This window comes from Vibrio sp. G-C-1, assembly GCF_021728015.1.
Taxonomy (GTDB): Bacteria; Pseudomonadota; Gammaproteobacteria; order Enterobacterales; family Vibrionaceae; genus Vibrio; species Vibrio splendidus.
In genome coordinates, this window is sequence record NZ_JAKKCR010000010.1 from 115,344 (window position 1) to 173,014 (window position 57,671).

A 57,671-nucleotide genomic window follows, 5' to 3' on the forward strand; every position below is an offset into this window, starting at 1 on the left:
GTAAATCGACTCTGATTCAGCTTCTGACTCGTTACTGGGATCCTAAAAAGGGCTATATCTCAATCGCGGGCATTGAACTAACGCAGTGGAATGAATCACAGCTTCGTGAATCAATCAGTGTAGTAAGCCAACGTGTCGACATTCTAAATGGTACTTTGCGTGACAACTTGTTGATTGCAAGACCAGAAGCGACCGATGATCACTTAGCGAACATCCTAAAAGACGTTGGCCTAGAAAAGCTGCTTGAGAATAACGCACTTGATAGCTGGTTAGGTGACGGTGGTCGTCAACTATCTGGTGGTGAGAAGCGCCGTATTGGTATCGCACGCGCGATTCTTCATGATGCTCCTATCCTGCTTCTAGATGAGCCGACAGAAGGCTTAGATAAGCAAACAGAACACAGCATCATGACGCTGTTCGAGAAGCACTTTGAAGGCAAGACGGTTATCTTCATTACGCACCGTTTGATTGGTCTGGAATCGATGGACTCGATCGTTCTGATTGAACAAGGCGAGATTGTTGAAAACGGCTCTCATGAGAAACTGTTAAACGAAGCAGGACGTTACTTCCAACTTCGTCAGGCAATCTAGCTCCTCATAAGTTATAAAGAAAACCATTCAAAGCCCGAGTTTATACTCGGGCTTTTTTGTGTCTGTGATTCTCCTGAACTACACCCTTCTCCAATCAAACTTGGCCAGTCACTTACAATAAGTACTGACCTTGATGCCAATACCCAAACAGCTTAAAAACGACAAGCGAACGACCCTGCGATGGTTAAACTTATGGAGCACTATTTCCCTACTCGTGCAGCACTTAAAGCTAAGTTCCCAGGTTACCCGAACAGCTAATTTGCGTTCATAACTCTAACTAGCACGCACAAAAAAACCGAATGTGATAATCACATTCGGCTTTTAAATTACAAGTTAGCGCTTACAGCTTGAAGCGGCTGATTTCGCTCTCTAGCTCGTGAGACAGTTCAGACAGCTGAGCAGCTTGCTCTGCAGCTTGGTGTGCTTCGTCTGCTAGCTCGTTAGATACGTCACGGATTCCCTCAGTGTTACGAGTAATCTCAGACGTTACTGACGCTTGCTCTTCTGCAGCAGAAGCTATCTGTGTTGCCATGTCGCTAATGCGTTCAACAGCAGCATGGATTTGCGTTAAGCTTGCAGCCGCTGAGTTCGCGTCATCAACACTGGTTTCAGCAAGACTACGGCTATCGTTCATGATGCTAACCGCTTTGCCTGTTGTACCTTGTAGCAACTCAATCGTTTGCTGAATCTCTTGCGTTGAACCGTGTGTACGTTGGCTCAGAACTCGAACTTCATCAGCTACAACCGCGAAACCACGACCTTGTTCACCGGCACGTGCTGCTTCAATAGCGGCGTTAAGTGCAAGTAGGTTCGTTTGTTCTGCAATACCTTGAATGTTAGACAAGATAGCGTTGATGCTATTACCGTGCTCTTCAAGTTCTAGGATCACGTTAGTTGCGATTTGAACTTCTTGAGCAAGATTTTGGATAGAGCTTTGAGTCTGTGTCACTTGACCAGTACCGTGCTCACACGCGCCAACCGCTTCAGATGAGTTCTGTGCAGTGTGGTCAGCGTTACCCGCGATCTCTTGTGTTGCTGCAGCCATTTCGTTAACGGCTGTTGCTACCATGTTGATCTCGTCTTGTTGCATTTGTATACGAGCACTACGTTCTTCAGCTTGAGAAGCCGTTTGACGTGCTTGGTTACCTAGCGCAGCAGATACTTCGCTTAGCTTGATCACCATGGTGTGCATGTTGCCTACAAAACGGTTGAAGTTTTCAGCAAGCTTACCAATCTCGTCATCGCTCTTAGGCTCAAGACGTTGAGTAAGGTCGCCCTCACCTGAAGCAATTTCTTCAAGTGCCGCTGAAACACGGTTCAAATCACGGAATAGGAAGCTCACTAACCAAGACACTAATACGATTACGATTAACGTAATAATGACCGCCGTTGTGATCAACTGAGTAAGTAGTGTTGAGTGGTTCGCTTCTTCTGTTGCTTTGTCCATCTGAACCGCGAAGATCCAGTTAGTGTTAGGCACCTTCGTGAAGTAAAGCAGCTTCTCAGCGCCACGTTCTTTGATGATCTCGATGCTACCCGTACGCACTGCGTTCTCGATAATTGGCATAGAGATGTCGTTTGAAAGCTGGCTTACCGGCTTAAGGCTCAGTGCAGAATCTGGGTGTGCTAGGAATGTGCCGTCAGAGGCATCAATTAGCATTGCGTAAGCGTTGTCACCAACATCAAGGCTGATTACATCGTTAACCAATTGGTCGATAAGTACGTCTGCACCCACTACACCAACAAGTTTGCCGTTATGACGCACAGGTTCTGCAATCGTTACTAGCAATGCTTTGGTGATCGCATCTTGGTAAGCCGTTGTGATGATTTGCTTACCTGCAGCGTTTGCTTCTTGGTACCAAGGACGTTGACGAGGATCGTAACCGGCGCGATTACGTTCAGGATGTGAACGGTACATTCCGCCTTCTGGAGTACCTAAAAAGATATCGTCAAAGCCACCCGCTACACGAGCTTGCTTAAGGAAAGGAACAACATCATCCTCTCGTGAAAAGTCATTAAATGCTGATGCGATATCGGTGCGGATATCAATCCAGTTTTTAATACCTTCAGATGCTGCTTCTGATACGCTTTCAGCTCGCAGGTATACGCCGTTACGAGTCTGTTCAAATAATTGGTTTGCTGATAACCAAGTTAACGCTGTTGCCATAACGACAACAGCAGATAGGCTAGCACCTATTAACTTCTGCTTAAGTGTTAGTTTCATGTCAAAGTTTCACGAGTAGTGGGAAATCTCGCGCATACTACCCAATATCAGTATTAAATTCGAGCGATTTTATAATTTAATAACGTAATATAATTTTAAGCAAACCATTGGCTTATCGAATGTCAATTACTTGGCTAATCGCCAAATTTAAGACGTTATTTTGAAGGTAATTCCATCGAAATATACTGTTCTCTAGACTGTAAAATAGATACAAAAAAGGCAGGAGAGTTTCCTCTTCTGCCTTTCTTTTTACTTTATATTCGACTTCAACCAAATGGAAAGTCGATTAACGATCAGTCTATCGCTTCTCGGTGCGCATACCCATTAGCAAGCTCACACACATCAGTAATAGAATGATGGTGAATGGCAATGCCGTAGAGATTGCGCCCGCTTGTAGAGCTTGTACTGCTTCAGTACCGCCAACCCACAATAGAGCGACAGCAATCGCACCTTCTAGGAACGCCCAGAACACACGTTGAGGTACAGGCGTATCAACTTTACCACCAGCAGTGATGCTGTCGATAACTAGAGAGCCTGAGTCAGACGACGTAATGAAGAATACTAGAACTAAGATAACCGCAATGATTGATAGCAGCGTACCGAACGGTAGAGCATCAAACATTTGGAACATCGCTAGTGATACATCCGTCAAACCATCTTGACCAAGGATACCAACGTTATTCACGATTTGGTCAATCGCCATGCCACCGAATACTGACATCCAAATGATAGTAACAGTCGTTGGAACAATCAGAACCGCTGTGATGAACTCACGAACCGTACGACCTTTAGAAACACGCGCGATAAACATACCTACGAATGGTGACCATGAAATCCACCAAGCCCAGTAGAATACCGTCCAGCCGTGCATCCACGCTTCATCTTCACGACCATGAGGGTTACTCAAAGGAATGATGTTTTCAACGTATGCCATAAAGGTTGTTGGGATAGAACCTAAACTCACCGCATAGCCGATTAGAGCCACTAAGATAAGCAGTAGGAAAGCAACCAACATGTTGATGTTACTGATAACTTTAACGCCGCCATCAATACCGCGAAGCACTGACACGACCGCTAATAACGTTACTACGGTAATAACAACAACTTGTAACCCTAAGCCAGCCTCGATTCCGAAGACATGTTGGATACCACTTGCTGCTTGTTGCGCACCTAAGCCCAGCGACGTCGCCAAACCAAACAGCGTTGCAAGAACCGCCAGAATATCAACAATGTGACCAGCCCAGCCCCACGCTCTATCACCCAAGATTGGGTAGAAAATAGAACGAATAGAAAGAGGCAATCCCTTGTTGTAAGAGAAAAACGCAAGTGACAGTGCTACTACGCCATAAATCGCCCAAGGGTGTAGACCCCAGTGATACATGGTTGCACCTAGCGCCAACTTAGCAGCTTCTGGTGTGTTTGGTTCAACACCTAACGGGGTTTCAAACCAACCCGTGAAGTAAGCAGCGGGTTCCGCCACACTCCAGAACATTAGGCCGATACCCATACCTGCGGCAAACAACATCGATAACCAAGACATGAATGAGTAATCTGCCGTCGCATCAACACCACCAAGGCGGATTTTACCATACGGAGAAACAATTAAGCCTAAGCAGAAAACAACGAAAACATTACCCGACCAGATGAAAAGCCAATCAAACGAATTGATGATCTGGCCTTTAACGCCATCGAGTGCTGCCTTTGCTGAAGCGGTATCTGTAATCAGAATACCGATCAGGAACAGAGCAATAAGTCCTGCACTGATACCAAATACTGGGTTATGAACATCAAAACCCCATTTTTGGACGTTATCTTGACCGACAGTGTAATCCGTACTGTCGATACTGTATTTATCTATACCTTTAGTCATTATCCCTCTCTACGGAATATTGATAGGGTCTGTTGACCTTACTATCCCTTGCTTACCTGTGACCTAATCACAAACTCGAACATGTGATCCAAGTAGTACAAGTTGTTGTCACAATAATTCAAATACTTGGATGTCTGAAGTTTAGCAGGTTAACTTATTGTTTTCAGTAAACCAGAATCGGTTCGATGGGTTTTCATCCAATATTCACGTAATTACTCAAATTACTGATGAAAAAAAGGCCGAACAAGTCGGCCGTCATTTCAATAATACTTTTAGCTCAAAGCATTTTGCTGCTTAACCAATTGATTTTCGGTTCGCAAACCTAGCAATAAGCTTAGGCACATAAGCAATAATATGAACGCAAATGGTAACGCCATCGATACTGTTCCGGCTTGTAGTGCTTGGATTGATTCAGTACCACCAACCCACAATAGAACCGCTGCAATCGCACCGCCCATTAACGCCCAAAATACACGTTGTGGAACTGGCGCATCCACTTTACCGCCAGAAGTAATGCTGTCGATAACTAATGAGCCTGAATCTGACGAGGTGATGAAGAACACCATAATCAAACCAATCGATACTACAGAAAGCATAGAACTCATTGGCAGCGCATCATAAGTGTGGAATAGAGAAAGCGTAATATCTTGCAAACCATTCACGCCTATCTCACCCACCTTGTTCGCCACTTGATCAATCGCGATACCACCGAAAATAGCCATCCAGATGATGATTACTGTCGTTGGGATGAACAATACAGCGACGATGAATTCACGAATAGTACGACCTTTAGAGATACGAGCGATGAACATACCAACGAATGGTGACCATGACATCCACCAAGCCCAGTAGAATACCGTCCAACCCTGCATCCAGGTTTCATCGTCACGACCATGAGGATTACTTAGAGGAATAAAGTTTTCAATGTAACCCATTAGCGCGGTTGGGATTGCTTTAATACCCGCCATACCACCAGCGATCGTCACAAAGATGAGTAAACCCAAAGCAACCAACATATTGATGTTACTCAGAACCTTTACGCCACCGTTAATGCCGCGAATGACTGACATTGTTGCTAAGAAAGTAACCACTGCAATAACAACTAGCTGCATGCCAATACCACCATCGGTACCAAACACATGGTTAATACCACTTGTCGCTTGTTGTGCGCCTAGGCCCAATGATGTTGCAAGTCCAAATAGTGTTGCCAATACCGCCACGATATCAACAATATGACCAAACCAACCCCAAGTTCTATCACCTAATAGTGGGTAGAAGATTGAGCGAATTGAAAGCGGTAAGCCTTTATTGAATGTGAAGAAAGCGAGGGCTAGAGCAACAACAGCGTAAATCGACCAACCGTGAAGACCCCAGTTGTAGATGGTTGCACCTAGTGCCAACTTAGCTGCTTCAGGAGAATAAGCTTCAACACCGAGCGGTGTTTCATACCAACCAGTAAAGTAAGCGACGGGTTCAGCTACACCCCAGAACATCAGGCCAATACCCATTCCTGCGGCGAATAACATCGACATCCAAGACAGGTTAGAGTGCTCTGCTTTGGCATCATTGCCACCAATACGTATCTTGCCATACGGGGAGACAATGAGGGCAAAACAGAAGATAACAAAGATGTTGGCTGCCCACATGAAGAAACCATCGAAGTTACCGATGACTTTCCATTTGATTCCATCCAGTGCCGCTTTTGCGGTTTCTGGATCTGCGACTAGAAGTGCAACCAAGAAGACAATGATCGCTCCTGCACTGATTCCAAATACCGGGTTGTGAACATCAAAACCCCATTTCTGAACGTTATCTTGTCCTACTGTATAATCGGTATTTTCAATACTATACCTATCTTTTACAGGCTCCATGCTTCCTCTCTAATTGGTAGCGCACAGTTTGCAACATTGCATTCTGCACCTAAATTTCGAAAAGAAGAATATCAACCTGTCGCAAAAATACTAAAAAAACCTCCAAAAAGCAGGGCTGAATTACACATTTAGTAATTAAATTACACATTTAGTGTCATTTAGCGTACGATTACTCCACAAGCCCCGAATTGACAGCGTACTTGGCAAGCTCTGCCGTAGAGTGAATATCCAGTTTATGCTTGATGTTTTGTCTGTGGGTTTCAACCGTTCGGTAACTGATATTCAAACCCTTCGCGATCTCTTTACTGCTCTCCCCTTTTGCGACTAATTTCAATACCGCTTCTTCACGCCTGCTCAATGGATTCTTCACAGATTGCGTGGGAGTAATCGGCTGAGTAAACAAATTCTGCGTCACTTTTTCACAAAAATAGGTCGAGCCTTGATTGACCGTTTTGATCGCTTGCACCATTTTTTCAGCCGAAATCTCTTTCAACATATAGCCAACTGCGCCTGATTGCATCACCTTCATGATGTATTCACGGTTGTTATGCATGGTCAGCATCAACACCTTCGCTTCTGGGTCTTCTTCTTTAATCAGATGGGTCGCATCAATGCCGTTCATGATAGGCATACTGATATCCATCAACACCACATCAGGGCGCAGAGACTTAACGACCTCAACCGCTTCTAATCCATTACTGGCCGTACCTATCACGCTAATATCTGGCTCAAGTTCCAATCTCGCCATAAAGCCATCCAGTACCACTTGGTGATCGTCAGCGATCACAACTCGAATAACTTCACTCATTCATTAATCCCTCTAGTGTCAGTAACACTGTAATTTCCGTTCCAAGGCCAATCTCACTCATCAGCTCAAAATCACCACCAATGAATTCCACTCGCTCTCTCATGTTACGTAGACCGATCCCTCGTTTTTCCATCGCTTTATAGGTGTTGAAACCGACACCGTTGTCTTGGATTAGAAGCTGTAACACGTTGCCAATTTGCTGTGCGATAACCGTTACTTTGGTCGCTTGTGCATGTTTCTCTATGTTATTTAGGGACTCTTGCACCACTCGATATAAGGTCGTCGCAGCCTCTGATTTCAATTTTCCGGGCTGAGTACTAAACAAGGTTTCAACCTCAATACCCGAGTGCGCCTGAAAATCCAATAACAACGAAGACAGCGCCGCTTCTAAGCCGATATCATCCAAAGAACTTGGGCGAAGTTGATGCGAGATGTGCCTCACCTCTTCGATCGCTCGCATCAATGAATGCTGCGACTTATTCAAATGCGCTTTGAGGTCTTCATTTTGTAACTTATTACCAAGTAGTTCTAAGTGGCAACGACTTGATACTAATAATTGATTAATACCGTCATGTAGCTCTCGCGCTAAATGCTTCTTCTCGTCTTCTTGGAACATCACCGTTTTATGGGCGAGCTCTTTTAAATTATTATCCGCGATTCGATGTTCATGCATGTTAATGGCCAACGTCAGCACGATAATAACCGCCACCGTCACGCTAAGAATCACCACAATCGAGAAGAACGTGGTTTCAATATTCTTGTTGATCGCAGCCTGCATCGAAGCCACTTCTTGGTGCACGTCTTCAATATACAAACCCGTGCCAATCATCCAATCCCAACGCTCTAACCAAGCGGCGTAACTCAGCTTAGAGACCACTTCCCCTGTCGAGGGCTTTTGCCACAAATACTGGTGGAATCCTCCACCGGTTTGAGCCTCTCTTAGCAGAGCTTCTATCAGAAAGTCGCCATCTTCATCTTGCAATTGAAGCAGATTTTTTCCAATCAATTCCGGCTGTATTGGATGAACCAAATTGGTTCCGTGGCGATCATATGCGAAGAAATAACCATCAGAGCCATATCTAAGTTTAGACAATATGGTTCGAACTTCTTTTTTAGCTTGCGCTTCTTTGATATCGGGGTCGTTGTAGATATGTTCGATCGCATCGAATGCGAGGTCGACCGTGTCTTTGAGGGCGTTTTCACGCGACTTGATTAGGCTGTCTCTGAAGATCTCGACCTCTTTCGCACCCAACGTCTTGGTTTGGTGTAACGAGATCCAACTTATGCTCGCCGTGACCAGCAGCAACGGGAGTAGCGTCAGCAAAATCAGCTTAGCTTTTAGAGGCATTCCTTTCCCTCACAAAAAACGGCTTACTGAACATCAATAAGCCGTTTTACTTTAGCAATTTATAGATAGCCGTTGAAACATATCATTCACATTCTTGGCTTCACTCACATTCCATAGAAAGAAGGGAAAGCGAGAAGTGATCCAAGTACGAGGATTTGAATCAGAATGAACGGCATCACGCCTCGGTAGATGTCTTTTGTGGTGACGCCTTTCGGTGCAACCCCTTTTAAATAGAACAAACTAAAACCAAATGGCGGCGTTAAGAAGGAGGTTTGTAGGTTCATCGCGATAAGGATAGCGAACCAAGTCATGTTGATGCCCATCAGTTCAGCAACAGGCGCAATGATCGGTACGATGATGAAACAGATTTCTACGAAATCGATGAAGAAACCAAGAATCAAAATCACCAACATGGTAATGATCAAGAAGCCCCATTTTTCACCCGGCAACTGCAGCATCCACTCTTCAACTAGATAATCACCGCCAGTATAGGTAAACGCCATCGAGAATGCCGTCGCACCAAGCAAGATAGCAAAGACCATTGCCGTGACTTTCACTGTTTCTTTGGACGCTTCATACACCATCGACCAACTGAATTGACCGTACAGCAAAGCAAGTACTAAGGCACCCGCGCCACCTAATGCAGCTGACTCTGTCGGCGTGGCAACACCCGCGAAGATAGAGCCCAATACCACAATGATCAGCGCGAGTGGCGGTACGATAGCTTTCAGTGCATTGATGACTTCTTGTTTACGACTAATTGAGTCATCACGTTCAATTGGTTGAGCCGCTTCTGGGTTAAGTTTTGCATATATCAAGATATAAACGATATACGCGCCCACCAACATTACACCCGGCCAAATCGCCGCTTGGAACAAGTCCCCTACTGGTACACCGAGTACATCACCTAATAAGATCAGTACGATAGAAGGCGGAATGATTTGCCCTAACGTGCCAGACGCACAAATAGTGCCGCAGGCTAAGCCTTTGTCGTAGTTGTACTTGAGCATAACTGGCAACGAGATAAGACCCATGGCAACCACAGAAGCACCTACTACGCCCGTTGAAGCCGCAAGCAGTGAACCCACAAGTACCGTCGAGATCGCAATACCACCACGAACACCACCAAACAGTCGTCCCATTGACTCTAGCAACTGCTCAGCAAGCTTGGTCTTTTGTAGAACAAGCCCCATGAAAACGAACAATGGAACGGCCATCAGCACCGTATTTTCCATGATCGATTGAATTCGATATGGCATGAAGGCGAACATTTCGATGCCTTCAGCCCAAACACCAAAGATTAACGCGATACCACCAAAGGTGAACGCAACCGGGAAGCCAAGTAAAAGTGCAAACAAGGCTACGAAAAACATTACTATTCCAATCATGTTCAGCCTCTACTTATTCTTTGTGTGAGTATTGTTTGCATGGATAAGATGCGGATTAAAAATCTTGTTCAACGAATGCAGAATCAAACCAACACCACTGACTGCCATCAAGAAAAACGACAGTGGGATCATCGCTTTAATGATCCAACGATACGGCAAACCACCGGGATCGCCCGACGTTTCACCCAGGTTATAACTCTCTTTGGCAACATCGATACCAAACCAAGCCACCAGCAAACAGAAAGGAAGCAGGAAGACAACGGTGCCTATTAGGTCAATAATCGCTTGTGCCTTGAAGCTGAGTTGTTCGTAAAAAACATCCACTCGCACGTGGCCACCCGCTTTGATGGCATAAGGAACACCTAACAAGAATACGGCTGAGAAAAGGTGCCATTCCATCTCTTGGAAGGCGATAGACACATCGTTAAAGGCGTATCGCATCACAACGTCATACACAACGTTCGCAACAAGAAGGATAAACAACATACTGGAAAGCCATCCCAGTGCATCACCGATACGATTAAATAGGCGTTCAATATAAATTAGACTTCGCATTCCCGACTCCATGGAATTTGAAAAGACATCGCGTATTAGAGTTAGGGTAACTAAAACAAGTAGCGCTAACTAGATGCACGACGTAGAAAGGGTTCTTGGGATCTTGTTACAGGATTTATCCTGCTTAATTATTATGTTTAAAATGAACCCGCCGCTTATCTGCTTAGATACGTAAGCCCTTAGACTTAAGCTATGTAACAGTACGTTTGCTTTGGGTTCATTTAGCTTCAGTTCAACAACTGTCGATTATTTCGCTTGGCTATTTAAATAAGCTCTGTGTGAAATATCCGTCCATGAGCGCACTTGCTCTAGGTAGCTTGCTTGTGAAGCTTGGATCTCTTTCGCCAGCTCATCTTTCTCAGCATGTGCAGCAAGTAGGCGATCGTTCGCTTCTTTCAGTGCCGACATGACTTCTGGCGGGAAATCTTTAACTTGTACGTCTGGGTATTCTGTTTTCATTGAAACCCAGTTCTTGCCACTTTCGTGCGTTGCTTGTGTGTACATGTCGTAAGCCGCTGTACGCATTGCAACACGCAAGATTTCTTGTAGGTCTTCAGGAAGCTTGTTCCATGTACGCTTATTCACTAGGAATTGAAGCTCTGAACCCGGCTCATGCCAACCTGTGTAGTAGTAAGGCGCGATTTTGTGGAAACCCATACGCAAATCAAGTGATGGACCTACCCACTCTAGTGCATCGATTGTGCGACGCTCTAAAGACGTGTAAAGCTCACCAGGGGCAATGTTAGTCGGCTTAGCACCTAGCTCCGCAAGGATTTCACCAGCAAAGCCTGGGATTCGCATTTTCAGACCTTGTAGATCTTCAACGCTATTGATCTCTTTTTGAAACCAACCGCCCATCTGGATATCCGTGTTACCACCCGGGAACGACATTAGGTTGTGTGGAGAGTAAACCTGCTCCATCAACTCCATACCGCCACCGTGATAGAACCACGCGTATTGTTCTGCTGGCGTCATACCGAAAGGCATAGAAGTGAAGTAAAGAGTGTTTGGAACTTTACCTTTCCAGTAGTAAGAGCCTGAGTGCCCCATGTCGTATTGACCAGATTTAACCATGTCAAAAACGCCAAGCGGTGCTTTGTGTTTGTTCGCTGAATCGATTCTGATTTGCAGTCGACCATTCGACATTTTCTCAGCCATCGCAGCCATGTTTTTGGTTGCATCACCGAAAACAGGGAAGTTTGGTCCCCATGTTTCAGCAAGCTTCAAGCGATAAACCTTATCAGCAGCTGTGGCGCCAGTTGCGACCAAAGCTAAACAAGCCGCTGCAGTAACCGCAACGTTTTTGAAAACTCGTGTGAGGGAGTTAGAAATGAGACTCATGTTCACGTCCTTTTGTTGGATTAACACTCTTTCTGTGAGTATTTTTTATGGTTCAACATAAGAGTGCACCTTGATGAGGCAACTAGATATCAGGGAGAGCACGCACGACAGGCCCACACAAACTGCGTATTAGACCAAAGGATTACGTAGAACTACGTAGGAGATAATTGAGTTATGTCGATTTTAAAGGACTTACTCTATTCACCAGGGGAATGCTTATTGATAAATACCTAAGTATTAATAATTAAATACCGTTAACAATTGATTGCCATTTCGTGATGAGGCTCTATTCACACCACAGATCAAATACGCACCTAAATGCATTCAATCCATGAGAATCAAGGTTTCAGAGAATCAGACGCCCTACTTTGGTGCTTACTGATTCGAAACATGGGACACGCGACAGACAGATGAATAACGAAAGAGATCAGCCGATTGGAAATAAGGCTGCTGGGGCTAGGTTTGAATGCTAGGTTTGAATATAAGTATGGGTTTAGGGGGTTGGGTTTGAGTTTGGGATTGGGATTGGGATTGGGTTTAGGGTTTAGGGTTTTGGTTTTGGTTTTGGTTTTGGGATTAACATGATCCGTCAGATACAAAAAAACCTCGAAAATCGAGGCTTAAAAACTTAACGAAGCGAATGTAATCCCACAGGATTAGATAGCTTTGTAGATAACCTTGTTACCTGCAAGTTGCTCTTTCGCTACTAGGTTTTCTTCAAGAAGTTTTTTCAATGCGCCTGTTGCCCATGAAGCTGCTTTCGCGTCTTCTTGACCAGCTGCTAGGCCGATACCTTTAGGGTTAATGCCTTCAGCATTGCTAACAACGATGTCTAGAACTTGTTGTTGCTTAGGAGTCAGTGCTACTGCAACTTCTTTAGTTGCTGCTACTGCTTTCTCTACCGCTGGTTTTGCTGCTACAGTTTTTTCTGCTACAACTTTCTCTGCGACAGGCTTCGCTTTTTTCGGCGTTGCCACTGCTTTAACTACAGCCGCTTTAGTGCGTTTCTGCAGTTTAGCCTGCACCTTACGCTTATGAGCAAGTCTCATTGAATATTTCTCCAGTTCACTGCTCTTTTCGCAGTGGTGAAAATTTGAAGCGCGATTTATACCAAAAAACAGGAGCTATTTGTAGAGTGAAGCGCCGAAAGTCGACGAAAAATACCGATATTGTCTACTAGCGTCTATTATTTAATCATCGACTTATCAATTCAGGGTCATATACACTGGTTATCCATCCAGACAAAAATATGAAAACTTGGTGTTGCCTATGGACACTCGTCACCTTACAAATTTCTCTTTGCCTTCGTTCACACGTTCGTACCGTATTCTGCCCGTTGTTTTAGGCTTCGTTTGCTTGATCGTTGCTCTGTACAGTGACAATCCAAAGTTACTGATCGTGGGTGCATTTTGTATTATTGCCCTACTTGGAACTGGCTATTATTTAATGTTGCGTAGCAGAGTGATGTTCACGCTCACACCAACTCATTTTCAGCAGCATTTTTATAAAGGTGGGTGGGTTTTAAAGTGGAGCAATATTGAAAAGATTGGCCTGTGTACTTACGAACAAGATGGGTGGCATCAACCTCTTCCTTGGGTTGGTATCAAGGTTAAAGATTACTCGCCCTACCTCGATTCAATTTGCCCTAAAATCACTTGCGAGTTATTGCTGAGCCAGCGAGCACTTTTGTATCTGGGCGCTAAGCAAGCGGGTAAAGAGTCAAACTTTGAAGATATGGTTCTCGACTCATCGCATTACCATGCGCGCTGCACTGAGAGCGGTTGTGTGGAACTGAACAGATATAAAGAGTCACAAAATACTGACGAGGTTATCTTCAACGATAGCCAAACACAGACTAGCCCAGATTCATCCCATGAATCGAAATCCCATAAATCGAATGCAAAAAACGCAGTGATTAAAGACTATTCCGGGTTGCAGGCGATGCTAGCGAATAGGATGAAATATCAGAGGGGTTTCCACGGTTACGATATTTTCATATCAACTCAAGATTTGAATATGAGTGGAGAAGAGTTTATTGGACTTACTCGACGCTACTTGGCGGCTGCCGAGCGTCTTTCTGATTAAAATTAAACAGGTTTAAAAATAAACTCGCACGCAATAAAAAAGCTTAGCTTTCATAGGAAAAGCTAAGCTTCATTTTCAATCGTTCTTCTATTAAATCAAAGACCTAGTACAGAGGCATTTCATCCGCTACGAATGGGTTTGATGCGCGCTCTCGGCCAAATGTAGACTCAGGACCATGGCCCGGAACAAATGTCACGTCACTGCCTAACGGCCAAAGCTTAGTTTTGATAGAAGCAATCAGCGTGTTGAAATCGCCTTGTGGGAAATCCGTACGACCAATAGCACCATTAAATAAAACGTCGCCAACAAACGCCATTCGAGCTTGCTCGCTAAATAGCACAACGTGACCCGGCGTATGACCCGGAGTATGAATCACATCAATCACTTGGTTACCAAAAGTGACTTTGTCACCCTCTTCCAACCATGTGTTTGGTTCAAAAGCTTTGCACAGTGGGAAACCAAACATCTGACTTTGATTCTCTAAACCTTGAAGCCAAAAGTTGTCTGCCTTATGTGGGCCAACAATGTTCACGTTCAAGATTTCAGCAAGGGGTACTGTTCCGCCGACATGATCTAGGTGACCATGAGTCAATACCAAGTTCACCACTTTAACACCTAACTCTTCGATGATAGCAGCCAGTTGCTGAACATCACCACCCGGATCGACAACGATGCCTTCCATTGTCTCATCACACCACACAATTGAGCAGTTTTGAGAGAAAGAGGTAACAGGAACAACTTGATACTTAAGAGACATATACAAACCTTAGAGGGCAAACTGAAATTTGGGCAAACTATGACATTGGATGTCTACTTTGACAAGTCCCTAGCATTCGCTCGCAAATTCAGCTTAACGCTACCAACTGCGTACAGGACCAGTATCAATATGGATAAAGTTGCTACGCGCATAATAACCGACACCACCCGCATTCAGGCTTTTGGCTACGTCTCTTAATTCTTTTAGGTTGACGCCATCAATACGGAAATCAATCGCTTTACCCAACATGTGGTAGCTCTTCTTGGCTACGCCACTCGACTTAGAGCGCAATGCTTCATTGGTCGCAGGAGAACGGTAACCAGAGATGATTTGAACTTCTTTTTGAATACCTAAGACATTTTGAATCTGAGTGATCTGATCAAACAGGTTCTTATCCATTGGGTGAATTTCATTGCGGCGGAAATCGCGACATAATTTGCTGAGGCGTGCCATCTCGTCACCAACATAGTTAGTGCCATCGAAATAACAGGTCTCTAATCGTTCACCAGTGTGAAGATTGTTCATGCTAATCGTTCTTGGTTGATCAGGGTATGAAGCAAAAGCGATAGAAGGAGTAATTGAGGCGACAACAGCGGTACCACCAGCGTAAGTCAGAAACTGACGGCGTGAAAATAAACTTTGAGACATACAGCAAAAAAACCAATTAGATCGAACGAAAAATGCACGATACATAATGGCAATTGCTGCGTCAACGTACAAAAACCGCCCAAAAGGTTAGTATTTGTAACCTTTGCACGGTTAGTTATTGATCCACATTATAATTTTATCAATAGAAGCTTGGTTGTCATTTTTTGGTCAAGATCACCCTTATTGGCTTCACTGATAATTAACCACCCTCTTTATCATATTGATAGATGTCACCACGATACTGTATGCCCCCTTCTTCAAACAATACGGTTTGATAAATGATATGTACGGGGATTCGCTTCTTGAGTCGTACCTTAGTATTAGGAGCAAGGTCATCACTTTGGTTAGGTACTTTCCTTACCTGGGTAGCAAACAACAACTCAGCCAACTCCTCTGCATGTTCAACACGTATGCAGCCGGAGCTATAAGCACGGAAGTCGTCATTAAACAGACCTTTACTTGGCGTATCGTGCAGATAGATCGCTCGCTTGTTAGGTGTGTTGAACTTATACAAACCTAATGCATTGCGCGAGCCTGCCTGCTGACGCATGCGATATGGGAAAGAATTGAAATTGATGGTCTGCCAATCGATCTCAGTGGTATCGACCGTCTCCATAGTGCGCCAACCATCAATCACTTGGAAGTTGTGTGTATCTAGATAGCTTTCGTCCGCTTTCACCTTAGGCAAGATGTCTTTGACCATGATTTTCCATGGCACATTCCAAGTCGGGTTTAGGATGACCGAATCGAGGTTTATCTCTAAAAGTGGTGTTTTTCGCGACTTTCTGCCCACCACGACTTTGGACTCAAAGACCTCTTCGCCGCCTTCCCAATACTTCATATCAAAACTAGGGACATTGACGACGATGAGAGAGTCTCTGTCTCTTGGCCACAAACGAACACGTTCGGCATTCAGAGCCAATGAAGTCAATCGATCATCAAAGCTCATGTTGATCCATTTGATCGTGTCTGGCCCGACGATCCCATCGTCTGTAAGGCCGTGCATGCGCTGAAATGATTTAATCGCCGTTTGCAGATCTCGATCGAACTCGGGAAAATCGACTGCGATCATCGAGGTATCAACACCGACCAAAGCAATACGCTCAACAAGAACCGCTTTGTCTGAAAGCTCGTCACCCAAGCGCTTCAAACCTTTCTGTCTATATCGTTCAATATTAAGTTCAGAGGCGGTTTCTAACACCGAATAGGTTGCTTTGAATTGGTCAAAATCCCCAACAGGCGGCGCGTAAGACAACACCATCTCCAATAAGTAATCATTGGCAACGCTGCTTTTTAATCTCATCAGAATATGCGGAGAAGGCGCTGGTAATTTGGAATGCAGCTTGCCCGAGAAGTACCACTCTTTACCGGCAAGCGGCGCATTTTCAACGTAGCTCAGGTAGTAGATAAAGGTATCGGTGAGTAATATGTCCAACTCTTGCCATTGAGCATGAGATTGATAGTGACGAATTTGCTTGAGTTGTCGCTCGAAGAGTGGTGCCATTTGAGCTTGTTCGAGAAGCGACAATTGAAATTCAAACGCCTTAACAAGTTCAGGTGAATCCCAAAGAATAGGCAGAGAAGAGTCTTGATAAATACTCTGGGTAAGCTCTGGATAAATCAGCATAAAAGAGAGCTCTGAATCAGCCGGAATAAATCGACTCTCGTCAGAACTCGTATAGCTCCATGCGTGCACAGAAACTAGAACTAATAATCCACAGAAGTATTTTGCGAACATGCTTAACTCCATCACCAACCATCTCATAAGTATGGCAAAGAAATCGGAGTAAGCATGTTATTTTTAAGAGGCTTTATAAATCAGATTGAACTCCAATGGTTATCCCACTGGACCGATGATTGCTGAGTTGATTTCTCATAAGGCTTGCTCTGGCTTACCACACTTCCCGCCCCAGAGCTTAATCGAAACTCACCATCAAGCAGCACAGCACCAGAAGCATCAGATAGCGCAGAGAGTTCTACTAATTCTTTGGTTTCTTTAGACCAAATACCGTAGCAGTTGCCTCTTGGCGAAGTCGCAATAATCCAATCATCTGACGCCGCAATACTGGCGATATAGTGATTGAACCTTGCCCATTGCTCTGGCTCTGCGTTCAGTGATTCAAACTGTCCGCCTTTAGTATGCATCGCCAATAGCGAAGGATACTCATCTGGTTCACCACGATATTGCTGGCCACAAAGCACGGTTTCAGCACCATCATGGGCTAAGTGTCGAATGCTCAGCTTCTTATCCAACAATTCAACCTGATCAAGTAACACACCTTCAGGAGAAACATAACTCAAGCTCGGCTGCATCGAATCGAGGTTTTTCGGTGTTCTACCATCAGTATGAACGCCACCAACGCCGATCGCGAGATTACCATCCGGCATGATGATCACTTCATGAGGCCCAATACCAAAACCGCTGAACTCTTCGACCTTACGATAGCCTTGCGCGACATCGTAAACGCCAATCACACCTTGGCTGCTGTCCGTTTTCCCTTCAGTGGCATATAGTAACTTGCCATCTAATGAGTAAACGCCATGGCCATAGAAGTGACGGTTCTTACCTTTCACGACCATTTTGATCTGCTGACCGTTTTTATAGTCAAACACCATAAAATAGTCACCAGGGCGACGAGCAAACACCACCGCATGTGATGAAGTTGGGCAAATCGCGACGCCATGACCACGATCTGGGATCGGCAGCTGACTCAATGGCATTCCATATTCGTCAGCCACAACCGCTGAATATTGGCCTCGCCCATTCAGCGCACAACCGATTAATTGAGGCTCACTAGATGAGCTCACAGCACCAGAGCGACTAGCGCAGCCAAACGGAAGCATTGGAACAGCTGCACAACCCAGTGCAGCCTTGAGTAGCGTTCTTCGCGTAGTATCAGTCACCATCGGTAGCATTAAATCCTATTACGACACCAAGCTCTATCGCCACTTCTTCATGAATGAGGTACTTCAAACGTTCTAGTTTGTTGTATTGCGTCAGCACATCTCGATAGCCCTCTTTGCTCTGCAATAACTCAAACAAGCTTGAGTCTGTAGGCCAAGTATCTAGCGTCAATGTGAACTGGTCAGCAACGCGATCAGCTAGGTCGTTTAAGCCCTTCTCTCTCAACAAGCCGTCTAGGCCATTGCCATCGGCAAGGTACAAATTCTGAAGTGCTACTACATTCGCTTTTAGTTGAGTCATCGAGGTTTGTGCACGCCATGATTCTGAGAAGTAAGGACGCGGATGACCAATTTTCGCCATCGGGCGACTCAGTTTTTTCATGCTGTAATCAAGTTGGTTGGTCAATAAAGCGATGTATTCAGACTCCCAGCGAGTCTCGTCTAGCGCTAACCAAGGGTTAACCTGCCATGCCTGTGCAATCGAAGATGACTTAATCGCCAAGTTTTCAGTAATCGCTTGTGATGATTGGCAACCTAGCGCTTTGTCTTGAAGCAGTGGCGATTGCTCGTCATAAAGCGACCATTCCAACGCACCTAGCCCTTGAACGGTCACACTCTGCTGCGCGATTTCGTCTTGAGTCCAAGCTTTGTTCTGCTGAGTTAATTGACGCATCTTTAGACCCGTCGTGTTCTTTTTGTCTGGCCAGAATTGAACATTCCAGCTCTCTTCAAGCGCTGCTGTCGGGCCTCTTTCTTGGCCTTGTAGTGCCATCCAGCTGTTCATGGTGAGCTGCCACTGATTTTTCAACGCATCTAGTTCTACATTGTTGGTTTGGCAATAACCCTGCATCAAGACTTCTAGCTCGTTGGCTTGCTTGGCGAATAGGACTGCAGAATCAAACTCTTGTTGATAGACACTGCGACTGATGTGGTCGGTCGTGTCTGCTTGATAAGACACACCGTTAACCTCAGATGAAGCGGCTTGCTCACCCGATGATTGGCAGCCTGCCATGATTAATACCGACAAAGGCATTAACAAAAATTTATGTGTCATGCTGTTACCTTACTTCCTAATTTTTCTTTTAATTATATGAGTTCATTAAATACGAAACGACCGCTGGCCTCGTATTCCTACAAGTTCAGCGGTGCTAAGTGGTTTGATCGCGGCTTTCTTAAGTCATTAGCCGTTAACTAAACTGAATTCAACTCAGCCTATAACGAGTTTAAGAACGCCAATAACGCTTCACGCTCGCTGCTACTAAGAGCTAAAACGTTTTGTTTCGCCATTTCTGCTTCACCGCCATGCCAAAGCACAGCTTCCATAACATTTCTCGCACGACCATCATGAAGTAAGAACGTGTGACCATTCACTTCTTTGGTATAGCCTAATCCCCATAAAGGTGTTGTGCGCCATTCTTGGCCATTCGCAAGATACTCAGGACGGTTATCCGCTAAGCCTTCACCCATATCGTGCAGCAACATATCGGTATATGGGCTAATTAACTGCTTAGACAGTGCCGGTAAGCCTTCACGCTCTGCCGTGCGGAATTCAGCTTGGTGACAACTTTGACAACCAGCGTCTTTAAACAGCTTTTTACCCTGAACAACGACTGGATTGTTGACATTACGACGAATAGGTACCGCTAGATGCTGCGAATAGAACTCAACAAAATCTAAGATGTTGTCGCTTACTTCTGGTTTGCCACCATTTGGAAAATCATCACAAGTGGATTGCGCTGATGTGCAGTTTTCATTCGGGAATAAGCGACTCGTTAAGCCCAAATCACCGTTAAACGCCGCCGCATTTTGCTGCATTAGGTTTGGCTGTCCAGCTTTCCAACCAAAACGACCTAGAGCCATTTCGTTGGTTTGAACATCGAGAACATAGTTAGCTTTACCTGAAATACCTTGCTTGTCGGCCAATTGCTGATCAGCAAATCCAAGAATCGTTTCTTTTGAAATGCTCTCCAGCAGACCAAGGCCAATCATTGGCGGCGCAACGCGCGCAGAAAACTCTGTTTTAGGGTGCATCTCGCCAAAAGCAAGATCAGTAATCTTTAGGGTTGGTTTACGCAGAGTCACGACTGTGCCGTCTTTGAATTCAACGGGAACATCTGTGTAGCTGATGTTCACTTTACCCTCTGGTTTCACACCTTGAAGCGCGAAATCTTGTAACTGGCCGCCGTAAGTCGGTTCTGGAATACCACCATCACGAATGAAGGCTTGTCTCTGCTCTGGCGTTTCGGCTGGAATACTTAAGCGAACTAACATTGAAACCGCGTTCTCATCGCCTTTTTCAGGCGCATGACCACGACCATCTTTAATATGGCAGTTTTGACAACCGTTGGTGTTGAATAGTGGGCCTAACCCATCACGCGCATCGGTTGATGAGGGTGCAGGTACCCAAGGGTTTCTGAAGAAACTGTTACCAACACTGAAATCCAAGCGTTTGCTCATTGGTAGATTGGCTGCAGGAAGAGAAAAAGCATTCGCTCCCTCTTTCTTCACAGTCGTTTTACCACCAGAGTAAGTTTCATGGGCATGTAATGGCGATAAGAAAAACAGTGCGGTTAATAGTGAGGCTGATAGATACGACTTCATACATTGCCTTGCGGTGTTTTTGATTTTAGTTTTTATGTGGGAGTAACTTTTTTGAATAACAAACAATTAAGGGCTCAATGAGAGCCCTTAATTGTTTTCGTCTCGGGTTCTTAGAACTCGTGATCAGCCGTGTCTGGGTTAAGGCTATCAATACCAATAACACCAGCGGCACGCTCAATCGCAGCCGTTTGAGACACTAGCGCAACAATCGTTTTGTTTACTAGTGCGTTACCCGCAGCGTTGTCAGCAGCAATTAGCTGATCAAAGTGTTGGTTGTTTTTCTCAGCAGACGTTACTAGTTGACCAACTTGTGCACGTGCTAGGTCAAACTGCTTTTGGATCTCTTTCGCAGCTTGCTCATCTTTTTGCTCTACTAGGTCAAACAGGCTTGGACCTGAAAGCAGAGTGCCGTCTTCACGCTTATATAGACCCGTGTAAACGTTGTAGATGCCTTGCTCGTTGTAGTAGTGAGAGTTGTGCGTGTTATCAGAGAAACAATCGTGCTCGTCTTCAGTAGAGTTTGCTTCTAGTGCAACCTTCATACGCTCACCCGCTAGTTCACCTAGAGACAGTGAACCCATGCCAAATAGCATTTTACGTAGGCCGTTGTCACTAGATTCAGAAAGAAGCTCTTGACGGTAGTTACCTTTCTCGCCTTCAGCCCACTGTTTTTCCATCCATTCTAGATCTTGGATAAGAAGTTCAGCTGATGCTTTTAAGTATGCGCCACGACGGTCACAGTTACCATTAGTACACTCAGCGCCAACAACGAAGTCAGTGTAAGCACGCTCACCTGCACCGCTGTTTGTGCCGTTTAAATCTTGACCCCAAAGTAGGAATTCAATCGCGTGGTAGCCAGACGCTACGTTTGCTTCAGAGCCACCGATCTCGTTGAGATCTGCAATTAGTTCTGGAGTAATGTTGGTTGCGTCTACCGTTGTCTGACCAATTTGGAAAGTTTTATTAGCAACGATGTTTGCGCTAGCGCCTTCGTTACCAAGCTCATATTGGTAATCAGTCGAAACGTAATCGATTAGGCCTTCATCAAGTGGCCATGCGTTCAATTGGCCTTCCCAATCGTCAACAACAACGTTACCAAAGCGGAATACTTCTGACTGTTGGTAAGGTACGCGAGACTCAAGCCAAGCTTGTTTTACTTGTTCGAAATTGCCAGCAGAAGGAGAAGCTAAGAAGGTATCAATAGAAGAGTTCAACGCTTTTGCTGTAATTACTGAATCTGCAAACACGGCATGAGCAATATCTGCGTAATGTTCTACAACTTGATCTTGAGTTACTGCTGCGAAAGAAGAAGCAGAGGCAAAAAGGAGTGACGAAGTTACGGCTTTTGTCACTAAAGATTTAATAGTCATGAAGCATCCTTGTTGAGCTTTAAATTATTATTCGTAGTAATAGTGCAAACCATTATCATTTGTACTACGGATTGGAATAATACAAACTTACAATTTTATTGCAAGATAAATACAAAAAAACCTCACATATGTGAGGTCTTTAAACATTTTTATGTTAAGCGCAACAAAGAGGCTAATCAGATATCCAGATTATGCTTACCGTGTGAGACTTTTGCCTTCAGGTAGCTTTCATTACCCGACTTAACATGAGCAGAGGTGTTCACCACTTCTTCAATCTCAATACCAAAAGATTTCAGCTCATTGATTTTCTTGGGGTTGTTAGTGACTAGGCGAATTTTTGTGGTTCCTAAAGCACGAAGCATTTCTGCCGCTTCAGTAAAATCACGCAAATCATCACCGAAACCTAGATGGTTATTGGCTTCGTAAGTGTTCATACCTTCACTTTGCAGACGGTATGCATCGATTTTATTGTATAAACCAATACCACGACCTTCTTGGCGTAAGTAAAGAATCACTCCACCCGTCTCACCCATAATTCTAATGGTTTCGTCTAGCTGCTCGCCACAGTCACAGCGAGAGGAATGGAAAACATCACCAGTCAGGCACTCAGAGTGCATACGAACAAGAGGTATGTCTTGTGTCTTGTCTGCTGATTTAAATATCACAGCAACATGCTCTTTATCTGTTTTCAATCCATGAAAAGACAGAAGTTCAGCATCAATACTGCTTGTTACCCCTACTTTGAAATCTATTCTGGCACGCACTTCCGCCATAGCTATACTCACTTGAAAATTCGATGTATTTAACAACACTACATTATATGTCTAGGCAATATTTTGTAGCTAACTATCTAATGATAGACACTATGAGGCTGTTAACAATTTTTTTCAAGGTCGACCATGCACTAATTGTTATATTATAACAATAATTTTTCAGGTAACAAAAAACCCCACATTGGGATGACCAACATGGGGTTATAAATTAATCAGTTGCGGCTAAGGCTACTATTTTTTACAGAACGATTAACTTATTTGAGTTTGCTTCCAGATGACAAGCTGAACCCAAGCGTTCTCTAATTCGGTTAACTCTTCTTGAGTAAGCGTAGAAATGCTCGACTTTGCACTGTATTTTTCTGCCCATTTGTCAGATCGGACATGAGTATGGAACTCTTTCTTTAAATTTGAGATTACGTTATCCACAGATACATCCTTATATAACAGTGCTTAGCCTTTATAATCCTTTAATGTTACAAAATACAGGTCAATTGGTAAACAGTAATACACAATTTTTATGAGCTCTTTCTAACACTTTTTACTGATAAATATATAAATAAGAGGAATAATACGCTCGGAAGTAGCCAAAGTAATAAGTTTGAAACACTCATTGCTGGTTTATAGAGCACAAATTCACCGAACCTTTCCGTCATATATTGAGTAATTTCATTATTACTCTTCCCTGCTTTCACCATATTGAATACAACGAGGCGTAAGTCTTTTGCAATCGGAGAGTTCGACTCAATCAGGTTTTGATTCTGGCATTGCGGGCAACGTAGGGTTTTTGCCAATGTAATAGCGCGCTGCTGTTGTTCTGGGTTTTCAAACTCAAACAGTTCAACTTGAATACTCGTGTCCTTATTACTGGCTGTAAACAGATCTTCTGCCAAAATCGGAAAACTAATAACCATAAGCGCAGACAGCACAACGAGTGCTTGTATTAAAGGCTTCATCATCCATTCGCACCATCAAAATACATCGCAAGTTCTTCTTGCCACACTGATTCGTTGATCACGCCCAGTAACTTCTTAATGATTTGGCCGTCAGCGTCGACCAGATACGTTTCAGGAGTACCGATTACGCCGAGTTCTAACGCTAGCTTACCTTGAGGATCACTGATCACCGTTGAGTACGGATTGCCATCGCTCGATAACACATTGATCGCTGCCCCGGAGTTATCTCGATAATTGAGCCCAACAATTGGAATACCTTTATCATGAAGTTTGAGCAAAAAAGCGTGCTCAGTTTTACATATACCGCACCACGAAGCCCAAACATTAACCAGTTGATAAGGATGCTGAGTGACATCAGCCAACGTAATTTCCTGTTTACTACTGATGCCTTCACTATTCGCTAACGCAGTAGATATGAATTCTGGAAATGCCCTTTTTTGCTCCGACACAATCGTCGATTGCTGCTTATTATTGAGCGCAAAGGCAAAACCCAACACCACCATTAATGCCAAGATAATTAACGTGATGAGCTTGTTACGAACGCTGGTATGCATACTGTGACGCCTTAACGGTTTTCTTTTTACGATGAGTCAATGAGAGTAAAGCGCCAAGAATGGAGAACAACCCACCAAACCAGATCCAGCGTGCATACGCCTTGTACTGCACTCGAAATGCATAAGCGGTGGAATCTACTTTCTCGCCCATGGTGATATAAACATCGCCATGCCAGAACCACTTCATTGCAGGCTCACTCATGTTCATGACTCGAACTTGGTAGTGTCTTCTTTCTGGCGCTATGGTAAAGCTTTTATCGTCGGCATCTAAGTTTAGTATCGCCTTCTCTGCGGTAAAATTTGAGGCGACATAAAGCTCAGTATCACGATGAGAAAGCGTCCAATCCATGAACTCTACTTGTGCGCCCGGGCTTAGTTTATAGCTGCGCTCAAATGAGTGATAGCTATTCATTGCAGCACCTACAGCGAGTACTGCAACCCCGACATGAGCAAAGGTCATCACCCAGACTTTGCGTTGGAACTTAGAACTTCGGGTAACCACTAAGCCGTAAATATGCGTCAGTAACACCCAGAATGCGAGGCCCCAAGTCAGCAGTGCCATCACTTGTAGTTGTACCTGTTCTACTTGCCAAGAATAACAAGCGTAACCCAATGCCAACGACACCAAAGCTAACAATGAAATAACACCTTTGGTGGCTTGAGGTTTAACACTCAACAATGGGGCTAAGCCAACCACGCCAAGTGCGAGCAAAGCCAAAGGTGCAATCAACAGATTAAAGTAAGGCGCACCTACCGATATGTTCCCCAACCCAAGCAGTTCAAAGACCATTGGATAAAACGTACCAAACACCACAACAGCGGTCGCCAGTACAAAAATGAGTACCGCAACTAAGCTCAAAAAGCTTTTGCTGACGAAGCTGGTAATCGGATTAGATTCAAAAGATTCTCCTCTGATGATAAGCAGAGAAAATGAGCTCACAAGTACCAACACTAATATAAGTAGCAGTGCGATACCTTTGGTTGGGTCAACAGCAAAAGCATGCACCGACGTTAATACGCCAGAACGAACAATAAAGGTGCCTAAGATACTCAAACAAAACGTAATGAAAGCAAGGCTGAGTGACCACTTCAGAAGCTGTTGTTTGCCCTTAGCAACGCCTAAGCTGTGCAGTAAAGCTGTTGAAGTAAGCCACGGCAACAAGCTGGCATTTTCAACAGGATCCCAGAACCACCAGCCGCCCCAGCCTAATTCGTAATATGCCCACCAAGAGCCAAGAATGATCCCTGCAGTTAAAAAGATCCAAGCGACTAGACACCAACTGCGACAATGGGCAACCCAATCAAACTCAATAGAATCAACCAGCAAAGCGGCAACTGCAAATGCCAGCACCACAGAAAAGCCGACATAGCCAAGGTAAAGTAATGGAGGGTGAAAGATCAGGCCGACATCTTGCAACATTGGGTTAAGGTCACGCCCTTCCAGCGGCAAGATCGAATTCATTTCAAATGGGTTGGATGCGAATAAGGTGAACCAAGCAAATATCGCGAGCAGTAGGTTCATCACCCACAGCACTCGGCTTTGGTATTCATTCGAATAGTGTTTTTGTAAGGCAATCACGCCAGACCAGACGCTGATCGTCAGTACCCAAAACAACAAGGAACCTTCATGGCCTGCCCATACGGCTGCAAGCTTAAAAAATGAGGGTAATTGAGTATTTGAATGTTCAGCGACATAGAGGATAGAGAAGTCATCACTGACAAAGGCATAGCCAAGCAATGCGACAGAAGTGAGAGAAAACAATGCACTTGAAAGAGAGAAACTGCGGATTAAACCTATATTTTGCGTCCGTTTGTTTAGCATTTGATAAAACGAATGCACACCAATAATGCTACTGAGTACAGCAACCAACACTAAACTAAACAGCCCCAAAGAACCGACCATATCACCTCAATAAGGCTCCGCTTGAGCAGAGCCGATCTGAACACGCATCTCATGTTTATTTAAAGCATGTTCATTAATAAGCAGATATTTAGTATCCAACATCTGCTCACTAATAAACTTGAGCAAAATTAAGCTATCGTTAACTGCCCTGCATAAAGGACAAAAGTTCGCAGCATTAATACGCCCATTAGACTTAGCGAAGTCACGGAGAAAATATACACCGAGCTATGGCGAATTGAAGTCGGCGTAACGGCATTCAGCAACAACGGTAAAACCATCCCAACACCGATGACGCCATACCAGAACCAACTTGCCCAGAAGCCACTGCCAATTGCATTCCATACTGCTTGCTCACTTTGACCACCAGCGAAGATCAACCCAGTAAAGAAAGTAATTAGAACAAACAACTCAAACATCACGACTGGACGTTCAAATCCGTGGATCCATGAAATAGTCGGGCTATGAGGTGATTCTTTAAAGACCAGCACACCAAATAAAATACACGCCGCCGCACCCGAAGATAAACTCGAGAACAAGAACAAAATCGGCAGTACTGGGTTATTCAATAGTGGGAAAGTATTTAAAGCTGACAGCAAGAATCCGGTATAAGCGGCAAGCATAAGAGCAAGAACAGCTAAGAATATTTCCAGAGCATTCTCAAACACTTCTAATTTGCCAATCCAATTACCGACAAAATCAAGTCGCCCTTTTAGCCATGCTTGATCATTCAAGAACACGACTATTTGATCTCTAAATATAATGCCGATCCAAAGGAATAAGATCACCATATATACTTGAAATAAGATCACACCCATCGACATCACAGACGTTGGATTATAGAAGATCATGATCTTCCAAAAGGATAACGGTTTTGTCAGGTGGAAAACCAAGATAAGCAGACCTGAAATGATCCCAAATGGCGCAAGAAAAGCCGTGGCCTTTAACACACCATTATGAGCGGGATCGCCTTCAATGACCTTACGTTTTAGGTAAATGGAGATCATTACGGCACCCGCCGACATCCCCGCAAGAAATAGATAGATTGCTATAATCCAGTCCCATACCACCGTACCAGACTGAAAAGCTGCGTCCCATGCACTCATAATCAAATCTCCCCTTTTTGGTGTGGCACTTTATAGAGTTTTGGCTGAGTACCTAGATAAGCTTTATCTCTGTAAACCACCTCAGATTGAAGCACCTGGTTTATCTCACTCTCAGGGTCATTTAGATCGCCAAAGACCAGCGCATTGGTCGGGCAAGATTCGACACAAGCAGGCAACTTCCCTTGTGCAAGATTGGTATCACGGCAGAAGTTACATTTATCTGCGGACTTGTTCTCAGGATGGAAAAAGCGCACTTGATATGGGCAAGCCAATAGACAATAACCACAACCGACACACTTCTCTTGATGAACGTCGACAATGCCGGTTTTTTCATCTTTGTAGGCCGCGCCTGTTGGGCAAACCATCACACAAGGTGCGTTATCACAATGCTGGCAAGAGTTACGAGTAAAACGGTAATCAACATTGGGATATTCGCCTTGGGGCTCACTCTTAATAATTTCTAAGCGCGATACACCTTCAGGTACTTTGTTTACTTCACGACATGCTTCGGTACAGGCGGTACAACCAATACAAGCGGTTTCGTCATGAATCATTCCATAACGTTTAGTGCCATCTTCTTGAACATTGGCTAGCGTCTTGCGACTTGTTACTGCCGCAGTTCCCGCTACACCTGTGGTAAAAATAACGGCACCAGCGCCTGCTAAAAAGTTTCTTCTTGAGCAGCTCATAGATTACTCCTCTTCTTTCTTCTGGTTGAAGTCTGAGTGGCAATCCACACACAGCTTGATGGTTTGCTTCTTATCTAAGCCCAACACCTTTGCTTCAGTCGCATGAACATCATGGCAGTTTGAACACGTTAAGTTTTGCGCGTGAACATCGTGAGTCCAACTCGCTTCACGCAGATCATCAGGCTTGTGACAATCGATACATTGGCTATTGGCATCTAAAATTAAGCTAGGGTCTAGGAAAACCTTTTCAGTTCCCGGTTGTGATTGAGCCTCGCGATACTTCACCACTTCAGGCGCACCTTCACGGTGATCGGGGCTAATAGAACTATGACAGTCGGTACAATTTACTTCGCGGCCAAGCAAAGCGTGTGCACTTTCACCATGTGAACCCAATACCGTTTCTTTTGAATCTTTATGGCATTGAACACACTTGTAGTCTTTGTCGCGGATTAATTCGACTTCATGTCTTGTTGATTCTCCTACTGGCGTAACAGCAGGCTCAGCAACAGCATGAATGGAATAACCATAGAGGCAGAATGCTAGAAGGGATTTAAGCATTATGACTATGGCCAATTTAATATTGCCCATTTTATCCTTTCCTTATACCGGCATTATTTAACTCTCAACTAAATAATATTCCGGTTAAACAAAAGTACCCTTAAACGATATTATTACCGCTTAAATGATATCAATTCTTATTTTGGATAAGCCACAACGCTTTCTATAGTTAGAATATACCTCTAATTAGGTAATACGAAATTTGGATGGGTTAATCTGTGAACGCAATCACCCTATTTATATCATGGTCAATCTAGGTAATTGATTGTTATATATGATAATAATTCTCAATTGAATTTTAATACCACTATCCACCAATACCTCTTTAGGGGTATATAAACTTCAACGTGATTGAAGTCACTACCGTTAATTGATCTAAGACAAGCTATATCCAACACGTAACAAAATGTGTTTGTTTATGAATTAATATAAACAGGAATTCTCCAGTTCTTAATTTGAATAGCAAACTCACAACGCTTGGTATAAGAGTCAGTATATTGGAGATATCACTGTGAAAAAGCATTGGATACGTAATTCGGTCACAGCACTATTAATGGTTAGCGCATCACTAGCAAGCGCGACCAGTTTTGCTGCGTCTGAACAAAAAGAAATTGGCGACCCTCGTAACGACCAGTTCGAGCAAAACCACCCCGATCAATATCATTCATGGAGACAGACTTCAGAAAGCGAAGTTATTGAAGACGCACTAAAAGAAGATCCAAACATGGTCATCATGTGGGCTGGCTACGGCTTCGCAAAAGATTACAACAAAGCACGCGGCCACTTTTATGCCATTGACGATGTAAGACAAACACTTCGTACTGGCGGCCCAACGGACGAAAGCTCTGGCCCAATGCCAATGGCATGTTGGAGCTGTAAGAGCCCAGACGTAGCACGTGTTATTGAAGAACGTGGCGAAGATGGTTACTTCGAAGGTAAGTGGGCGCGTCTTGGCAACGAGATCATTAACCCTATTGGCTGTTCAGACTGTCACGATACCAAAAGCGAAGGCTTTAAAAATGGTGAACCAGCACTTAAGGTGACTCGTCCTTACGTTGAACGTGCATTTGAAACGATTGGTAAAAAGTTTGATGAACAAAGCCGCTTAGACCAACAAGCGTCTGTTTGTGCTCAGTGCCACGTGGAATACTACTTCACAGGGCCAACCAAAGGTGTGAAATTCCCTTGGGACCAAGGTACAACCGTTGGTGACATGGAACGCTACTATGATGCAATCAACTTTAAAGATTGGACGCATAAAGTATCGAAAGCACCCATGTTGAAAGCACAGCACCCAGGTTTTGAAACATGGCGCGAAGGCATCCACGGCAAGAACAAAGTCGTTTGTGCTGACTGTCATATGCCGAAAGTGACCAAAGAAGATGGCACTGTTTATACCGACCATAAAGTGGGTAACCCATTCGACCGCTTCGAAGATACGTGTGCAAACTGTCACACTCAATCGAAAGAAACCATGCGTAACATCGTTTCAAGCCGCAAAGCGCAAGTACTGAACATGAAGCTGACAGCAGAGAAACAAATCGTTGCTGCTCACTTTGAAGCAGGTGCGGCATGGGATGCAGGTGCAACTGAACAAGAGATGGAACCTATCCTACTCGATATCCGTCACGCTCAATGGCGTTGGGACTACGCTATTGCGTCTCACGGCATTCATATGCATGCACCTGAAATCGCTCTAGAAGTGCTAGGTACTGCCGTTGACCGCGCAGCGGATGCTCGAACTAAGATTGTTCGTCTACTGGCGAAGAAAGGCATCACCGATCCAATCGAAATTCCAGATATCTCGACAAAAGAAGCGGCTCAAAAAGCGCTTGGAATGGACATGGATAAGATGAACGCTGAGAAACAACACTTCTTAGACACGGTTGTTCCTAAATGGGAAGAGCAAGCTGAAAAGCGTGAAGCCAACTACGAATACTAGTTTCTTCAATTAGACCATTACGTAAAAACCAGTCACACTATTATTGTGTGGCTGGTTTTTTAGGTTTTGGGGAAGACACATCACTATCGAACTCCCGATCCACTCGCCAATTCAAGGAATAAACAATGAAAATCTTACTTTCGCTTTCGGCATTATGTATTGCACTACTCAGTTCAGGCGTTCACGCATCTGAGCGCGCTGAGACAGGGTGGGAATTAATAGAGAAAGGTGCATTAGTGGTTGATGTCAGAACACCTGCAGAGTTCGAACAAGGGCATCTAGACAACGCCATCAACTACCCTCTTTCTGAAGTGGCTACTCACTTTGCTAAGATAGATAAAGAGCAACCCATAGTGTTGTATTGCCGCAGTGGCAATCGTTCAGGGCAAGCTTATCAATTCTTGCGTGCTCAAGGGTTTACTCAGATACACAACGCCGGTGGCTTAATCGAAATGCAGGAAAACCAATAGTCTTCGAAATGAGCTCTTAAGTAAGATCGCCTCTTTAGCAATTAACCAAGCTTAGCGGATCATCTGTTTGGCTTGGTTGATCGAATGGATAATAGAAACACGATCAATGCCCTTTTGATTGGAATCTAAGATTTGAGTCCACGCATCAATCGCTTGTTGATAGCGCATACTAATGAAGTGATCGGTCGCAATCAGCATCAATGCCGTACGATCATTGGGATCAAGCTGCATGGAGTGATCCAGTAACGCATTCACGTCATCGCTCATAGCTTGAGAACTAAGATAGTAAAGTGCCGTTGCTTTGGCAGCATAGAGGCCAGAAGGCGCTTGAGGATCTAAGCGAATCGCGTAGTCGTAACAGGTAAACGCAGCATCAAACTCCCCTTTCTGCATGTACACACCACCAAGCTTAAACCACAAGTCGGATTGATTCGGGTCTTGTTTGAGGCTTTGTTGAAGCTCATCTTCGAAATCTGTCGCCGTGTAGTTATTGCTATCATCCAAAGGAAGTTGAGGTAACTCTTGTTTCAGTTGAGACCAGACCAGCACACTCAAAGCCACTGCAGTAAGAGAAATCACCACATTGCCTTTTAGATGGCTGCCATTGTTGCTCGCGGCAATAACGACCACAATCAAAAACAGACTCATTAGTACCAACGCAACCAACAACCAGATATCCATTCCACACTCCTCTTTCATTCCCCTCTACTCTATCGTTTTCATCTCCTCGCTATATTGATCAAGGTTTAGCTATCGATATTTTGACGATCACAGTTCAACGATAAAGTCAGAGCAAGATCCACACATAGCAGGCAATAAAAAACCGAGCACTTAGGCTCGGTTTTTTCATTGGTAAGCTAAATTACTTAACGTAATCGAGATTACTCAGTGTCTTGCTCGCTATCACTTTCAGAGTCAGAAGCATCTGATGCTTGCTCTTCACTTGATTCAGAAACGACCGTTCCTTCTGCATTAACTGTTTCTGCGTTTACTGCGTCAGCATTTGCTTCTTCAGTTTCTTCGCCTTCAACAATCTCAGCTTCTTCTACTTCGTCGATACGTTGTAGACCTACAACATTCTCGTCTTCAGCAGTACGAATCAGTGTTACACCTTGAGTGTTACGACCAACTTGGCTTACTTCCGCAACGCGAGTACGTACTAGTGTACCTGCGTCGGTGATCATCATCATTTCATCGCCTTCTTCAACCTGAACAGCACCAACTACTGGGCCATTACGATCAGAGACTTTGATAGATACTACACCTTGCGTTGCACGGCCTTTCGTTGGGTATTCAGCCAGCTCAGTACGCTTACCGTAACCGTTTTGAGTCACAGTTAGGATATCGCCTTCGTTTGAAGGAACAATCAGTGAAACCACTTGATCGTCTTCTGGGAGCTTCATACCACGAACACCAGAGGCAGTGCGACCCATTGGACGTACTTTGTCCTCGTTAAAGCGAACAACTTTGCCCGATTTAGAGAACAGCATGATGTCGCTATTACCGTCAGTAATATCAACGCCAATCAGTGAATCATCGTCACGTAGGTTAACTGCGATTAGGCCGTTAGCACGCACGTTTGCGAATTGATCCAGTGATGTCTTCTTAACTGTACCGTCGCCTGTTGCCATGAAGATGAATTTCTCGTTTGAGAATTCAGAAACAGGCAGGATAGCCGTAATACGCTCACCTTCTTCTAGAGGAAGAATGTTAACGATAGGCTTACCACGAGCGGTGCGGCTTGCTTGAGGCAGTTGATAAACTTTCAAGCGGTACGTTTTACCACGAGTAGAGAAACATAAGATGTTATCGTGAGTATTAGCAACAAGCAGACGCTCAATGTAATCCTCATCTTTCATCTTAGTTGCACTCTTACCTTTACCACCACGACGCTGAGCTTCGTAGTCGCTTAGGATTTGGTACTTAACGTAACCTGCGTTAGAAAGCGTTACTACAACGTCTTCTTGAGCAATTAGCTCTTCCATGTCGATATCATGAACCGCTGCTGTGATCTCTGTACGACGTTCGTCGCCATAGATATCACGTACCGCTTCAAGTTCTTCACGGATAACTTCCATCAAACGCTCAGTGCTTGCAAGGATATGCATTAGCTCAGCGATCTCTTCTAGAAGTGCTTTGTATTCGTCTAGAATCTTCTCGTGCTCAAGGCCAGTTAGGCGGTGAAGACGAAGTTCTAGAATAGCTTGCGCTTGAGTTTCCGTTAGGAAGTATTGACCATCACGGATACCGTATTGGTCTTCAAGCCAATCTGGACGAGCTGCATCAGTACCAGCACGTTCAAGCATTGATGCAACGTTACCAAGATCCCAACCACGAGATACTAGACCAACTTTAGCTTCTGCTGGTGTTGGTGCGTTCTTGATCAGTTCAATGATTTCATCAATGTTTGCAAGCGCTAAAGATAGAGCTTCCAAGATATGTGCACGGTCGCGCGCTTTCTTCAATTCGAAGATAGTACGACGTGTCACAACTTCACGACGGTGATCAACAAAACACTTCAACATATCTTTAATGTTGAAAAGTTGTGGTTGGCCATTGTTCAGAGCAACCATGTTGATGCCGAAAGTTGTTTGCAGTTGAGTCTGTGAGTAAAGGTTGTTTAGTACAACTTCACCGACAGCATCACGCTTACATTCAATAACAATACGCATACCATCTTTATCAGATTCGTCACGCAGTGCACTGATGCCTTCAACTTTCTTGTCTTTTACAAGTTCTGCAATCTTCTCGATCAGACGAGCTTTGTTCACTTGATATGGAATTTCAGTAACGATAATTGTTTCTTTACCGTTCTTTTCCATTTCAATGTTCGCTCGTGAGCGCATGTAAACTTTGCCACGACCAGTCTTATATGCATCAACAATGCCCTTACGGCCACTGATTAATGCTGCTGTCGGGAAGTCTGGACCCGGGATGTAGTCCATTAGCTCATCAATAGTGATGTCTTCATTATTGATAAATGCTAAACAGCCATCAACAACTTCGCCAAGGTTATGTGGCGGGATGTTGGTAGCCATACCTACTGCGATACCAGAAGCACCGTTAACCAATAGGTTTGGTATTTTTGTTGGTAAAACTGCTGGTATTTGCTCGGTTCCATCATAGTTAGGAACGAAGTCAACCGTATCTTTATCAAGATCCGTTAATAGCTCACCAGCTATTTTTGACATACGAACTTCGGTATAACGCATTGCCGCAGCTGAATCGCCGTCAACCGAACCAAAGTTACCTTGGCCATCGACTAACATATAGCGTAGTGAAAACGGCTGAGCCATACGAACAATTGACTCGTATACCGCACTATCACCGTGTGGGTGATATTTACCGATTACATCGCCTACTACACGAGCAGACTTTTTATATGCTTTGTTCCAATCATTACCTAATACATTCATCGCGAACAAAACGCGGCGGTGTACTGGTTTTAGGCCATCACGCACATCTGGAAGGGCACGACCAACGATGACGGACATCGCGTAGTCTAGGTATGAACCTCTAAGCTCATCTTCAATATTTACGGGCGTGATCTCTTTCGCTAGATCGCTCATAGAGCCATTTTCCCTCTATAGTCAGATCGTATTTTTGAATACGTATAAGACCGAAAAATATAACACAAATTTACCTACGGAGGCATCACTTTCCCTCTCCTTTTACCATCTTGTGACCCTTGTAGCCAATCTATTGATGAGAAATTGCACCTCAGCGTCATATCTTGCTGAAACATGGTCACTTTACATCCAATAAACTAGCAAAATTGTAGATCTTCTGGTCAGCAGGAAAAGGCAAGTTATAATGCCTGCAATTTCATGGATGCATTATTTAACTTGGAAATGCCGATTATGACTAAATCACAGAACGTAGACCCAGCAGAAATCAAAAAATTCGAAGACATGGCGTCACGCTGGTGGGATCTAGAAGGCGAGTTTAAGCCACTACATCAAATCAATCCGTTGCGCTTAAATTACGTGCTAGAGAAAACCGAAGGCCTTTTTGGTAAGAAAGTTCTCGATGTTGGCTGCGGCGGCGGTATTCTGGCTGAAAGCATGGCTGTAGAGGGTGCAGTAGTCACCGGACTAGATATGGGTAAAGAACCGCTAGAAGTCGCTCGTCTGCACGCATTAGAAACTGGCACCAAGCTCGATTACATCCAAAGCACCATTGAAGACCATGCAGAGCAAAACCCACACACTTACGATGTGGTGACGTGTATGGAAATGCTAGAGCACGTTCCTGACCCACAATCAGTTATCTCGGCTTGTTCAAAATTAGTGAAACCGGGCGGCCATGTGTTCTTCTCAACATTGAACCGTAACTTTAAGTCTTACCTGTTCGCTATTGTTGGTGCAGAGAAGTTACTTAAGATTGTGCCAGAAGGTACTCACGACCACGAAAAGTTCATTCGCCCTGCTGAGCTTATCAAAATGGTTGATAACACTCCGCTTCAAGAACTAGGGATTACAGGACTGCACTATAACCCGTTAACGAACACCTACCGTTTAGGCCAAAAAGTCGATGTGAACTACATCGTTCACACTCAAAACTTAGGCTAAAAAATATCGGTAGCCCTACCGTAAAATATTTTGTAAAAAAGACGAATGAAAAGAGTTGCAATTACCATAAGTTTGCGACTTTTTTCAGTCTAAATTTCGTGCGCTAGCTTCCATTTTGACCACCTCGATTTAAATTTAATCGTCCAAAATCCATTGCCTATTTTGCCCAAAGATCAAGGAATTTTTTTTTATGAGCGTGCAAAAATAAAGCATCCTTAAAAGGCGACTTTTGTACAATCAAGTCACGTCTAACGTCATCAGTTAGTGGTCACTTACAGTTTTTTTTCAATCCACCACTTATCCACAAGCAACCCAATTTCTTTACCTTGAAAAATATCAGTTGTAGCACTATCTTGTAACCCAACAAACAAATGACCCCTATATGTTGTGTTTGAACTACAATATATGGGTAGACCAAGATCACAAAGCCGAAACGTAATTTACAAAAATTACACAGAAATACACAAAAACACGGCCTTGTTCAGTTTTGTTAGGGAAATTAAGCAGAATGAACCAACAACTTACTGTTACCAAGCGTAACGGGCGCAAAGAAACGATCGATTTAGAGAAAATCCATCGCGTGATCACATGGGCAGCTGAAGGCTTGCACAATGTTTCTGTATCACAAGTAGAATTGAAAGCTCACATTCAGTTTTACGATGGCATTACCACGACTGACATTCATGAGACAATCATCAAGTCAGCAGCGGATTTAATCTCTGAAGAGACTCCTGATTACCAATATCTAGCAGCACGTCTGTCAGTGTTCCACCTACGTAAAAAAGCGTACGGTGAATACGAGCCGCCTGCACTTTATAACCACGTTGCAAAACTGGTTGATATGGGTAAATACGATAGCCACCTAATGGAAGACTACACGAAAGCTGAATTCGAAGAGCTTGACGCGTACATCGACCACAAGCGTGACTTGAACTTTTCTTACGCGGCGGTTAAGCAGCTTGAAGGTAAATACTTCGTGCAGAACCGTGTAACAAAAGAAATCTACGAGAGTGCTCAGTTCCTTTACATTTTAGTTGCTGCGTGTTTATTCGGTAAATACCCGAAATCAACTCGTCTTGACTACATCAAACGTTTTTACGACGCCTCGTCTACGTTTAAGATTTCTCTGCCTACACCAATTATGTCTGGTGTACGTACGCCTACTCGTCAATTCAGTTCATGTGTACTGATTGAGTGTGGTGACAGCCTTGATTCTATCAACGCAACAGCAAGCTCTATTGTTCGTTACGTATCTCAACGTGCTGGTATTGGTATCAACGCAGGTCGTATCCGTGCGCTTGGTTCTGAAATCCGTAATGGTGAAGCGTTCCACACTGGCTGTATCCCTTTCTACAAATACTTCCAAACAGCTGTTAAATGTTGTTCTCAAGGTGGTGTTCGTGGCGGCGCAGCAACGGTGTTCTACCCACTATGGCACGGTGAAGTTCAGTCTCTATTAGTACTGAAAAACAACCGCGGCGTTGAAGAGAACCGTGTTCGTCACATGGATTACGGCGTTCAGCTGAACAAGCTTATGTACTCTCGTCTTGTTCAAGGTGGCAACATCAGCCTGTTCTCACCTTCTGACGTACCTGGCCTTTACGACGCGTTCTTCGAAAACCAAGAGCGTTTTGAAGCGCTTTACGTTAAGTACGAAAACGATCCTTCAGTGAAGCGTGAAACGGTTAAAGCCGTTGAGCTATTCTCTCTGCTGATGCAAGAGCGTGCTTCTACTGGTCGTATCTACATTCAGAACGTTGACCACTGTAATACACACAGCCCGTTTGATTCTGAAGTAGCACCTGTTCGTCAATCGAACCTATGTTTAGAAATCGCGCTACCAACTAAGCCGCTTTCTAACGTAGAAGATGACGAAGGTGAGATTGCACTATGTACGCTTTCTGCGTTCAACCTAGGCGCAATCAACGAGCTAGACGATCTGGCTGAACTTTCTGAACTGGTTGTTCGTGCTCTAGATGCACTACTTGATTACCAAGACTACCCGCTTCCAGCAGCTCGTAAGTCAACAATGAACCGTCGTACTCTAGGTGTGGGTGTAATCAACTACGCATACTACCTAGCGAAGAATGGTGTTAAGTACTCTGATGGCAGCGCAAATGGCCTGACTCACCGTACTTTTGAAGCAATTCAATACCACTTGTTAAAAGCATCCGTTGAACTAGCGAAAGAGCAAGGCCGTTGCCCATCTTTCCACGAGACCAACTACGCGAAAGGCCTACTGCCAATCGATACTTACAAAAAAGATATCGACTTAGTATGTGAAGAGCCGCTGCACTACGATTGGGACACGCTACGTGAAGAGATCATGGAGCACGGTCTGCGTAACTCTACGCTAACAGCGCTTATGCCTTCTGAGACTTCGTCTCAAATCTCGAACGCGACTAACGGTATCGAGCCACCACGTGGTTATGTATCAGTTAAAGCGTCGAAAGACGGTATCCTGAAGCAAGTTGTTCCAGATTTCCTAAATCTTAAAGACAACTACGAGCTACTTTGGAACATTGGTACTAACGACGGTTACCTACACTTAGTGGGTATCATGCAAAAATTCGTTGACCAAGCTATCTCTGCAAACACTAACTATGATCCAAGTGTTTACGACAGCGGTAAGGTACCAATGAAGCAGCTGCTTAAAGACTTGCTAACAGCGTACAAGTACGGTGTTAAGACGCTTTACTACCATAACACTCGTGATGGTGCTAAAGACGACCAAGGCGACGCAGTTCAAGTGCCGGAAGAAGATTGTGAAGGCGGCGGTTGTAAGATCTAAACCGCAATAAACATTAAGACCCCAGAGAAGTTATCTTCTCTGGGTTTAAAGCATTAACAGGGTCCGTTTTATTGCGGGTCTTTAAAGGATTTGAGGCATTTATGGCTTACAGTACTTTTTCTCAACAAAAAAATGACCAGCTAAAAGAACCAATGTTCTTGGGTCAGTCGGTAAACGTTGCACGTTACGACCAACAGAAATTCGAAATCTTCGAAAAGTTGATCGAAAAGCAGCTTTCTTTCTTCTGGCGTCCAGAAGAAGTAGACGTGTCTAGCGACCGTATCGATTACAACAAGCTTCCAGAGCATGAAAAGCACATCTTCATCTCTAACCTGAAGTACCAAACGCTTCTAGATTCTATCCAAGGCCGCAGCCCTAACGTTGCCCTACTTCCTTTGGTATCACTACCAGAAGTTGAAACTTGGATTGAGACTTGGTCATTCTCTGAAACGATTCACTCTCGTTCATACACGCACATCATCCGTAACATCGTGAATGATCCAGGCGTAGTATTCGACGATATCGTTGAGAACGAAGAGATCCTGAAACGTGCGAAAGACATCGCGTTTTACTACGATGATTTGATCAAGCTGACGGCTGACTACCACCGCTACGGTGAAGGCAACCACAACATCAACGGCGAAGACGTTAAGATTTCACTTCACGACCTGAAGAAGAAGCTTTACGTATGTCTAATGTCTGTAAATGCACTGGAAGCGATTCGTTTCTACGTAAGCTTTGCATGTTCATTTGCATTCGCAGAGCGTGAGCTAATGGAAGGTAACGCGAAGATCATCAAGCTAATCGCTCGTGATGAAGCACTTCACCTTACTGGTACACAGCACATGATCAACTTGCTACGTAATGGCCAAGATGACTTCGAATTCATGCAGATCGCTGAAGAGTGTAAGCAAGAGTGTTTCGACCTATTCAAAGAAGCGGCTGAGCAAGAAAAAGAGTGGGCAGAATACCTATTCAAAGATGGTTCTATGATTGGTCTAAACAAAGATATTCTTTGCCAATACGTTGAGTACATCACTAACATCCGTATGCAGGCTGTTGGTCTAGGTACCGCTTACCCAGAAGCAACATCGAACCCAATTCCATGGATCAACGCTTGGTTGTCTTCAGATAACGTTCAAGTTGCTCCACAAGAAGCTGAAATCAGTTCTTACCTAGTTGGCCAAATCGACAACGAAGTAAAAGCTGACGACTTTGAAGGGTTTGAGCTGTAATGCCAACAATCAAAATCAACAAGCTGACTTCTATTGAATCTAACCCTTCAAATACTCTATTGGAAACAATGGAACAAGCAGGGTTAGAGCCAGAATACAACTGCCGAGATGGCCACTGTGGCGCTTGCCGCTGTACGTTGGATTCTGGTGAAGTCGAGTACGTTGGTTTTGCTATGGCTTATACGCAAGCCAATGAAATTTTGCCATGCATCTGCAAAGCAAAAACTGAGTTATCGCTGAGTAACGTTATTCATAGAAGCAAGCAAAAACGCGCATAAGCCAACTGGCTTTAGGTCGCTTTGCTCGAATAACTTCAATAAGAATTAAAAAGGGTCCGCTTCTTTTAGGAATGCGGACCCTTTTCTATTTACGTCTTTAGGTATCTGAGACGACTCGTCACTCACTCAACCAAAGCCTTTCTGCTAGCTCGCTGCCACAAAGCCAAACCAGACGTTTACTACTGAATAAGATTCAAAGTCACTGAGCCAATGTAACAAGCGCTTCGGCACTCTCCGCAGCCGTTACACTTATCTTTGTCCACCGTAGGCAACTCCCCTGCTTCGATTTGAATCGCACTTGCTGAACAAGCAGCTTGGCATGCTGAACAGTCCATTTGCATGTAGTTATTACAGCTATCCGCAAAGCTAGGCTTGAGGTCGATATAAGGTGTGACCGTTGGATGGAGCGCGCCAGTCGGGCACGCTTCACTGCACTTGTTACACAGAGAACAACTATTGTAATCCAAATTCAGCAGCGCACTGCCCTCTAGCATCTCAATAACGCTATTCGGACACGCTTGCTCACACAATCCACAACCGTCGCAAAGACGCTCAAACAGCACCTCATCGACCGCTCTTGGCGGCCTTGCATGCGAGCGTTGTGACTTCTCTTCATAATTCGCGGCGGCTTTAACCGGTTTAGAAAGTCGAGTTAAGAAACCGCGTCTATTTGAATTTATTTGTTCAGACATTAATCGATATATAACTTTTTAGGAACAACGTTTATTTTATATTCAGATGTTAGGTATTTAAGCCAATCTATTACATCAGTTGATAGCTTCTTATAAAAAGATAGTTCTGATGCTGTATTTAATTTTTCCAAATAAACACGAGACCAAGTTAATAAATGAAACCCCAACAATTCACGCGCTGAATCAATATTATTATTCTCTAACAAATACGCATGGGCGAATAACATTAAACCAAATTGATCTTCCGGTTCTCTTAAGCCCGTGTCTAATTCAATCTGATTCAATTCTAAAAACTGTCGATACTCTACAGTAGAAGCACCGAACACAACGCGGTCTTTATCTAGGTAAACAGACCCCCAAGGCGGAGCTGGCATGTCGCCAACGCCTTCAAACAGGCGGCTAAACTCCGCTGAGAGTGCACCTTCGTCTTCACTTCTCAATGCGAGCAAGCATTCTTCAGAAAGCACTTCACTCTCCACCAAAGCTTCGACAATGGTGATCAACTGTTCTTTACTTGTCGCTTGATAAAATAGCGAACCCAATAATTTATGCGTATCGATAATCATTATTATTTATACCGTTATAGGTTTAAAGATAATTATATTAATAAATACATTTCATTCTTTGATCCATTTTATACATTCGATTCATAACATTTAAATTTCGCTCTTATTTGATACCAATCAATCAATATTTAAAAATTAAAAGACAAAAACAAAACTACCTATAAAGTGCTAGTCATCAATAACAATAGGCATCTTAGAATGACGAATAAGAAAGAATCTGGGGTAATGAATCTTACTCGAAGAGGCTTCATGAAGGCTTCTTCTGCAGTAGGCAGCGCAGCTGCACTCGCAGGCGGTATTGCGTTACCTTTCAAATCCAAACCCGTAGCGGCTGCGGTTGCTGAGAATGTGGATGAGAAAATCGTATGGAGTGCATGTACAGTAAACTGTGGCTCTCGCTGCCCATTACGTATGCATGTACAAAACGGTGAAATCAAATACGTAGAAACAGACAACACAGGTACTGACGAATACGGTCATCACCAAGTTCGTGCGTGTCTACGTGGTCGCTCTATGCGTCGCCGTGTTTACAACCCAGATCGCCTGAAATACCCTATGAAACGTGTTGGTAAACGTGGTGAAGGCAAGTTTAAACGTATTAGTTGGGAAGAGGCTTACGACGAAGTCGCTGGCACCATGCAACGTCTTATCAAAGACTACGGTAACGACACCATCTACCTAAACTACGGTACTGGTACGCTGGGCGGTACAGTAACTAAGTCTTGGCCACCAGCTCAAACGCTGATTGCTCGTCTAATGAACTTAAGTGGTGGTTACCTAAACCATTACGGTGACTACTCAACAGCGCAAATCGCGAAAGGCTTGAGCTACACCTACGGTGGTTGGGCAAACAACAACTCTTTCTCTGACCTAGAGAACACCAAGCTTAACATCCAATTTGGTAACAACCCTGCCGAGACACGTATGTCTGGCGGCGGTCTGATTCACCATTACGTAGAAAGCAAAAACAAATCGAACGCAAGAACGATCATCATCGACCCTCGCTACACCGATACTGCCGGTGGCCGTGAAGATCAATGGATCCCAATCCGTCCTTCTACAGATGCGGCATTGGTTGCTGGTCTTGCGCACGTGATGATCACTGAAGACCTTGTCGACCAACCGTTCCTAGACAAATACTGCGTAGGTTACGACGAGAAGACACTGCCGGCATCGGCGCCTAAAAACAGCGACTACAAATCTTACATCCTAGGTTTAGGTGAAGATGGCGTAGAGAAGACACCAGAATGGGCTTCTAAGATCACCGGTATTCCCGTTGATACTATCGTCAAGCTTGGCCGTGAAATGGGCACAGCAAAACCGTGCGCAATCCACCAAGGCTGGGGCCTGCAACGTACTGCGAACGGTGAGCTAGCGTGTCGTGCAATCGCAATGCTGTCATTACTCACCGGTTCTGTGGGTGTATCTGGCGGTTCAACAGGTGCTCGTGAAAGTGACATCAACATTCCTTTTGTTCGCTTCCCTACTGTGCCAAACCCAGTTGAAACTTCAATTTCAATGTTCATGTGGACAGATGCAATTTACCGTCACCATGAAATGACCGACATCACTGATGGTGTTCGTGGTGCAGAGCGCCTTAAGAACCCAATCAAGATGATCTGGAACTACGCAGGTAACTGCATCATCAACCAACACTCAGACATCAACAAGACTCACGCGATTCTTCAAGATGAAAGTGCGTGTGAAATGATTGTCGTGGTTGATAACCATATGACTTCTTCAGCGAAATACGCCGATATCATCCTGCCAGACTTAACAACGTCTGAGCAAGACGACTGGTGTATGGATGGTAAAGCAGCGAATATGCCTTACTTCATCTACGCGCAGAAAGCGATCGAACCTCAATTCGAAGCGAAATCTATCTATGAAATGTGCTCTCAGTTGGCTAAGCGTATGGGCGTCGAAAAAGAGTTCACAGAAGGCCGAACTCAAGAGCAATGGATTGAGCACCTTTACGCTGAAACTCGTAAGAACGATCCAACACTGCCAACCTTCGAAGAAATGAAAGAGCTGGGTATCTACAAACGTAGCTACGACCACCACTACATTGCTTACGAAGACTTCCGTAAAGATCCAGAAGCGAACCCACTGACAACACCAAGTGGCAAGATCGAGATCTACTCGGAGCAACTGGCTGATATCGCGAAGACTTGGAAGCTGAAAGAAGACGAAGTGATTCACCCACTTCCGATTTACGCGGACTCTTTTGAAGGTCATAACGATCCACTAGCAGAAAAATACCCACTTCAGCTAACCGGTTTCCACTACAAGGCTCGTACTCACTCGACTTACGGCAACGTTGCTGAAATCAAAGCAGCAGCACCGCAAGAGTTGTGGATCAACCCGATTGATGCTCAAGAGCGCGGTATTAAAAATGGCGACATGGTCAGTATTTTCAACGATCGTGGCGAAGTACACATTCCAGCGAAAGTGACACCTAGGATTCTTCCTCGAGTTGTCGCACTAGGCGAAGGTGCATGGTACGCACCAGATGGTCAGAAGATCGACCATGCAGGCTCTATTAACGTGCTGACGACTCAGCGCCCGAGCCCACTTGCTAAGGGTAACCCTCAGCATACAAACCTAGTTCAAATCAAAACGCTAAACAAAGCATAAGGTAGGTTGGAATGAAACAATACGGCTTTTACATTGATTCAAGTAAATGCACGGGTTGTAAAACCTGTCAGCTTGCTTGTAAAGATTATAACGATCTAGACATCAAAACGAACTACCGTCGCGTATACGAATACGCAGGTGGTGGCTTCACTCAAGATGGTGATACCTGGGTTCAGAAAGATGTCTTTTCTTACTACCTTTCTATCGCTTGTAACCACTGTACTAACCCAGCGTGTGTGAAAGTGTGTCCTTCGGGCGCGATGCACAAACGTGATGAAGACGGTTTGGTTGTGGTTGATGAGAGCGTATGTATTGGTTGTCAGCACTGTAGCAATGCCTGTCCTTACGGCGCACCACAATACAATGCTAAGAAAGGTCACATGACTAAATGCGATGGTTGTTACCAACGTGTTTCTGAAGGCAAACAGCCTATCTGTGTTGAGTCTTGCCCACTTCGTGCATTGGAGTTTGGCGAAATCAATACACTTCGCGAGAAGTACGGCTCTGGTGCGGATGTGGCGCCACTGCCATCTTCAACAGAAACGCTACCGAACATCGTGATTAAGCTGAACAAAAACGCGAAGCCGACTGGCGATACCAGTGGTCACCTAGCAAACCCGAAGGAGGTGTAAGATGATTTTTCATGAGTGGTCTTTAATCTTCTTTACAGTGCTGGCGCAAACTGCGGTTGGTGGTTACTTACTGATTGGCGCACGTGCACTGATACTTGGTCATGACGAAGAGAAGCTGAACAGCTACAAAGTTCCAATGTTCATTCTGTGGGCATTAATGGGTCTTGGCTTCATGTTCTCGACAACGCACCTTGGTTCTCCACTGCGCGCGTTCAATGCTTTTAACCAACTAGGTTCTGCTTGGTTGTCTAACGAAGTGTTCTTCGGTGCGGCATTCTTCGCTGTCGGTGGCCTGCAATGGCTATTGTCTGTGGTTAAGAAAGGTGGCGTTGCTATCCAGAAAGCACTGATGGTTGGCGCTATGGTGTTGGGTGTTATCTTCATGTACGCAATGATCAACGTATACATGATCAATACAGTACCGACGTGGGACAACATCTACACACCACTGAGCTTCATCATGACGATGGTTGTGGGCGGCTTGCTGCTGTCTCAGTTTGTGATTGTATTCGCAAATGACAGCCGCTTTACGGTTGACCGTAACATCACCATGCTGGCTGTTATCGCAGTTGCTATCAGCTTGCTTGTGACCGTAGGAAAACTGAACCTAATCGGTGACATTCAAACTTCAGCGGCAAAAGCATCTGAGTTGGTTGACGGTTTAGGCAGCTATGTGATTCTTCAAGTTGCATTGTTGATGGCAAGCTTGTTGATTTGGATTCTACCTATGCTGAACAAAGCAAAAGTGAACCCAGTAAACCTTGGCTTAGCACTAGTATTGTTCTTGGCTTCAGAGTTAATCGGCCGTGGTTTGTTCTATAGTCTACATATGACAAGCGGTTTGTAATCAAGTTCTTACAGACATGAGTTACGTGTAAACATAGCTGCTTGTTTGGTTATCTAGAAGGCTAGATAAACTAAAGGCCCAACACCTATTTAGATGTTGGGCCTTTTTATTGCGTTTTTTCTCGCGTTTTTAGTACAGACTTGGTTAGCTCGCCTAAATACTTACTTAATAATAGCCGCTGGAATAAACATGTCTTTCAATCGCTTAACCGAAGAGTAAGTACCAAACATCGGTTTGTTGTCTAGGTGTCTTCTCAGCATATCGGCGGCAACGGTCTTGATCACGTTACGTTGGTCTTCGCGTGAGTACTGACGATAAAATTCAAGCACCTGGCCCCATTCTCCCGCTTCGGTCGACAATGCAACGCTGAATGTGTTGCCTTCTAACTTGCCAGTCACCAAAGCTAGCTCAGTAGCGCACTTCTCTCTTGTTGCACCAGCCAGAGCAAAGGTTGCCGCTAATGGATCGCTCTTCTCAAGTTCACTCTCTTTTGGCTCAGCCATCACCCACGAATGCCCGAAGCAATCTTCAACCTGCTCATTCAATTGCAGCCACGCTGACAATGCACCTTTGGTCGACACTTCAGAGACAGATAACGTCTTCTTTTTCTCAGCCATGATGTGGCCAATATGATCAACCATAGGCTCATCAACACTGACGACATTACTTTCTAGCAGCTTGTAAACCATTTGCAGCAACTTAACGCGAGTTTCTAAGTCTGCCTTAGGACCAAACAGTTTGACCTCAATGAACGGCAGATAAGAACGGTAACCCAACTCATAACCTTCAGGCAGCTTTAATTGGTCCAAAACATCAGAGATACCCGACTCAGACAAACCAAACGTAAACAATCGACTGCATTCAGAGGCAACCACTTGAGGGTAGGTACGTGACAGATCAGGAATGATCTCAAACGTGACCATGCGTTTGAATTCACTCGGGACACCCGGAGTGAAATAGAAAGTCGCATCGTTGATTTTCAGTTTGAAGCCGCAAGCCGTGCCCACAGGGTTATCGACAATCTCTGAACTCGCTGGCAACAAAGCTTGTTTAAGGTTGCTGTCCGGCATCGGCATGCCACGTCCAGAAAACATCTCTTCCATACGAGTTAGCCATTCAGGGAACATAACGAGTTTCTGCTCTGAAGCCGCCGCAGCCGCAGCCGCACTCATATCATCAGTTGTCGGTCCTAAACCACCATTAACGATAACCACATCATAGTTAAAACTCAGCATCAGCAGTTCTTCAACTAGAGCATTCATTTGGTCACCCACAGTCGAACGTTTCGCTAGGGCAAAACCGTGCTGATAAAACTCAGCAGACATCCAAGCTGCGTTTGTGTCTACAATGTCCCCATGAAGAACTTCTTCACCAGTGCTTAACATTGCGATTTTCGTCATATTTCTATCCTTTGTAGTCATAAAAAGACACTGCATTATTTACAAACTGGTCTATGGTTGAGTTTGAGACATTTCATCTTTTCACAAATATTAATAATGTTAAATCTAAGGTTTTCTTAGGAAAAGCAATAAATTATTAGTTCCCTAAATCAGGCATTTAATAGATAATTGTGACTCTGATCAATTCTTAACTTCTCATGGAGACCCTTGTGGCCAAATCACCGTTACTAACGAAGGTTACTGCTGCATTTTCAATGCTAATGTCAGTTAACTCGGTTGCAAGCCAATACGACTTCGACCAGCCAATCAACCTTTCTTACTCGGATGAATGTGCTCAAGATTACTGTGTTAATGAAAGCTTGTACACCTACAAGCCTAGCAAGAACTATGCACTAAGCGAATCAAGTGATCAGTACGATCTAACGATCGATAAGCAACCAATCTACCTTACTGTCAGCGATGGCAAAGATTGGGATTACTTAATGGGTCAAACCTACACAATTCTTGGCCTAAGTGTCGCAACCGTTGGTCTAATGACTCTTTTACCTGAAAGTATCACTAAGTGGGATGATGACCAACGTGATATCAGCGCACTAGGTAAAAAATGGAAAGATAACGTTTCCGAAGGCCCAGTATGGGACCGTGACGAACACTTCCTAAACTACGTGATGCACCCGTATTTCGGTGGTGTTTACTATACGGCAGCTCGACATGCAGGTTACGACGAGTTTGAGTCTTTCTTATACTCTTGGACAATGTCGACCTTCTTCTGGGAATATGGCGTAGAAGCGTTTGCTGAAGTACCTTCATGGCAAGATCTCTTCATCACACCTTTCTTCGGTGCGGTTGTGGGTGAAATAATGCTAGAAACCGAGCAAGATATCATTGCTTCCGGTGGCGAAGTGATGGGCTCTCAAACCATGGGTGATGTTTCGTTATTCTTCCTTAACCCTGTTGGCCATATCCACTACTGGGTAAGTGATGCATGGGGTGGTGACGCAGAAGTTAATCTGAATACTAACCCTTGGTGGGATAACCAAGACGCAGCTCGATTCGCCTACGATGCTGGCGCACGATACGATTCTCAATTTGTTGGTATGAACTTTAAAGTAACGTTCTAAATCGTCTTTCAGTCTATGAATTTCAAGTTACTGCATTCCTAATAAAAGCGACAACTCTTCTAAAAAGCGGCTCTCTAGCCGCTTTTTTTGTGCCCTACTCTTCATTCTCTTTTTTTACATCACAGCTTAGTTTCAAAAATTGACATAGGTCAAACATTGTTCGATGTAAACTTCTACACTGAAATTAAAGAACTTTATCGCGTGATATCAAACATTTAATTAGCAACGAATCATTGAAACTTTGGGGGCTGATATGAACAGTACATTTATCGTAAACTTTATCGGAAAAGCATCACCAGCAACAATCAAACAACTTGCTGCGGTTACTCACGAAAACGACGGCAAATGGCTCATCAGTAAAGTGAATTTTATTGAAGACCAAGTCGCAGGCGTACTTAAGGTTCAACTTCCAGCCATCAACGAATCGATTGTCAAAGAAGCTTTCAGCGCCAATCCAGATCTCATCGTGCAGTTTGTCGACTCAGATCATACGCACAATGCTCAAGACACAATCCATCACCTAAGACTCGACTCTAACGACAGAGCGGGTATCGTCAACGAAGTGACACATGTATTGGACAGACAAGGGATCAGCATTCTTGATATGGATTGCCACCGAGTTTTCATCGCTGGCGGCGGTGGTGTTAGCTCAAGCTTATTTACTTCCAAGATTGCCGTTAAGCTACCAATCGAAGTTTTGATTGATGACGTAGTGAATGAACTAGAAACACTCAGCGAAGATACTAGAGTGATGATTGAGAGCTAAGTTACCTACCCTCCCGACAATGGATTCGTTGTTGGGAGGTTAACTAATGAGAAACACACTTCACTTACATAAATCACAAAAATACAAATAAAAAGGATAGAAACACATAACCTATACATATGAAACCAAGCATTTATATGGATTTATTGTTACCATAGATATCTTATATAATTTAGTAGCTTAGGTTGATACATGGAAAGAAAAAGGTCGAGTTGGCAACTCAATGCCATCTCAGTAATCCTTCTCACAACACTATTTAGCGGCTGTAAAAGCGGCCATGAAAATAATGACAGTGGAACAACAACGACAGGAACCAGTACTGGTTCATCCTCTTCCCCGGTTACTGTTAGCCTCCCTAATAGTGTTTCATTGTCTGAACCACAATCAGGGTCAAAAACAGAGTCGATCACCGTTTCTCTTTCCGAAGCCTTAAGCCAAGATCTAACCTTGACGATCTCAACCAGTGACGTGACGACACGTTCCAGTGGTGCGTTCAAGAACTACGATGTTATCTCTAGCCAAAACGTCAAGATTGCGGCAGGAGCAACAAACGCAGCTCTGCCATTAAACCTTGTGCACAATAATCTGTATGAAGGAAGTAAAACACTTCATTACTCTATTAGCGCAGATGGTAGCGATCTATATAAGATCGACAATGCTCAAACAAATGTGACGTTATCCGATAGTGATTCTGAACCAAGTATTCGCTATAGCGACACCAGCAAAGTGGTCTTAGAAGGGGATAGTGACAGCAGTAACATTGAGTTAAGCCACTATTCCTACCAAGATATTACCGTTACGCTAGAAAAAAGTGGGACAGCTTCAAATGATGATTACACCAGTAATCTTAGTAGCATGACTATTACGATTCCCGCCGAAAGTTTAACGCACGCAATAAAAGTAACAGCCAAACAAGATAGGCTAAGTGAAGGCGGGGAATCGGTTATATTCGCCATGTCCAGTAGCGGAAATACCTCGATCGATAGCGATCACAACTCACTGTCATTTTATATACCCGGTGATAGACAGATTAACGATACGGGTTTTGCTACCTACTCTGATGGTGCAACCCACGATTTAATATCAGCGCCAGCTAATTACCCCGGGCAAGATGCCAGTTATGGTTTGGATAGTACTAACGGTACAGACCACTCAGACGGTCAATACGGCTTTAAATTCACTAAATTAGATTACAGTGGCAACATTCTTCCAAATAGCGCCACGGATTGGTCTTGCGTTCGAGATGAACGAACAGGTATGTATATTGAAGCCAAACAGCAACCAATCGACTTACCAAATCAAAGCGCAATCGATCAATGGTTAGAAGATTACGCCAATGCCCCTGATGCAAACCCGTACCCATATTCGACAAAATCGGCCTACTGGCGCAGCGCTGCCTACCAATACACATGGTATGATTCAGTTTCCACAACGAATGGCGGTTCTGCCGGTCATAAAAATGATGAACTTCTGGCTGACGGACCAATTTCTTCTGCGTGTGCTTACTCGACCAATTCTTCAGGTAATAGACGTTGTGATGCCGAAGGTTACTTAGCCAACCTAAATAGCTTTGGTGCATGTGGCGTCAATAACTGGCGTTTGCCTTCTCCTGCAGAAGCTCGTTCATTTATTAACTATAATGTGGGCACTATTGACCCAACGACTGTTGATTACTTCCCATACATCAAGAACGTAAGCTCTGTTGATACTATTTTTACGCAGTCCACTTCTGTTGGAGCCAGCAGCAGTGCATGGTGTATGAATACATCAAGCGGGCAAATGAAACTTTGTAACAAAGGCACTTATCAAGGTGTTATCGCAGTAAGTGGAGTAATCGAATAATGAAACTTAAATATTATGTTTTAGCAACCCTATTTGCTCCGAGTTTAAGCTCCGCTCAAACCTGTGTTGACAATCAACCCGCTTCCCAAACTGATGGTCAATTCATCGACCGCCAAGATGGAACGATTTTAGATACACACACCAACCTGTTATGGGCCAAATGCAGTCTCGGGGAAGCCTATGATATAGAAAGTAATCTTTGTAGCGGGTTCCCTACGAACTACATCACTTTTCAAGATGCTTTGGCCGCGGCGGCTGATACAACATTAACAACAATTGGATCTCAAAATAGTTTTAGGCTACCAAATATCAAAGAGCTTGGTTCCATTGTTGATTACCGCTGTACTCAGCCAGCTATTAATCTGAGTTACTTCCCAACAACAATAAATGCACCTTATTGGACAAATACTCCGGACAATAATGGTATCAATACTAATCACGACGGATTGATAATTGACTTCACAGAAGCACAAGAAGTAACCACAAATTCAAGTGGGATGACCCTTATCCGCTTAGTAAAAGAATTGAACGAGTAAAACATTCTTTCATCAAGTAAGAGCCCAAAATCAAAATGAGCAGCTCACCGGCTGCTCTTTTATTGTTCTGAAGCTTATGACTCAGTTACTTAACTGACCACTGTGACAGAGAACGTTTAAAGTCTTCATAGCCAAACTCATTCAGCTTTTGAACGTCGCCATTGCTGCGCTCGCAGTAGATTGAAGGCATTTTAAGGCCGTTGAACCAGTTCAGTTTCACCATAGTGTAGCCAGCACTGTCCAACAGATGCAGCTTTTGACCAATTTTCAGCGGCTCATCAAAGCTCGCTTCGCAGAATTGGTCGCCCGCAAGACATGAGCATGAGCCAATCACATAGTCATGACTACCATTTTCAGACGCTTCTAATACCGATGCTGGTTCATTATAGATAAGCGTATCAAGGCGGTGGGCCTCGGTAGCTGAATCCACAATAGCGGTTTTCTTCACGTTCTCTACGATATCAACCACTGTCACAACCAAGTCAGTTGTTTTAGTGATGATGGCTTCACCCGGCTCAAGGTACATCTGCACGCCGTGCTTTTCAGAGAAGGCTTTTAGCGCAAGGCCCAGTTTGTTGATGTCATAACCTGGCCATGTGAAGAACACACCACCGCCCATGCTCACCCAGTCCAATTTATCTAAATGCTCACCAAACTGTTCTGAGATTGAATCAAGCAAGCCTATAAACGCGTCGACATCTTTGTTCTCGCAGTTCATGTGGAACATCACGCCATTAATCTCATCGAAGATCTCAGGCTTGATGTGATCAGCTTGCACACCCAAACGCGAGAATTGACGCGCAGGGTTTGCCAAGTCTTGCCCTGCGTAGCTCACTCCTGGATTTAAACGTAAACCCAGCGAAGCCTTACCTTCAACGATATGACGGTACGCCGCGAACTGGCTTTGCGAGTTGAAGATCATCTTGTCGCAGATATCCGCAACTTCTCTCACGTCATCTTCGCTGTAACCGACACTGTAAGCGTGCGTTTCACCACCAAAGGTTTCGTGACCAAGCTTCACTTCGTATGGGCCAGAGCTTGTCGTGCCATCGAGGTAAGGTTTGATGATGTCAAACACACCCCATGTCGAGAAACACTTGAGTGCCAATACCAACTTCACACCTGAAATTTCTTTCAGCTGCTTAGCTATCTCTAAATTCGCAATCAACTTGTCTTCGTTGATCATGAAGTAAGGCGTTTTTAGTTCGTTGTTTTGCATGTTAATACCTTGCGGCCCTCGAGTTCACGAAGGCACATGATAATCGAACAAAGCCGACGCAACAGCATCGGCTTGTAATTATACGTTCTCGTCAATCATATGACTTTGAATGGGATTCGCAGAGCTTTGCCCTTGTCGCTAGGACATCGCGCGGAGTTTACGAACGTAAATGAGCACGATGGACAACGCGACAAGGGCAAAGAGCAAGAACTACTTCAAAGTATGGATTAGAGGTAGACCGGCTGTCGGCTCTAGCTCTTGAACGTGCCAATCTAGACCGATTTCAGGCATTGTTGCTAGGAATGGGTCTGGGTTTAGCTGTTCCATGTTGAACACGCCTTTATCAGCCCATTCGCCACGGAAGAACTGAAGGGCAGCGGTAATTGCTGGAACACCTGTTGTGTAAGAGATCGCTTGGTGCTCTACGTCTTCGTAAGCCACTTCGTGGTCTGCGTTATTGTAGATGAATACGCTGCGCTCTTTACCGTCTTTCTTACCTTGAACCCAAGTACCGATACACGTTAAACCTGTGTAACCCGGAGCCAAAGATGTTGGATCTGGTAGCAGTGCTTTAAGAACATGTAGAGGCTGAACCACAGTGCCATCGTGCAGTGTTAGCGGATCTGGGCTAAGAAGGCCGATATCACGCATGCAGTTGAAGTAGTTCAGGTATGCATCGCCGAAGCCCATCCAGAATTCGATACGCTTAGCTGGGATGAACTCTTTCATTGAACGCACTTCATCGTGTGCCATTGAGTACACTTTATGAGAGCCACAGTTCGGGAATTCAAACTCAAGCATACGAGAGTGACAAGGTACTTGTTTCCACTCTTCATTTTCCCAGTAGAAAGAATCGCCTTGGATCTCAAGCATGTTGGTTTCTGGGTCAAAGTTTGTCGCAAACTTCTTGCCGTGATCGCCAGCATTCACGTCCATCACGTCAATTGAGTCAATCTCATCGAACAAGTGCTTAACCGCGTACGCCGCAAAGATTGATACCACACCTGGATCAAAACCCGCACCAAGAATACCTGTGATGCCCGCTTCAGCGAACTTCTCACGGTAACCCCATTGCCAATCGTAGGCTTGTGGTACTTGTTGACCTTCAGAACATAGGTCAACCGCTACCGATGTATCTAGGTAAGAGACTTTAGATTGGTAACACGCTTCCATGATCGCCATGTTTACCCAAGGAGGACCAGCGTTGATCACTAGATCCGGCTTAACTTCTTTAATCAAAGCAACAAGCGCATCAACATCGTCAGCGTCTACTGAACGTGCTTCTAGTTTCTTAGTTGAATCTTTAAGGTTGTTTTTGCCCTTGATAGATTCGATGATTTTTTCACACTTCGCGATTGTGCGAGAAGCGATCGTGATATCACCCAGTACTTCGTTATTTTGTGCTGCTTTATGTGCAACAACCCAACCGACGCCGCCTGCACCAATTTGTAGAATAGCCATAGTTTTAATTACCCTTGTTGTTCTGCTAGCTCAATAGCTAAAGTTTGAATTTTGTTAATTAGAGATTTGAAATCTGATGTCGTTAAGCACGGATTCAAGATAGTGAATTTCAGCGCACTTTTACCATCAACGACCGTTTCGCCAAGCACGGCAACACCACGAGTCAGCGCTTCCAGTCTTAACGTTTGATTCAGTTTGTCCAAATCCATAGCGCTGTTTGCTGATTGCCCATTACTAGGAACCGAACGGAACAGCACAGTCGACAGTGACGGCTCAGCAAGCAACTCGAAATCGTCATGCTTCTGAATCAGATCAGCAACTTCAAGCGTCTGCTCTAGAAGATGGTCGTACATATCACCCAGTTGCTTTGGTCCAACGCTTTGCATCGTCATGAACACTTTCAGTGCATCGAAACGCTTGGTGGTCGCAATAGACTTATCGACTAGATTCGGCAGTTCATCGTGCTCGCGGTTTAAGTAGTCTGCGTGATGCAGTAGGTACTTAAAGTTTGCTTTATCTTTCAGAAGCACAGCACCACAACTGATGGTTTGGAAGAACAACTTGTGGAAATCAACGCTTACTGAGTCCGCTTTTTCGATGCCTTTCAGACGAGCTTTATGGCTACTTAAGATAAGCGCGCCACCGTAAGCACTGTCGACATGGAACCAAAGATCTTGTTGGTTGGCGATATCAGCTATCGCTTCCAGGTCATCAATAGCACCGTGATCGGTTGTACCCGCAGTACCGACAACAGCAAAAGGAATCAGACCTTGTGCTTTAAGTGCTTTCACTTCTGCGTCTAGCAAGTCCGGCTTGATCGTGCCGTTTGCATTGGTATCAACACAGCACACTGCCGCCTCGCCTAATCCCATTAAAGAGGCAGATTTTTGAACCGTGAAGTGAGATTTCTTTGAACATAAGATACGCAGTTTGCTCGCGTACTCTGGCAAACCTAACTTTTGGATTGAGTGGCCATCGTGCTTATCGGCAACCCAATCTCTCGCAAGCAATAAACCCATTAGGTTACTTTGCGTACCGCCGCTGGTGAAAACACCGTCAGCTTGTGCGCCAAGTTGGTATTTGTCACACATCCAATCCACGACGCGCTGCTCAACATAAGTCGCTGCAGATGCTTGATCCCATGAATCCATTGATTGATTCAACGCCGCGATAATGGATTCCGCAGCAACAGAAGCCATAAGAGGAGGCGTGTGAAGGTGTGCAATACAGTCTGGATGTTGCACAAAGATAGAGTTCGTTGCAACTAAGTCAGCCGTGCTATCCACAACATCAACCAACGCGTGTTGGTTGTTATCGAGATCGACAGCATTGATGGCAGCTTCTAGCACTTTAGGGTCTAAACCTGAATAAGGGGTTTCAACCTGTTCAAAAACGGTTTTCATAGCCTGAGTGGTTTGGTTCATCACGTTAGCGAATTCGTCGCTACCGCCTAAACCTGTCTGGATGAAATGCTTGTTCCATTCCTGATTTGATTCTTCGCTTTGTGTTTGGTCTTGTTTCAAACCACCACCCGCAGCAATGATGGCTTCTTCCATCACTAGCAATGCAAAGTCGATTTGTTCGAAAGAGATAATCATTGGTGGAAGGAAACGAATAACCGAACCATCACGACCACCCTTTTCGACCATCAAGCCACGCTCTAACGCCGCTCGTTGAATCGCTAGAGTCAGTTCGCCGTCTGATTGAGGCTCACCAAATTTATTAAGCTCGCCATTCGGTTGCTTGATCTCAGCGCCAAGCATCAGGCCTTTACCACGAACTTCAGCAATACAGTTCACACGCGATTGAATCTTCTCAAGCCCATGACGTAAATATTGGCCTGCGATGTTCGCGTGCTCAACCAAACCATCACGTTCGATGATTTCCAACGCCTTAGCGCCAGATACCATTGCCAACTGATTACCACGGAATGTGCCGGTGTGCTCACCCGCTTTCCAAGTATCAATGCTCTTATCGAATACAAGCAGCGACATAGGCAGTCCGCCACCAATCGCCTTCGACAGGCACAAGATATCAGGATTAACACCAGATTCTTCAAACGCAAAGCGATGGCCGGTTTTACCCACACCACATTGAATTTCATCAAAGATCAGTAGGATGCCGTGCTCATCACAGATACGACGTAGGCCTTGTAACCAAGACGCAGGAGCAGGAATCACACCGCCCTCACCTTGCACAGGCTCAACGATCATCGCTGCTGGTTTCATGATGCCAGATTCGTCGTCATTCAACATACGCTCGATATAACGAATGCTCGCGTTAGCACCCGCTTCACCACCAATGCCAAACGGGCAGCGAAGGTTGTATGGGAAAGGCATGAAATGTACGTCAGACATCAAGCCACTACGACGCTCTTTGGTGCCAAGGTTACCCATCATGCCCATGGTGCCGTTAGTCATGCCATGGTAAGCACCACGGAAAGCAAACATGGTGTTACGACCTGTTGTTTGCTTGGCTAGCTTGATAGCCGCTTCCACAGCATCAGCGCCAGACGGGCCACAGAATTGAAGAACCGAGTTAGTTGAAAAGTCTTGAGGGAGAAAAGCTTTAACTCGCTTGATAAACGTCTCTTTTGCTTGAGTCGTAATATCAAGTGTTTGGTATGGCAAACCAGAATCGAGTTGATCTTTAAGTGCTTGGTTGATTTCAGGGTGGTTGTAACCCAAAGAAAGTGTACCAGCACCGGCTAAACAATCGAGAAAGAGTTGGCCACGAGTATCTTCAACTAAAACACCACATGCTCGTTTAATAGCAATAGGCAGGCGTCTTGGGTATGAACGAACATCCGACTCATGCTGCTCTTGCTCAAGCAAAATAGCGTCAGGTGTTAGGTCGTAAGTTCCCTCAACGATAGGAACCATAGTTGAAAATGAATTTGCGATAGTATTAATATCGACTTCAAAGGCGGTAGTCATAAAAGTCCCCTTGAATGTGTTCATACTCACCTCCATCAGACGCAATTGCACACCGTCTCTCTATTGATTTAGAGAGAACTCATAGTGAAACACGCGTATTGTCTAGAAATGAGATATAGCTGTACGCTCGCATAAGTCAAATGACGAATACGAAATTAGGCCGTCTTAGGACAGCAAAAATTAGTTAGCGTGAGCTCAAGGTTCAGTAATGCTACTGTTTTGAAGGATTGGACATTTGTGCAGTATCGGACAGCTATGAAGAACTGGCCCTTTTGGAAATGCAGAGCTGATTAGCAATGTTGTTATTAGTGTATTCAATGTTGGGTTTCCCATTAGCATGGCGAATTGCGCCATAAGTATCCCGTCTATCAGCTAAAGGAATAGCCGATACCTACCCTACGTAATGTCCCAATCAGCAAGAATGGTCACTACGCGTATCCCCCAGAAGCTATCGCTGCTCTTTTTGAACATTGATCATTCCGAGATTGCGCGGGAAAGTAACATAAAGTGAAATGAACGATCAATAGTTTTCAATAATAGCTTGGTAAATAGCAGCAGTGATTCAAAAATTGCCGAAAATATCGTCAACTTATTTTTTAGGTAAGGAGATCCTCGGTTCATTCGTTCCTCATGCCCGAGGATGACGACGTGTGTATACAGGCGGAGTTAGTGATGGCTTTGAGGCTGTGGCGCCTTTCGTCACTTCTTAGTACAAAGAACGAGTTCAAAGGGAGTCTCGCAGTTAATGAGTCTTAAAAGCCAACGAAGTAATAAGATGAGTTAGCCTCAGAGGTCATTTGAGCACAAACGTCATTCCCTAGTACGAGGAACGAGTT

The 57,671-nt window shown here is 44.4% G+C and carries 47 protein-coding genes (1 of these 47 only partly in view); 15 read left to right on the top strand and 32 right to left on the bottom strand.

Going from position 1 to position 57,671, the window contains the following annotated elements:
- Nucleotides 1-590 carry the end of a cysteine/glutathione ABC transporter ATP-binding protein/permease CydC gene (cydC, locus tag L3V36_RS15565; RefSeq protein WP_208775182.1) on the top strand. Its footprint begins 1,132 nt before the window's first position, so the window shows 590 of its 1,722 coding nt (coding positions 1,133-1,722); the start codon falls outside the window, past its left edge; it ends in the stop codon at nucleotides 588-590.
- A 340-nt stretch (nucleotides 591-930) separates the two neighbouring features.
- Here the strand turns inward: cydC and L3V36_RS15570 are convergent, their stop codons facing one another.
- The 9 genes from L3V36_RS15570 to L3V36_RS15610 form a co-directional block, all read right to left on the bottom strand.
- Entirely contained in the window at nucleotides 931-2,814 is a 1,884-nt protein-coding gene (locus tag L3V36_RS15570) for a methyl-accepting chemotaxis protein (protein ID WP_004733396.1), read from the bottom strand.
- A 298-nt stretch (nucleotides 2,815-3,112) separates the two neighbouring features.
- The gene (locus L3V36_RS15575; RefSeq protein WP_017093820.1) at nucleotides 3,113-4,684 is read right to left on the bottom strand and encodes a BCCT family transporter; all 1,572 of its coding nucleotides are present in this window, start codon (nucleotides 4,682-4,684) and stop codon (nucleotides 3,113-3,115) included.
- 272 nt (nucleotides 4,685-4,956) lie between these two features.
- The gene (locus tag L3V36_RS15580; RefSeq protein ID WP_017093821.1) at nucleotides 4,957-6,555 is read right to left on the bottom strand and encodes a BCCT family transporter; all 1,599 of its coding nucleotides are present in this window, start codon (nucleotides 6,553-6,555) and stop codon (nucleotides 4,957-4,959) included.
- 169 nt (nucleotides 6,556-6,724) lie between these two features.
- Nucleotides 6,725-7,363, bottom strand: coding sequence for a response regulator transcription factor (locus tag L3V36_RS15585; RefSeq protein ID WP_004733393.1), 639 nt, complete (start codon nucleotides 7,361-7,363; stop codon nucleotides 6,725-6,727).
- Nucleotides 7,356-8,711 carry a cache domain-containing protein gene (locus L3V36_RS15590; protein ID WP_017078693.1) on the bottom strand — a complete coding sequence of 452 codons (1,356 nt, stop codon included), beginning with the start codon at nucleotides 8,709-8,711 and terminating at the stop codon, nucleotides 7,356-7,358. The genes L3V36_RS15585 and L3V36_RS15590 overlap by 8 nt, the downstream gene beginning before the upstream one ends.
- 104 nt (nucleotides 8,712-8,815) lie before the next feature.
- Nucleotides 8,816-10,099, bottom strand: a complete 1,284-nt coding sequence (locus L3V36_RS15595; protein ID WP_017083881.1) for a TRAP transporter large permease subunit — start codon at nucleotides 10,097-10,099, stop codon at nucleotides 8,816-8,818.
- Nucleotides 10,100-10,108: 9 nt separating this feature from the next.
- Nucleotides 10,109-10,666 (bottom strand): TRAP transporter small permease subunit, encoded by a 558-nt coding sequence (locus L3V36_RS15600; RefSeq protein ID WP_081324332.1) that lies wholly within the window; start codon nucleotides 10,664-10,666, stop codon nucleotides 10,109-10,111.
- A 234-nt stretch (nucleotides 10,667-10,900) separates the two neighbouring features.
- A complete protein-coding gene (locus tag L3V36_RS15605) occupies nucleotides 10,901-11,995 on the bottom strand; it encodes a TRAP transporter substrate-binding protein (RefSeq protein WP_017060957.1) in 1,095 nt (364 codons plus the stop codon).
- A 656-nt stretch (nucleotides 11,996-12,651) separates the two neighbouring features.
- The gene (locus tag L3V36_RS15610; RefSeq protein ID WP_004733388.1) at nucleotides 12,652-13,044 is read right to left on the bottom strand and encodes a hypothetical protein; all 393 of its coding nucleotides are present in this window, start codon (nucleotides 13,042-13,044) and stop codon (nucleotides 12,652-12,654) included.
- 220 nt (nucleotides 13,045-13,264) lie between these two features.
- Here L3V36_RS15610 and L3V36_RS15615 point away from each other — a divergent pair, with 220 nt between their 5' ends.
- Nucleotides 13,265-14,080: a DUF2982 domain-containing protein gene (locus tag L3V36_RS15615; protein ID WP_208775181.1), complete on the top strand. Its 816-nt coding sequence runs from the start codon at nucleotides 13,265-13,267 to the stop codon at nucleotides 14,078-14,080.
- Between the two features lie 103 nt (nucleotides 14,081-14,183).
- Here L3V36_RS15615 and L3V36_RS15620 read toward each other — a convergent pair whose 3' ends face one another.
- The 15 genes from L3V36_RS15620 to nrfB form a co-directional block, all read right to left on the bottom strand.
- Nucleotides 14,184-14,837, bottom strand: a complete 654-nt coding sequence (locus L3V36_RS15620) for an MBL fold metallo-hydrolase (protein WP_004733386.1) — start codon at nucleotides 14,835-14,837, stop codon at nucleotides 14,184-14,186.
- A gap of 99 nt (nucleotides 14,838-14,936) precedes the next feature.
- Nucleotides 14,937-15,485 (bottom strand): YcbK family protein, encoded by a 549-nt coding sequence (locus tag L3V36_RS15625; protein WP_004733385.1) that lies wholly within the window; start codon nucleotides 15,483-15,485, stop codon nucleotides 14,937-14,939.
- A 199-nt stretch (nucleotides 15,486-15,684) separates the two neighbouring features.
- Nucleotides 15,685-17,223, bottom strand: a complete 1,539-nt coding sequence (locus tag L3V36_RS15630; RefSeq protein ID WP_208775179.1) for a L,D-transpeptidase family protein — start codon at nucleotides 17,221-17,223, stop codon at nucleotides 15,685-15,687.
- An 80-nt stretch (nucleotides 17,224-17,303) separates the two neighbouring features.
- On the bottom strand, nucleotides 17,304-18,392 hold the full coding sequence (locus L3V36_RS15635; RefSeq protein ID WP_029405781.1) for a DUF1513 domain-containing protein: 1,089 nt from the start codon (nucleotides 18,390-18,392) through the stop codon (nucleotides 17,304-17,306).
- Nucleotides 18,382-19,443, bottom strand: coding sequence for an imelysin family protein (locus tag L3V36_RS15640; RefSeq protein ID WP_017093827.1), 1,062 nt, complete (start codon nucleotides 19,441-19,443; stop codon nucleotides 18,382-18,384). The genes L3V36_RS15635 and L3V36_RS15640 overlap by 11 nt, the downstream gene beginning before the upstream one ends.
- A 158-nt stretch (nucleotides 19,444-19,601) precedes the next feature.
- Nucleotides 19,602-20,990 carry a di-heme oxidoredictase family protein gene (locus L3V36_RS15645; protein ID WP_208775177.1) on the bottom strand — a complete coding sequence of 463 codons (1,389 nt, stop codon included), beginning with the start codon at nucleotides 20,988-20,990 and terminating at the stop codon, nucleotides 19,602-19,604.
- A gap of 110 nt (nucleotides 20,991-21,100) precedes the next feature.
- Entirely contained in the window at nucleotides 21,101-22,360 is a 1,260-nt protein-coding gene (locus tag L3V36_RS15650) for an imelysin family protein (RefSeq protein ID WP_017066835.1), read from the bottom strand.
- A gap of 176 nt (nucleotides 22,361-22,536) precedes the next feature.
- Nucleotides 22,537-23,133 carry a GTP cyclohydrolase II gene (ribA, locus tag L3V36_RS15655; RefSeq protein ID WP_004733379.1) on the bottom strand — a complete coding sequence of 199 codons (597 nt, stop codon included), beginning with the start codon at nucleotides 23,131-23,133 and terminating at the stop codon, nucleotides 22,537-22,539.
- Nucleotides 23,134-23,382: 249 nt separating this feature from the next.
- A complete protein-coding gene (locus L3V36_RS15660) occupies nucleotides 23,383-23,559 on the bottom strand; it encodes a hypothetical protein (RefSeq protein ID WP_017093829.1) in 177 nt (58 codons plus the stop codon).
- A gap of 89 nt (nucleotides 23,560-23,648) precedes the next feature.
- Nucleotides 23,649-24,089 (bottom strand): heme lyase NrfEFG subunit NrfF, encoded by a 441-nt coding sequence (gene nrfF, locus L3V36_RS15665; RefSeq protein WP_102447686.1) that lies wholly within the window; start codon nucleotides 24,087-24,089, stop codon nucleotides 23,649-23,651.
- Nucleotides 24,086-24,640, bottom strand: a complete 555-nt coding sequence (locus tag L3V36_RS15670; RefSeq protein WP_004733376.1) for a DsbE family thiol:disulfide interchange protein — start codon at nucleotides 24,638-24,640, stop codon at nucleotides 24,086-24,088. The genes nrfF and L3V36_RS15670 overlap by 4 nt, the downstream gene beginning before the upstream one ends.
- Nucleotides 24,621-26,543, bottom strand: coding sequence for a heme lyase CcmF/NrfE family subunit (locus tag L3V36_RS15675; protein WP_102447685.1), 1,923 nt, complete (start codon nucleotides 26,541-26,543; stop codon nucleotides 24,621-24,623). The genes L3V36_RS15670 and L3V36_RS15675 overlap by 20 nt, the downstream gene beginning before the upstream one ends.
- A gap of 128 nt (nucleotides 26,544-26,671) precedes the next feature.
- A complete protein-coding gene (gene nrfD, locus L3V36_RS15680) occupies nucleotides 26,672-27,646 on the bottom strand; it encodes a cytochrome c nitrite reductase subunit NrfD (RefSeq protein ID WP_029222016.1) in 975 nt (324 codons plus the stop codon).
- A gap of 2 nt (nucleotides 27,647-27,648) precedes the next feature.
- Nucleotides 27,649-28,335, bottom strand: coding sequence for a cytochrome c nitrite reductase Fe-S protein (gene nrfC / locus L3V36_RS15685; RefSeq protein WP_004733373.1), 687 nt, complete (start codon nucleotides 28,333-28,335; stop codon nucleotides 27,649-27,651).
- 3 nt (nucleotides 28,336-28,338) lie between these two features.
- Nucleotides 28,339-28,923, bottom strand: coding sequence for a cytochrome c nitrite reductase pentaheme subunit (gene nrfB / locus L3V36_RS15690; RefSeq protein WP_004733372.1), 585 nt, complete (start codon nucleotides 28,921-28,923; stop codon nucleotides 28,339-28,341).
- A 481-nt stretch (nucleotides 28,924-29,404) separates the two neighbouring features.
- On the opposite strand from nrfB, the gene nrfA reads away from it, so the two are divergent.
- Together nrfA and L3V36_RS15700 are read left to right on the top strand one after the other, a co-directional pair.
- Nucleotides 29,405-30,835, top strand: coding sequence for an ammonia-forming nitrite reductase cytochrome c552 subunit (nrfA, locus tag L3V36_RS15695; protein WP_181360346.1), 1,431 nt, complete (start codon nucleotides 29,405-29,407; stop codon nucleotides 30,833-30,835).
- Nucleotides 30,836-30,960: 125 nt separating this feature from the next.
- Nucleotides 30,961-31,305 (top strand): rhodanese-like domain-containing protein, encoded by a 345-nt coding sequence (locus tag L3V36_RS15700; protein WP_077680269.1) that lies wholly within the window; start codon nucleotides 30,961-30,963, stop codon nucleotides 31,303-31,305.
- A 51-nt stretch (nucleotides 31,306-31,356) separates the two neighbouring features.
- On the opposite strand, the gene L3V36_RS15705 is transcribed toward L3V36_RS15700, so the two are convergent.
- On the bottom strand, nucleotides 31,357-31,986 hold the full coding sequence (locus tag L3V36_RS15705) for a tetratricopeptide repeat protein (RefSeq protein WP_102447684.1): 630 nt from the start codon (nucleotides 31,984-31,986) through the stop codon (nucleotides 31,357-31,359).
- Nucleotides 31,987-32,186: 200 nt separating this feature from the next.
- Nucleotides 32,187-34,874: a DNA topoisomerase (ATP-hydrolyzing) subunit A gene (gyrA, locus tag L3V36_RS15710; protein ID WP_004733368.1), complete on the bottom strand. Its 2,688-nt coding sequence runs from the start codon at nucleotides 34,872-34,874 to the stop codon at nucleotides 32,187-32,189.
- Between the two features lie 258 nt (nucleotides 34,875-35,132).
- Here gyrA and ubiG point away from each other — a divergent pair, with 258 nt between their 5' ends.
- From ubiG to yfaE, 4 genes are all read left to right on the top strand, one after another.
- On the top strand, nucleotides 35,133-35,876 hold the full coding sequence (gene ubiG, locus L3V36_RS15715) for a bifunctional 2-polyprenyl-6-hydroxyphenol methylase/3-demethylubiquinol 3-O-methyltransferase UbiG (RefSeq protein WP_017078713.1): 744 nt from the start codon (nucleotides 35,133-35,135) through the stop codon (nucleotides 35,874-35,876).
- 508 nt (nucleotides 35,877-36,384) lie between these two features.
- A complete protein-coding gene (nrdA, locus tag L3V36_RS15720) occupies nucleotides 36,385-38,667 on the top strand; it encodes a class 1a ribonucleoside-diphosphate reductase subunit alpha (protein WP_208775175.1) in 2,283 nt (760 codons plus the stop codon).
- 101 nt (nucleotides 38,668-38,768) lie between these two features.
- Nucleotides 38,769-39,902 carry a class Ia ribonucleoside-diphosphate reductase subunit beta gene (gene nrdB / locus L3V36_RS15725; RefSeq protein ID WP_004733365.1) on the top strand — a complete coding sequence of 378 codons (1,134 nt, stop codon included), beginning with the start codon at nucleotides 38,769-38,771 and terminating at the stop codon, nucleotides 39,900-39,902.
- Nucleotides 39,902-40,180 (top strand): class I ribonucleotide reductase maintenance protein YfaE, encoded by a 279-nt coding sequence (gene yfaE / locus L3V36_RS15730; protein ID WP_004733364.1) that lies wholly within the window; start codon nucleotides 39,902-39,904, stop codon nucleotides 40,178-40,180. Before nrdB ends, yfaE begins: the two co-directional genes overlap by 1 nt.
- Before the next feature lie 179 nt (nucleotides 40,181-40,359).
- Here yfaE and napF read toward each other — a convergent pair whose 3' ends face one another.
- A complete protein-coding gene (gene napF / locus L3V36_RS15735) occupies nucleotides 40,360-40,872 on the bottom strand; it encodes a ferredoxin-type protein NapF (protein WP_102445390.1) in 513 nt (170 codons plus the stop codon).
- The gene (locus L3V36_RS15740) at nucleotides 40,872-41,438 is read right to left on the bottom strand and encodes a molecular chaperone (RefSeq protein WP_102447683.1); all 567 of its coding nucleotides are present in this window, start codon (nucleotides 41,436-41,438) and stop codon (nucleotides 40,872-40,874) included. The genes napF and L3V36_RS15740 overlap by 1 nt, the downstream gene beginning before the upstream one ends.
- 198 nt (nucleotides 41,439-41,636) lie before the next feature.
- Here L3V36_RS15740 and L3V36_RS15745 point away from each other — a divergent pair, with 198 nt between their 5' ends.
- The 3 genes from L3V36_RS15745 to L3V36_RS15755 are packed head-to-tail and all read left to right on the top strand — an operon-like array spanning nucleotide 41,637 to nucleotide 45,554.
- A complete protein-coding gene (locus L3V36_RS15745; RefSeq protein WP_102441637.1) occupies nucleotides 41,637-44,075 on the top strand; it encodes a DmsA/YnfE/YnfF family dimethyl sulfoxide reductase in 2,439 nt (812 codons plus the stop codon).
- A gap of 11 nt (nucleotides 44,076-44,086) precedes the next feature.
- Nucleotides 44,087-44,707 (top strand): DMSO/selenate family reductase complex B subunit, encoded by a 621-nt coding sequence (locus L3V36_RS15750; protein WP_004733360.1) that lies wholly within the window; start codon nucleotides 44,087-44,089, stop codon nucleotides 44,705-44,707.
- 1 nt (nucleotide 44,708) lies between these two features.
- Nucleotides 44,709-45,554 (top strand): DmsC/YnfH family molybdoenzyme membrane anchor subunit, encoded by an 846-nt coding sequence (locus L3V36_RS15755; protein ID WP_102447682.1) that lies wholly within the window; start codon nucleotides 44,709-44,711, stop codon nucleotides 45,552-45,554.
- A 161-nt stretch (nucleotides 45,555-45,715) separates the two neighbouring features.
- On the opposite strand, the gene L3V36_RS15760 is transcribed toward L3V36_RS15755, so the two are convergent.
- Nucleotides 45,716-46,954, bottom strand: a complete 1,239-nt coding sequence (locus tag L3V36_RS15760; protein WP_102447681.1) for a CinA family nicotinamide mononucleotide deamidase-related protein — start codon at nucleotides 46,952-46,954, stop codon at nucleotides 45,716-45,718.
- Nucleotides 46,955-47,163: 209 nt separating this feature from the next.
- Here L3V36_RS15760 and L3V36_RS15765 point away from each other — a divergent pair, with 209 nt between their 5' ends.
- From L3V36_RS15765 to L3V36_RS15780, 4 genes are all read left to right on the top strand, one after another.
- Nucleotides 47,164-48,075, top strand: a complete 912-nt coding sequence (locus L3V36_RS15765) for a DUF3943 domain-containing protein (protein ID WP_004733357.1) — start codon at nucleotides 47,164-47,166, stop codon at nucleotides 48,073-48,075.
- A 253-nt stretch (nucleotides 48,076-48,328) separates the two neighbouring features.
- Entirely contained in the window at nucleotides 48,329-48,841 is a 513-nt protein-coding gene (locus L3V36_RS15770; protein WP_004733356.1) for an ACT domain-containing protein, read from the top strand.
- 192 nt (nucleotides 48,842-49,033) lie between these two features.
- On the top strand, nucleotides 49,034-50,683 hold the full coding sequence (locus tag L3V36_RS15775; RefSeq protein WP_237296686.1) for a DUF1566 domain-containing protein: 1,650 nt from the start codon (nucleotides 49,034-49,036) through the stop codon (nucleotides 50,681-50,683).
- Nucleotides 50,683-51,219 (top strand): DUF1566 domain-containing protein, encoded by a 537-nt coding sequence (locus L3V36_RS15780; protein WP_065681539.1) that lies wholly within the window; start codon nucleotides 50,683-50,685, stop codon nucleotides 51,217-51,219. Before L3V36_RS15775 ends, L3V36_RS15780 begins: the two co-directional genes overlap by 1 nt.
- An 85-nt stretch (nucleotides 51,220-51,304) precedes the next feature.
- On the opposite strand, the gene nspC is transcribed toward L3V36_RS15780, so the two are convergent.
- The 3 genes from nspC to L3V36_RS15795 all read right to left on the bottom strand — a co-directional run bounded on the left by nspC (nucleotide 51,305) and on the right by L3V36_RS15795 (nucleotide 56,859).
- The gene (gene nspC / locus L3V36_RS15785; RefSeq protein WP_208775173.1) at nucleotides 51,305-52,438 is read right to left on the bottom strand and encodes a carboxynorspermidine decarboxylase; all 1,134 of its coding nucleotides are present in this window, start codon (nucleotides 52,436-52,438) and stop codon (nucleotides 51,305-51,307) included.
- 210 nt (nucleotides 52,439-52,648) lie between these two features.
- Entirely contained in the window at nucleotides 52,649-53,899 is a 1,251-nt protein-coding gene (locus L3V36_RS15790) for a carboxynorspermidine synthase (protein ID WP_004733354.1), read from the bottom strand.
- A gap of 8 nt (nucleotides 53,900-53,907) precedes the next feature.
- Nucleotides 53,908-56,859: a pyridoxal phosphate-dependent class III aminotransferase gene (locus L3V36_RS15795; RefSeq protein WP_208775171.1), complete on the bottom strand. Its 2,952-nt coding sequence runs from the start codon at nucleotides 56,857-56,859 to the stop codon at nucleotides 53,908-53,910.
- Between the last annotated feature and the right edge of the window lie 812 nt (nucleotides 56,860-57,671).

Coding starts and splice junctions, on each gene's coding strand:
- L3V36_RS15570 (WP_004733396.1), bottom strand. CDS start 2,814: ATGAAACTAACACTTAAGCAGAAGTTAATAGGTGCTAGCCTATCTGCT.
- L3V36_RS15575 (WP_017093820.1), bottom strand. CDS start 4,684: ATGACTAAAGGTATAGATAAATACAGTATCGACAGTACGGATTACACT.
- L3V36_RS15580 (WP_017093821.1), bottom strand. CDS start 6,555: ATGGAGCCTGTAAAAGATAGGTATAGTATTGAAAATACCGATTATACA.
- L3V36_RS15585 (WP_004733393.1), bottom strand. CDS start 7,363: ATGAGTGAAGTTATTCGAGTTGTGATCGCTGACGATCACCAAGTGGTA.
- L3V36_RS15590 (WP_017078693.1), bottom strand. CDS start 8,711: ATGCCTCTAAAAGCTAAGCTGATTTTGCTGACGCTACTCCCGTTGCTG.
- L3V36_RS15595 (WP_017083881.1), bottom strand. CDS start 10,099: ATGATTGGAATAGTAATGTTTTTCGTAGCCTTGTTTGCACTTTTACTT.
- L3V36_RS15600 (WP_081324332.1), bottom strand. CDS start 10,666: ATGGAGTCGGGAATGCGAAGTCTAATTTATATTGAACGCCTATTTAAT.
- L3V36_RS15605 (WP_017060957.1), bottom strand. CDS start 11,995: ATGAGTCTCATTTCTAACTCCCTCACACGAGTTTTCAAAAACGTTGCG.
- L3V36_RS15610 (WP_004733388.1), bottom strand. CDS start 13,044: ATGAGACTTGCTCATAAGCGTAAGGTGCAGGCTAAACTGCAGAAACGC.
- L3V36_RS15615 (WP_208775181.1), top strand. CDS start 13,265: ATGGACACTCGTCACCTTACAAATTTCTCTTTGCCTTCGTTCACACGT.
- L3V36_RS15620 (WP_004733386.1), bottom strand. CDS start 14,837: ATGTCTCTTAAGTATCAAGTTGTTCCTGTTACCTCTTTCTCTCAAAAC.
- L3V36_RS15625 (WP_004733385.1), bottom strand. CDS start 15,485: ATGTCTCAAAGTTTATTTTCACGCCGTCAGTTTCTGACTTACGCTGGT.
- L3V36_RS15630 (WP_208775179.1), bottom strand. CDS start 17,223: ATGTTCGCAAAATACTTCTGTGGATTATTAGTTCTAGTTTCTGTGCAC.
- L3V36_RS15635 (WP_029405781.1), bottom strand. CDS start 18,392: ATGGTGACTGATACTACGCGAAGAACGCTACTCAAGGCTGCACTGGGT.
- L3V36_RS15640 (WP_017093827.1), bottom strand. CDS start 19,443: ATGACACATAAATTTTTGTTAATGCCTTTGTCGGTATTAATCATGGCA.
- L3V36_RS15645 (WP_208775177.1), bottom strand. CDS start 20,990: ATGAAGTCGTATCTATCAGCCTCACTATTAACCGCACTGTTTTTCTTA.
- L3V36_RS15650 (WP_017066835.1), bottom strand. CDS start 22,360: ATGACTATTAAATCTTTAGTGACAAAAGCCGTAACTTCGTCACTCCTT.
- ribA (WP_004733379.1), bottom strand. CDS start 23,133: ATGGCGGAAGTGCGTGCCAGAATAGATTTCAAAGTAGGGGTAACAAGC.
- nrfF (WP_102447686.1), bottom strand. CDS start 24,089: ATGATGAAGCCTTTAATACAAGCACTCGTTGTGCTGTCTGCGCTTATG.
- L3V36_RS15670 (WP_004733376.1), bottom strand. CDS start 24,640: ATGCATACCAGCGTTCGTAACAAGCTCATCACGTTAATTATCTTGGCA.
- L3V36_RS15675 (WP_102447685.1), bottom strand. CDS start 26,543: ATGGTCGGTTCTTTGGGGCTGTTTAGTTTAGTGTTGGTTGCTGTACTC.
- nrfD (WP_029222016.1), bottom strand. CDS start 27,646: ATGAGTGCATGGGACGCAGCTTTTCAGTCTGGTACGGTGGTATGGGAC.
- nrfC (WP_004733373.1), bottom strand. CDS start 28,335: ATGAGCTGCTCAAGAAGAAACTTTTTAGCAGGCGCTGGTGCCGTTATT.
- nrfB (WP_004733372.1), bottom strand. CDS start 28,923: ATGGGCAATATTAAATTGGCCATAGTCATAATGCTTAAATCCCTTCTA.
- L3V36_RS15700 (WP_077680269.1), top strand. CDS start 30,961: ATGAAAATCTTACTTTCGCTTTCGGCATTATGTATTGCACTACTCAGT.
- L3V36_RS15705 (WP_102447684.1), bottom strand. CDS start 31,986: ATGGATATCTGGTTGTTGGTTGCGTTGGTACTAATGAGTCTGTTTTTG.
- gyrA (WP_004733368.1), bottom strand. CDS start 34,874: ATGAGCGATCTAGCGAAAGAGATCACGCCCGTAAATATTGAAGATGAG.
- ubiG (WP_017078713.1), top strand. CDS start 35,133: ATGGATGCATTATTTAACTTGGAAATGCCGATTATGACTAAATCACAG.
- nrdA (WP_208775175.1), top strand. CDS start 36,385: ATGAACCAACAACTTACTGTTACCAAGCGTAACGGGCGCAAAGAAACG.
- nrdB (WP_004733365.1), top strand. CDS start 38,769: ATGGCTTACAGTACTTTTTCTCAACAAAAAAATGACCAGCTAAAAGAA.
- yfaE (WP_004733364.1), top strand. CDS start 39,902: ATGCCAACAATCAAAATCAACAAGCTGACTTCTATTGAATCTAACCCT.
- napF (WP_102445390.1), bottom strand. CDS start 40,872: ATGTCTGAACAAATAAATTCAAATAGACGCGGTTTCTTAACTCGACTT.
- L3V36_RS15740 (WP_102447683.1), bottom strand. CDS start 41,438: ATGATTATCGATACGCATAAATTATTGGGTTCGCTATTTTATCAAGCG.
- L3V36_RS15745 (WP_102441637.1), top strand. CDS start 41,637: ATGACGAATAAGAAAGAATCTGGGGTAATGAATCTTACTCGAAGAGGC.
- L3V36_RS15750 (WP_004733360.1), top strand. CDS start 44,087: ATGAAACAATACGGCTTTTACATTGATTCAAGTAAATGCACGGGTTGT.
- L3V36_RS15755 (WP_102447682.1), top strand. CDS start 44,709: ATGATTTTTCATGAGTGGTCTTTAATCTTCTTTACAGTGCTGGCGCAA.
- L3V36_RS15760 (WP_102447681.1), bottom strand. CDS start 46,954: ATGACGAAAATCGCAATGTTAAGCACTGGTGAAGAAGTTCTTCATGGG.
- L3V36_RS15770 (WP_004733356.1), top strand. CDS start 48,329: ATGAACAGTACATTTATCGTAAACTTTATCGGAAAAGCATCACCAGCA.
- L3V36_RS15775 (WP_237296686.1), top strand. CDS start 49,034: ATGGAAAGAAAAAGGTCGAGTTGGCAACTCAATGCCATCTCAGTAATC.
- L3V36_RS15780 (WP_065681539.1), top strand. CDS start 50,683: ATGAAACTTAAATATTATGTTTTAGCAACCCTATTTGCTCCGAGTTTA.
- nspC (WP_208775173.1), bottom strand. CDS start 52,438: ATGCAAAACAACGAACTAAAAACGCCTTACTTCATGATCAACGAAGAC.
- L3V36_RS15790 (WP_004733354.1), bottom strand. CDS start 53,899: ATGGCTATTCTACAAATTGGTGCAGGCGGCGTCGGTTGGGTTGTTGCA.
- L3V36_RS15795 (WP_208775171.1), bottom strand. CDS start 56,859: ATGAACACATTCAAGGGGACTTTTATGACTACCGCCTTTGAAGTCGAT.